This is a genomic window from Paenibacillus sp. J31R34 (assembly GCF_059383715.1).
This window is the reverse complement of the sequence record NZ_JBXENU010000006.1, coordinates 115,343-173,013: the sequence shown is the minus strand read 5'-3', so window position 1 is coordinate 173,013 and position 57,671 is coordinate 115,343. Positions and strand designations below refer to the sequence as shown.

The following is a 57,671-nucleotide window of genomic DNA, read 5'->3' as shown; positions in this document are numbered from 1 at the left end:
GCTGTTGCTGACCGCCGTTACCTGATTGACCTGCTTTAAGGCAGAGGTGGTGACGATGACGCCGTAATATTTATAGTACATCAGCACAGCAAAGAGGATGGCCGTTATTAGTAAATTGGCTGTTAAATAATAAGTAAGCTTGCGTTTCGTTGCGAACCATTCAATAAGACAAAAGACGACTAAGGCAAATGGAACCTCCTTGAACAGGGTGCTCCACGACGGGCTTCCAAATACAACCATCCACGTGAGATAGCTTTTGAAAAGAACAATAATGGAGAAAGCAATGATAGGTCTGGTGCTGAATAGACGTTTTGGTGCAGATAAAGTCAAAATATCTCCTACCTTTCCTCGACAAGTAAGGGCCGAGTTCCTCGTAAATTTACGATAAATTCATACTTAATTATGCCTCTTCCCATAGTAGAATGTCAAAATGCAAAAATAACCCTATGCCGCGTTTTCGCGAAACAGGCTCACAAAAATTACATTGGGAATTTCGGCAACCTTTTAAGACAGATCGAAGTCTATTAGGTATAGTATAAAAAGAACAGGTCAATGGTTTATTACACCTTTTTCCTGTTAATTAAACCATTTAAGGAGTGCATCATGAAGAGAAAACGCAGAAGAGCGGTCGTTATTTTATTTTCCTTATGCTTAATTGCGATGGCTATTATAGTAGTTGTGAAGTTTGATAAAACGGCAGCTGAGGCGCCTGGTTCTGGTAATACAGCAGCTGTTTCACCGACAGTAGAGGCAACTGACGAGGTGGACGCTTCGCCGTCCCTGTCGCCGATTGAGGACAGTCCCACACCGGAGGCCACGGCGGAGGAAACACCAACAGCCGAAGAAACGCAAGCGGCCACGCCTGCTCCTACAGCGTCGCCGACTGTGAAGCCGACCCCAGAGCCGACAGCAACGCCGAAGGCAACAGCAAAGCCGTCCAGCGGCAGCTCGTCCTCGGACTTGGATGAGGGCTTAGCTGTTGTCGCGGAGCCGGAGAGCGTTACGGCGCTAGTGAATAAGCAAAACAAGCTCCCGGATGACTATGAGCCTTCGGAGCTGGTATATCCGGATGTGGCATTTATTTTCAGCGAGAAAATCGATAAGCGCAAAATGCGGAAAGTAGCGGCGGATGCTTTGGAAGAGCTGTTCGCAGGAGCGAAGAAGGATAAAATTTATTTAGCGGGTGTGTCGGCCTACCGATCACAGGCGACCCAAAAGTCGCTGTTCGACCGTTATGTGAAAAGAGATGGACTGGAGAAAGCTAGAACGTACAGCGCGATCCCAGGAACGAGCGAGCATCAGACTGGGCTTGCGATTGACGTATCCGGAAGCGACGGCAAATGTGCAGCCGAAAGCTGCTTTGGCGGTACGGATGAAGCGGTATGGCTTGGCAAGCATGCCTATGAATATGGCTTTATTATCCGTTATCCCGAAGGCAAAGATAAAATTACCGGCTACAAATATGAGCCTTGGCATCTTCGTTATGTAGGCAAGGCGCTGGCGAAGGAACTGACGGATAACGACGAGACGTTGGAGGAGTATTACAACGCCATTCCAGTAAGCAACTAATAGCGGAAGCGCAGCGTTTACCCAGTCTGGGAATGAACTCAGATGGGCAAACGCTGCTTTTTTATGATCATACTGCCGCTTTGCTATCTGCTTCTGAACGATAACTAGATCTTTGATTCGAACGTGCGGCAGTCTGTTTCCGTAGAAACGGATGCCCGTTTGCCGTGATTGCTTGCTACAAAAATCGAAGCGGCTCCACAGTGGTTGCCTGCGATCCAGAACTTGCAGGAATTGACGAAAGCACAATATGTCCTTTGCCATTGACAGCTCACCTCCTCAGCTTTAGGATGGACAAATTAAGAATCATTTTATACAAGTGAAGGGAATGGATGCGGATGGGAACTAGACTTTATTACAATCATGATGCGGGAGTAGATGATCTCGTTTCTTTATTTCTTGTATTGCAAATGAAAGAGGTGGAGCTGGTCGGCGTATCGGTCATCCCGGCTGATGGCTATTTGGAGCCTGGCATGAAAGCAAGCCGTAAAATCATCGACCGTTTTGGACGTGGCGATGCCTCGGCAAGTGTCGAGGTTGCGAGATCCAATTCCCGCGGACGCAATCCGTTCCCTGCGGAATGGCGGATGCATACGTTTTTCGTCGACGCGCTGCCGATCTTAAACGAGCCGGAGCAGATCAAGACGCGCGAAGCGGAGCTTCCAGCGCATCATCACATGATTGAGGCCATTCGTGCCTCGGATGAGAAAACAACGCTGCTGTTCACGGGACCGCTCACCGATTTAGCCCGCGCATTAGATGAAGCGCCAGATATAGAAGCGAAGATCGAGAAGCTTGTCTGGATGGGCGGAACGTTCAATGAGAAAGGCAATGTTCAGGAGCCGGAGCATGATGGTACTGCCGAATGGAATGCGTTCTGGGACCCGGAAGCGGTCGAGCGGGTATGGGCAAGCGAAATTCCTATTTTCCTCGTTGCTTTGGAAAGCACCAATAAAGTGCCGCTGACGGTGCCAATCCGCAATCGCTGGGCATCGCTGCGCCGTCATGAGGGCATGGATTTTGTCGGACAATGTTATGCAGCCTGTCCGCCGCTTGTTTATATGGAGACGAATTCGACGTATTATCTATGGGATGTTCTAACGACAGCTACGGTGGGCGATACAAGCCTCGTCTCAATGAAGACGGTGCACAGCAAGGCGATTGCTCATGGCGCCAGCCAAGGGCGCACCATTGAAGCGATGGATGGCCGTCCGGTCAGCCTTGTGTACGATGTGGAGCCGGAGCGTTTCTTCGACTATATAACGGAGCTGGCCTGCAGCGCTGAGCTTAATCCGGCTTAAGTAATTTAGCATTAGTAACTGTGGCGTTTCAAAGCCTTCCTGTGAGGGTTATTATTACACAGAGGCTTCCGATTCATTATGGAAAAAAAGGAAGAGATGAAGCTGACGCGCTTCATCTCTTTTTGTGCTTAAGTACCATACTTAAGCAGTATATTTAAAATGTCTTTTCTAGAAGGACGGTGAAAAAGGCGGAGCGGAATGGAAAGGTTGGACTGTAGAAGCGTCAGCGTTCGCTTTTGCCCTTGAATGTCCACCTGTGGTGGCTTATTCAAAGACATTCAAGGGCAATGGCGATCGGAAGTCAACCTTTTCATGCAGCGCAGCCTCTTTTCACCAAAAGCACTAGAACGACGCTTTAAATCACCGCTAGTCCATTTCATAGATCGAGCCAGATTTGCTGGCATAAAGCTCGGCGTAAACCTTCTCCGCATAAGCGTCGGTCATACCGGAAATATAGTCAGCGACGAAGCGTGGCCAAGTCCAATTCTGCTTGTGCTGCTCATAGTTGGCAATCCAGTCTGGCGGAATGATCAGCCGCCCATTCTCAGGAATGCGGAAGCTCTCCCACAGTCTGCGAATCATAATTTCGCTGCGTTTCTGCAGACGCTGGACGCGGAAATCTTTAATCAGCGTCACCCACGCCAGCTTCTTGAGAATTTCCATCGTCCGGAGCAGCTCTAGATCCTGCTGTCCATCCTTGACGAAGGTAACCTTCTTCCAGCCTGGTGTAGAGGAGTCAATAATGCCGACCTTTCCGGCAAAAACGCTGACCCAGCGCGCCTTCATCTCCCTGCGTGTGCGCGACGTTTCCTGATCGTACAGCCCATACAGCTCTTCCCATTGCTCTAAATAAGCGGCGAGCACCTTCTTCACCATCGCGGGAATATCGACCTGATGCCAGCCGACCTCCATATTGCCCTGGTCCTCGACAATTTCCTGTACCAGATGGTCGATCAGGCGCTGGTCTTCAAAAAACGTGCGATTCATCTGGATTTTGCCTGCGCGGATGCCATCCTCGATATCATGCGTGGAATAGGCGATATCGTCGCATAAATCCATGAGCTGCGCTTCTAGCGTGGAGCGGCCCTTGGGCATTTTCCACGAATCGCGCAGCTGCTCAATATCTGCCCATTCGGAGCTGTACAGCCCTTTAAGCCGACCAGGCTCATCCAGCGAATAGGGATATTTATTTGTAGCCAGCAGCACGGCTGCAGTCAGATCAAGCCCGCTGCCGCTGCCGGCGCGCTTCTCCAGAAACATGAGGATGCGGAAGTTTTGCGCATTTCCCTCATAGGTCATGCCATGCTCTTCCTGAAGCAGGTGATCGAGCACCTCTTCGCCTTTATGGCCAAATGGCGGATGGCCAAGATCATGGGCGAGCGCCGCAATTTCAACGACGGCAGGATCGAGCATCAGGCCGGGATGTTCTTTTTTAGCTAAAAAGGCATATTGCTTGCCCAGTCTCCGTGCAACCTCGCGGGCAATTTGTGAAACTTCAAGTGAGTGCGTTAGCCGCGTGCGGTAATAGTCGCCGGAACCAGCGCCGAACACCTGTGATTTTCCCTGCAGCCTGCGAAAAGCGGGGGATTGAATCAAGCGCGCATAATCCCGTTCATACTCGTCACGTTCTTCACTGAAAGTTCCCAGCGCAGGTTCGTCCAATCGTAGCTTTCGTAAGTCCATAGTTGTTCCTCCCATGCCGCTCCAGCAGTTCTTTTGAAAAATTGTAGCATACTTTCAAGTTTGAACATATACCGCCCATAGAGTATGATTTGATTAATTATAAAAAAATGTGCATGTTATAAATGGCATAACGGGGGAGCTTTAGCGATGACTATGTTTCAAGACTTTTATTTCATCTTCACTTTGCTGAATATATTGCTCGCTTTCGCCCTTGTCTTCTTGGAGAGACGCAACGTCAGCTCTACCTGGGCTTGGATCATGGTATTATCTTTCATACCTGTATTCGGTTTTATTCTATATTTGATTCTCGGCCAGCAATTACGCAAACGCAAGCTGTTCAAGCTGCTTGGAGACAGCCAGCGCATCATTGAAGATACCGTGGAGCGCCAGAAGCTTCAGCTTCAGGATCGCCACACCGTCTTTCATGATGCCGAGACGAATGAGTACCGGGATATGATTTTTATGAATTTGGTCAGCAGCTATGCGTTGTTCTCGCAAAATAACGCCATTCGCATCTATACCGAAGGCAACGAGAAATTCGATGCGTTAATTGCTGATATTGCCTCCGCAGAGCATCATATTCATCTGGTGTATTACATTGTGCGTAATGATGTGCTGGGCAACAGGCTGCTCAGAGCATTGGTAGCTAAAGCGCAGCAAGGGGTAGAGGTCAAATTTCTCTATGACCACATCGGAAGCTCGGGGCTTCCACGGTCGTTTTTCAACAAGCTGCGGGAAGCGGGCGGCAAGGCGCAAGCCTTTTTCCCCTCGCGCATTCCTTATGTAAATTTAAAGCTGAACTATCGCAATCATCGCAAGCTGGCCATCATTGACGGCATGACCGGCTATATTGGCGGATTTAATGTGGGAGACGAATATTTGGGTTTGGACAAGCATTTCGGCGAGTGGCGGGATACGCATTTGCGGGTGAATGGACATGCCGTGCATCAAATGCAGGCGCAGTTTCTCATGGATTGGAATCTCGCGTCCTCCGGAACGGTGGAGCTGAATCGCAGCTATTTTCCAGTGGTCAAAGAAGGCGGCGGCATTGGGATGCAGGTTGTAGCCAGCGGCCCAGATTCCGAGGCTCAGCAAATTAAAGATGCTTATATTAAAATGATTTATTCGGCGAAACGATCGATTTGCCTGCAAACCCCTTATTTTGTGCCAGACGAAAGCTTAATGACCGCCCTGAAAATTGCCGTCCAATCCGGTGTAAAGGTACAGGTAATGCTTCCGAAAAAACGCGACCATTTCTTTGTTTATTGGGCGACCCGTGCCTATATTGCCGAGCTGCTGGCAGGCGGCATTGAATGCTATTTGTATGAAAAAGGCTTCCTGCATGCCAAAACGATTGTCATCGATGGGAAGATTGCTTCGGTGGGAACAGCGAATATTGATATTCGCAGCTTTAAGCTGAATTTTGAAATGAACGCTTTTATTTATGAGGAAAGTACCGCGGGACAATTAAAGCAGATTTTCGAGGCAGATATTGAAAATAGCATCAAGCTCCAGAAAGACGAGTTTGCAAAACGTCCGCTGTTTGAACGCTTCAAGGAGTCGATTAGCCGGCTGCTCTCACCAATTCTGTAGACAGCATAAAGGGATTCCGCTTATCGATGATAACCGGAATCCCTTTAACTTTCAGACTCACTTCTATTCAATTTATTAAACGCTCCATTCCAAAGTTCGCATTTCCATTTACAACTTCCATTCATTATTGCGCTTGCCACAACCGAATGAACTTTTATTGAAAACCAAACTATCAAAGTTAAGTATTGCTTGTATTACTTGTATTATTAGATTGAGTGACGGTGCAGCATTCTTGCTTGTTCCTTATGGTGAGTTCCCACATGTCCGGATGATCCTTGCAATCTCCTTTCCACTTAAATGGGAGACATGCTTCGCTTACGCTACTCCAACGGGCTATCCCCTCTCGTTTAGGATAGATACATCATATCTTATTATTTGAAATTTGTAAATATTCAGAATATTACAATTCCTCATTTTTCGCAAAATGATTACAAAGTCCTGGGTATTTGGATTTGGCTTGCTTTTGGCAATGGGCCATTAGGGCATAGGGTTGGGGTTGACCGATTTTGACAACGGAATTATACTTAGTCTAAATCAAAAATTGAAGGAATGAAGGCCTTATGGCAAAGCTAAATTTAACGGTCCAGCGCAAGGCGATTTTGGACGTTATCCAGCAATCTCACGACCATCCGGCAGCCGCTGATATCATTGAGCGTTTGCGGGGCAAAGGCTTCAACTTTGCTTACGGGACGGTTTACAATTCGCTTCGTTATTTAACCGATGCGGGGGTTATCCGCGAGCTCAAACTTGGTGAGGCGGTTAGCCGCTACGACGGGCGTACGGAAGAGCACCAGCATGTCATGTGCAGCAAATGTGGGCGTATTGAAGAAGTAATGATTGAGGTGCCGCAGGAGTGGACTCGCCGAGTTGCGGAGGAAACCAGATTCATTATTCACCATTCACATATTGTGTTAGAGGGGGTTTGCGAGTCATGCGCGAGCCAGTCGTAACGAATCAGGACAAACAGACAGCTTTAAATGGGAAAAAGCTCGCCCGGCCACGTCAGGACAGCTTTGAGCCGGATTTTACGGAGCAGCTTGGCGAGGGCATTCTGCCGGAAGGAGCGGTCTGCTCCATGACGAAGCGGGTTATGGTTGTCAGCCCGTTCCCGCAGCGGGTGCATAGTCTTCTGCAGCTGCTTGCGGCAGATTGCTTTGATTTATTTACGCTGCATGATTTGAATAAAGCGTTCGTGCACAGCTTGCAGCCCGAGCTGCTGATCTATGATGCGACGCCGTATGTACAAGGACATACGGATGCGGTAGAAGCGCTGCAGGCTGCTTTGCAGCATACGGCGCATCTTAAAGGAGTGCCGATTTTGTTCCTAGCGGGCGCACCGGCAGGCGTGATCCGCCATCTGCTGCCAGATGCCGCAGCTATGATTGAATGGCCGGCTGCACCGCAGGAGGCCGTTAACCAGATCAACCGCATGATGGACCAGCAACCGCAGTCGAGCCCCGTCGTCGTATCCGGCTACCACTACAAGGATTTGACGGTCGATCTGAAAAGAATGGCCGTATTCCGCGGTGAGCAGCGCATCGATCTGACGAAGACCGAATACGATCTGCTGCTTATGTTTATTACGTCCGACGGCTCCGTGCTCTCGCGGGAGACGATGTTCGATTCGGTCTGGGGCAGTCAGTTTCTCGGCGGCAGCAATGTCGTCGATGTGCACATTAAGTCGCTCCGCAAAAAGCTGAAGGACAGCGCAGTAGCGCCGAAATATATTGTGACGGTGCGTGGCGCAGGCTACCGGCTGGCGGATGAAGCTGTAACCTCCTAATGATACCTAATGATAAGACCACTAATGGCTCTAACGGCCTTCTGTGGTCTTTTTTATGGCTTTCTTGTCAGGTTTGGATGTATGGGTGTCTTATGGTGAGGCCTGCTTTGTTGCGGCGTGTTCATCCAACCTTCATCATACGTTCATCCAATATTCATGACAGGCATCGTTTGGCCTCGCTATAATAAGGGTAAATATTTAGACCAAGTCTAAATTCAACTCGGAGGTAAAAACGATGACTAATACGAATCCCCAATTGAATGCGAACTACATGACGACCAATCAAGGCGCACCTGTTGCCGATAACCAAAATTCGCGCACAGCCGGACAGCGCGGCCCGACGCTGCTGGAGGACTATCATCTGCTGGAGAAGCTGGCGCATTTTGACCGCGAGCGGATTCCAGAGCGGGTTGTTCATGCCAGAGGCGCAGGCGCACATGGCGTATTCCGTGTAGAGAACAGCATGGCTGCTCATACGAAAGCTCATTTCTTACAGCAGGCGGGAGTGGAGACGCCGGTATTTGTCCGTTTTTCCACCGTTATTCATGGAACAGGTTCTCCTGAGACGGCGCGTGATCCGCGCGGCTTTGCGGTGAAATTTTATACGCAAGAGGGCAATATGGACATTGTGGGCAACCATCTTCCGGTGTTCTTCATTCGTGATGCGATGAAGTTTCCCGATATGGTGCATTCCCTGAAGCCATCGCCCCAGACGAATGTGCAGGAGCCCGGCCGCTATTGGGATTTTATGACGCTGTCGCCAGAATCGACGCATATGCTGACGTGGCTGTTTTCCGATGATGGCACCCCTGCGACCTACCGTGAAATGGATGGCTTTGGCGTGCATGCGTTCAAGTGGCAAAATGCCGAGGGCAAGATGACGTATGTGAAATACCACTGGAAATCGAAGCAGGGTGTGCGCAATTTCACCGCTGAGGAAGCGTCGGAGATGCAGGGGCGTGATTTTAATCATGCGACAAGGGATTTATATGATGCCATCGAAAAAGGAGACTTCCCGGAATGGGATTTGCATGTGCAATTGCTGCCTCCTGAGCATATGGAGCGTTACTCCTTTGACCCGCTCGATCCAACCAAGACGTGGCCAGAGGATATGTACCCGCTGCATAAAGTCGGTACGATGACACTGGATCGCAACCCGGAAAATTATTTTGCCGAGGTAGAGCAGTCGGCGTTCTCGCCGAGCGCCTTGGTGCCAGGCATTGAGCCGTCGGAGGATAAATTGCTGCAAGGCCGCTTATTTTCCTATCCGGATACACAGCGCTACCGTTTGGGTGCGAACTATTTGCACATTCCGGTCAACTGTCCGTATGCGCCTGCCCGTAATCACCAGCGCGACGGAGCGATGACGATGAAAGCCGATTCCTCCAGCGTCAATTATGAGCCGAACAGCTCAAGCACAAGTCCGCAGGAAGCCGAGCGGGGTCACGCTGACCATACTGTGCCTGTTCACGGCTTTGCCGGTCGCCAAAAAATCGATAAAACCGATGATTTCACGCAGGCAGGCGAGCGCTATCTTTCCCTTACGGGGCCACAGCAGGACAATTTGGTGAAAAATTTGGTTAATGATTTGGGACAGACGAATGCGGATATTCAGCTGCGTGCCATTTGCAACTTTTTCCGCGCCAACGTGGAGCTTGGGATGAGACTGTCCGAAGGGCTTGGCGTAGATATTCGCAAGCATATGCCACAGCGTTAAGCGGAGCCAAAGTACGGCGGGAAGAGATGCTTTTATAGGTTAACGAAGAATGAAACGGTAGAAAATAGGCAGCACAAACAGGCGGTGTCCTCCGGAAAGTGGGGGGCCCGCCTGTTTGCATGATATTTGGCCCTTCCGACTAACAGGAGTGGAGCTTGGCACGCTTATTTTCATAATCCTTATAAAATGGTTGTAATAATTGCGCATTATGGGTAATATTGTTTCGGAATTGACGGATAAAATAAAAACTGGATGTGAACAGCGATGAGTACTGAAAACCAATATTCCGAGCATGCAGTTCCTGCAAAAAATGCTAGCGAGACTACAGGATCAAAGGTTTATACGTTAGTATCCTTGATTGTTTTGTGTATCGGTTTATTGATGGCATTGGTCGGCTTTGGGAAGGAAATTATATTTAGCTTGAAGGCTTATAAACCGTTTGCTGGCATGATGGACTCGGCTTGGGTGGGGTTCCAGCATTTCCAAGCTTTAATGGAATCATCTGAGTTTATGCATGTCATAAGCAACACAATTTCCTTTAACTTCAAGTTTGCGGGCTTCGTATTTGTGCTTGCGGTTCTAGCGGGATATGCGCTGCTTGCCCTACCTTCCAAGCTGCGTCAGGGAGCAGTTATGCTAGGCGCATTAATTGTTTTGTTGCCTGTCAGTGTTTATAGCCATTGGTGGATGTATGTGCTCGGCAGCGAGCCTTTTTTACAGGAATCCGTGATGAGCTTCTTGCATCCGCTGCTCAGCGCTTTGAAGTATATGGGTATACCTATCGCTATCATCTATGCTGCTAGTGAAAGTCGGAGTGGCAGGGATGCTTGGCTCCCTATTAAAGGGGCGGGCTTATTTGCACTCTCATCGCTTGCTTTAATAGGTAGCGGTCTATTTTCCATGACTTATCTATTGTCGAATCCGATAACTATGCCAACGATGGATGTGCTGGATACGTATATATTAAGATCAGGATTGATGCAGGCCAACTTCAGTTCCAGCGCTGCCGTCAATGTGCTGCAAATGCTGCTGTCGGCGGTGTCCTTGCTCGTTTTGTTCATCCCGCTGAGACTGCTGTATAAGGCGACTTTTCGCGGGGAACAAAGGCATGAGGCGGCGGGTAGTTATGTGAGTCGCGCTATTACAGCAGTAGCTGTTTTTGCTCTATTTTCAGTCATGTATTTTCTTCCATATTGGGTGGAAGGCGGTTCGTTTGAGCCATTGCCTGAGCGGGGATGGCCGTCTTTTGGCACTTCCATTTTATTATATTTTCTCATTTCGCTGGCAGGAGCGATTCCGGCGGTCGTTATTGCAATGGCGATGGCTGGGGCCTTTAGATCCAAGCAAAAAATAATCGTGTGGTCAGCTTCTATTGCCCTTTCAATCATTACTTTGTTAACCATTCAACCATTTAAAATATCCAGTTATATGACCATTCGAGAGATGGGGATGTTGAATACTTTGTTTGCCGTTATAACAGTTACCAGCTTCTCGGCAGCGGCAGTTTGGGCGGTTGCCGCTGTGCTGCGGCTGGAAGCCAAGCTGTCCCTTTTCACGCTGCTGTCTGCTGCAGGCGGCATGCTGCTGCTCCAAACGGCGCTGAATTACGGCAACTTCGTGCCTTCCTATCTGTACATTACAGATACGCATCGGTCGCCTGTAATGATGTTTATGCAAATGACAAGAAGTGCGGAGATACTCAGTCAATCAGGAGAGGCGGTCATGAGGACAATTGGGGGGCGGTATGGCTATTGGATTGCCCTGCCGCCATTGATCCTATATGTGGCTGCGCATATGTTCCTTCCCAAACGGCAGCTGCTGCTTATTTTGTCAGGCGGATTGAAAAAGTAGAAGAAGCTTTGAACGATTTTATCAAATAGACAGACCATGCTGAAAATAAAGCAAAGGCGAGCGGAGTGATCTCCGCTCGCCTTCTTTGCCCTCGCTTGCAGCTCTAGCCGCTGCGCTGGAACTGGCTCATATACAGGTCATAGTAGAAGCCCTGCTGTTCTAACAGCTCGTCATGCGTCCCTCGTTCTTTGATGCCGCCGTCCGCAATGACAAGAATTTGATCGGCCTGGCGAATGGTGCTGAGACGGTGGGCGATCACAAAGCTGGTGCGCCCTTCCATCAGCTTGCGCATGGCAGCTTGAATATGCATTTCTGTCCGCGTATCAATACTGCTTGTTGCCTCATCCAGTATGAGGATGGACGGATCGGCAAGCACGGCGCGGGCGATGGTAAGCAGCTGCCGCTGCCCTTGGCTGAGGTTGCCGCCACCAGCGGTGAGAGGCGTGTCATAGCCCTGCGGCAGCTTGCTGATAAAGCTGTGGGCGTTCGCCAGCCGCGCTGCCTGCTCGATTTCCGCGTCAGTGGCGTCAAGCCGCCCGTAGCGCAGGTTCTCGCGCACTGTATCGGAGAATACATAAGCGTCCTGAAGCACGATGCCAAGCTGGCGGCGCAGGCTGTTGCGGTCCAGCTCGCGAATATTGGCATCATCGATTGTGATTGTCCCATGGTCAATATCATAAAAGCGCGTTAGCAAATTAATGATCGTTGTTTTGCCGGCCCCGGTTGGACCAACGAGAGCAATCATTTGTCCAGGCATGGCTTCCAGCGATACATGGCTTAAGATCGGATGCCCTTCACGATAGCCGAATGATACGTCGTCAAAGCGGACATGGCCGGTGCATGCTTCAAGCTGCTTGGTGCCGTCACCTTCGTATTCCGTATCGGTATCAATCAGCTCAAACACGCGCTCGGCGCTCGCCACGGCAGATTGCAGCAAATTAAACTGATTTGCCAGCTCGTTGAGCGGACGTTGAAATTGCTTCGAGTAATTCAGGAAGCTGACGATGATGCCGACTGTCGTCCAGTCATTCAGCACCATAAAGCCGCCAACGGCGGCAATAAGCGCAAAGCTGAGATTGTTCATCACGTTCATGAACGGTCCGATGGTTCCCGAATAAATTTGCGCTTGAATGCTCGCATTCGTAAGCTCGCTGTTCATTTTATCGAATTGCTCCGCGGCCTGCTGCTCGCGGCGGTACACTTGAACGACCTTTTGCCCGGCTACCGTTTCCTCGATAAAGCCGTTCAACTCGCCTAAATGCTGCTGCTGCTTGGAGAAGAAGCGGCGGGTGAAGCCCGCCACCTTCTTGGTGAACAGCAGCACGAGCGGAATCGTAACCATGCTGAGCAGAGTCAGCCACACATTGAGCGACAGCATAATGGCCAGCGAGCCGGCAAGCATGATGACGCTGGATAACAGCTGCGTGACGCTTTGGCTGAGCGTGCTGGAGACATTTTCGATATCGTTCGTGGTTCGGCTCATTAGTTCCCCGTTCGTCTTGCCGTCGAAGAAGCGAAGCGGCAGCAGCTGCAATCGTCCGAACAGGTCGCGGCGCATGTCCAGCACCGTATTCTGGGATGCGCTCACCACCAGCTTCTGCTGGAGCCAGGTCAACACGGAGCTGCCCGCATATACGGCAAGCAGCAGGAAGCATAGCGACAGCAGTCCGTCATAGCTGCGCGGAATGATGTATTGGTCGATGGCGTGGCCGATGAGATACGGCGCGGCGAGCGACAGCAGCGTTGCGCCTATCGTTGCAAACAGCACGCTCATTAGCGTTGCCCGGTAGCGGCTCAAGTAGTTCCAAATTCGGCGCAGCGTCTGAAACGTATTTTTGGGTTTGGCTTTTGCAGTTGAAATGCCCGGAGGACCACCGCGCATTCCGAGGCTTGGCAGAGCAGGCGCTGCTGCTGGCGTTGGCGGACGCTCGCTAGTGGAGCTATGCTTTAGATCAGCCATGAACGGTAGCCTCCTTGCCAGCCTGCGACTGGTAAATTTCTTGGTAAAGCCCAGAGGAGCGAAGCAGCTCATCATGGGTGCCCTGTGCGGCAATTTGCCCCTCATCCAGTACGATAATGTGATCAGCATCGATGACGGAGGAGATGCGCTGCGCGATCATAATGCTGGTTCGTCCATGCATCAGCTGCCTCAGTGCAGCCTGGATCTGCGCCTCCGTCCCCATGTCGATGGCGCTTGTGCTGTCATCGAGAATAAGCACTGACGGCTGGAGGAGCAGCGCGCGAGCGATCGAAAGCCGCTGCTTCTGCCCGCCAGACAAATTGACCCCGCGCTGGCCAAGCTGCGTGTCATAGCCTTCGGGAAGGCGGGTAATAAAATCATGGGCTGCCGCAGCTCTGGCGGCGGCAAGCATTTCGTCTTCGGTGGCCTCTGGCTTGCCGAAGCAAATATTTTCACGAATCGTGCCCGTGAACAAAATCGACTCCTGCAGCACGATGCCAATATGGCTGCGCAGGCTGCTCAGCTCCATGTCGCGGACATCAATGCCGTCCAGAAACACGCGACCTTGCGTAGCTTCGTACAGCCGTGGAATCAGATTGACCAGCGTAGACTTGCCAGCTCCGGTTGCGCCAATCAGTGCGAGCTTCTGTCCCGGCTTCGCCGTAAAGCTAATGTCGCGCAGCTCATACGCCCTTTCAGACGCAGATGCACCCGCGTAAGCGAATGAAACATGCTCGAATGCGATTTCTCCCACCGCGCTGTTATGTTGGGCGGGCGATTCGGCTGAACGAATTTCCGATGACGTGTTCAGCACCTCCTGCACGCGCTGTGCAGATACCTTTGCTGTCGAGAAGCGGACGAGCATCATGCCGATCATCGACAGCGACATCATGACCTGTGTCACATAATTGATGAAAGCAATTAAATCGCCTACAGGCAGCGAGCCTTTTTGCACATCAAGACCGCCATACCAGAGCACGGCAGCAATCGCCGCATTCAAAATAAAAGTGAGAATCGGCATATTAATGGCAACCAATTGCATCGCCTTAATAGCCGAACCTGTATAATCGCGATTGGCACGGCCAAACCGTTCGTTTTCATAGTTGGAGCGCACAAATGCTTTGGCGACCCGAATGCCGGTGAAATTTTCTTGAAGCACCGTGTTTACCGCATCCAGCTTCGACTGCATGCTTGCAAACAGCGGAAGTGTAGAGCGAATAAGGGCAAACATGACGATGAACAGCAGCGGAACGACAATGGCGAGAATGAGCGCCAGCTTCGGGCTAATCGCAATCGTCATAATAATGCTGCCAATGGCCAGCATCGGCGACCTGACAAAAATACGCAGCAGCATTTGCACCATCGTCTGGAGCTGGACAATATCGCTCGTAAGCCGCGTAATCAATGATCCAGTCTTTAGCTCATCTAGGTTGCGGAAGGAAAAGGTCTGTACCTTGCGGAACAAATCACCGCGCAGATCGGCTCCGAATTTCTGCGATGCGATGCTGGAGTATACCGTGCAGCCAACCCCTCCAATTAGGCCGACCAATGCGGCTGCAAGCATATATAAGCCTGTTATTTTGATATGGCTTAAATCGCCTTTTATGATGCCTTCATCGACAATACTCGCCATCAGCTTAGGCTGGAGCAGGTCCATGCATACTTCCAAAACCATCAGCAGCGGGGCGAGCAATACAGCTATCCAGTGCGGTTTTAAATATCGCGCAAGCTTGATCATCGTCCACTTCCTCTAATTCTGATTACCCTCGGTAGGGTTCATCGCGTTTAAATTATCGCCAATTCGGTGCAGCATCCCTTTGAGGATTTGTTTTTCTTCCTCGTTGAAGCCTTGCAGAGACTGCTCCTCCAGCAGGTGAAGCGTCTCCCGCAGCTTGCCAAGCATCGCTTTTCCTTTGTCGGTCATAAAAATTCGCGACACGCGCTGATCGCGTTGATCGGCTTCCCGACGGACAATTCCATTCTTCTCCATCCGGTTCAGCATCACGGTCAGCGTTGCCGCTTTAATTTCAAGCTCCTGTGCCAGCTCGTTCTGGCTCCTTCCCGGTCCGCGCTCCAAGGCGAACATAAGCGGCGGCTGTCCCGGATAAAGATCATAATCCTGGAGCTGAGCATGCAGCTGCTTCTGATGCTGGCGAGTTAAATGGCGGAAAATCCGAGTAATATGATCAGGCCCTCTGCGAAATGGCATAGCGGCACCCCTCTCTATTTGAGCATGTAAGCCTAAAATTAGTTTGTCGACTAACTATATTCTAAAACGAGGCTGGAACCGCCGTCAAGCTTTATCCAGCGTGTAGTGCTGCTATTCTATGCATCTATCATACCGATAGAAAAGGTATTTTTGTATAAAATTGTATTGATTGTTAGTGAAAAGTGGATTAAAGTATAAGTTGAGATTAACATTATTTTCTTTTTTTATAACATAATTGATTTAACCTAATAAGCAGACAGGGGAGGAGTCCATTTTTTAGTGGGGAATAATCAGTTATGGTCGTATGATGCATGTTTTTTTTGGAGAAAAAAATAATAAAGATGCTGGAGGTATCATCCATGACATTGAAAAGAAAATACGTGACTACGCCTTTTTTAGTGCTTCTGCTGTTCTTCGTAATGGCTCTTCCTATTTCAGCTGAAGCCGTCCCTTCTAATCATTCAGGGCTGCTGCCTACTGTTCAAGTAGACCCTGAGGTGATTGGGGAAGTCGAAAGTATACAAACGGATTGGGAAAGCGGTCTAGCGCTTAGTCCGTCAGAGCTTTTGCAAAAGCCTAAGCCGGCCAATGCAGCAAGCCGATTGAATTATAATGTGGAAGGCGATCTTCTGTTCCATAGCAGCTCATTAACGGCAAGCAACCCGCAAAATTTTTATTTCTTCAGTGTGGCTACGGCACGCAGCATTATTTTTCGGACGGAATCTACCAATGCCAGCTATCGTGTAGATCTGTATCAAATTGATTGGAGCACGGGAACCGCTTATCCGACGGGCATTGGCAATACAAGCGGCAATCTGTCGGCTGCTAATAATGTGCCGGCAGGCGACTTTGGACTATTAGTTACTTCCACAGGTACAGTAGGGGCATCGTATAATGTCCAGTCCAATGTTTCCGCTCCAAGTGGTGCCCTATCTTATACTCAAATTTCAACTCTTCTGCAATCGGTAGTATGGAAGTATTCGAATAATGATTTATATCTCAACAATAAATTGATTGCAAATACATCAGATGCAGCGAATAGCAATCCGCAGCTGGATTGGGAGAGAGTGTATTACTTCTCTTATGGAGGCGGCTATAATTCACGCACGCATAGCATTTCGGATGCACGGGTGAATTATATTACGACGGCTGTAAACTATCAGTCTACTTATGCAAGCTCCAATAATGCTGTACTTATTGTATTGAAGGAGGATACCTTGTTCACGTATCACTATTCGACCTTCGCTTCAGGTCCTCCAACGCAATATTTCTCGTCCTTTACGGATACAAAAGGGCTAACGACACCAAGAAGATTTGGCTTTTTAGATTCAATCGGCAATCCAAATATATTGGTTTATGATTTGAATACGAACAAGGTCATCGATTTTGTTAGTAGTTTGAATTACTATTATGCAAATGGAATCGAGCCTGCGCCTACCGTAAATTACTATAACTAAATTCGTATAAATACTGCCTAGTGCTAGTATTGAATAGAAGGCAGGGTATTAAAAAAGCTATCCCCTCAGCCGTTTTCGAACGGCCTCAGGGATAGCTTTTTCTATTGTTTGTTAAAGCGTTATTTATCCCCATAATGTGTGCGAAAAGCATAAAATTCAATCATGCCATTTTGAATTCGGTAGACTAAGCGATTGGTATCATTGAATTGAATTAACGCGCACCAGTTGAACAAGTGCGCGTTGATTAGTCAAGCTCGTCAGTTTAGGCGTTGAGTTATAATCAACTGCATCAATTCATGGCGCCTGACTGTTGTTGACGCCCTATGCCCATAATTTTCATTGTTCATCAAGCGCCAGAGAGAAATCATGTCCTGCGGCAATGCTTGCAATGGCAGGCAGGCCAGCCACGATTTCAGGATCGAACAAGCCTTCAATTTTTCGGTTGCCTGAATGGCAACTGAATGTTGGGTGGGAGATTTGGCTCCTAATCACTTATCACTATTGAATCGATTTTTTGTTATAATTACATATAAAGAGTATTTGTCTCAGGAAAGGTGGACAAGCTAAGTGAATATATATGTAGTAAATCGCTACAAAAAGCGGGTGTTGGTTGTGAGAAGAAATACTCATGAAAAAAAGCTTAATGCACTGCTTAATGCTAAAGCGTCACTTGCAATTGAAGGCATGTTTCTGACTACTAGAGAAGAACAGCTACTCATGAGAAGGGTTAACGGTGAAGTGAAAAACAATGAATTTCTAGCTCTTGCCATGGAAATTGCGAAAAATGTATGAGCAAAGCAATTCGATTTATTGTTATCCTGATAGTGATGTTCGAATAAACTTACCTGGTTTTACAGAGCAGAGAAATTTAGATGCCTTTGAAAGAATGGTAACCTTGGATCGATTAAGGCTACTTCAATTAAGGCCTCTAAAGGGGAAGTTTAATCGAGTTCATTTGTGTGATATTCATAAATTTATATTTAAGGATATCTCTCCTTTTGCTGGTAAGCTTCGCGAGGAAGAGATTGCAAAAGATAATTTTCGTTTTGCAAATGTAAGGTTTATAGCCAGTCAAACGGATCAATTGACTGGGGAACATAGAAGTGAGAATCTACTGAATCAGAGCGTAGCCAGTGGATCAGAGGAATAGATTCGATAGGGCCTCCCCTTCCATGTCGAGCGCTTTAGCTATATACTGAATCACAACAGAAATTCCATCAGCCTATGCTTTTTTGATGCCCCTGCATTTTTCTGCAGTAAGCTGGCTTAATAGTTGAAGCACCAAATCCATAATGAGTTGTCTGTTCCCCTCCAGCTCCTGATACTTCCGCGTATACAGAATAGGAATGTAGATCACAATGACATGAATCTTCGCGTCGATTAGCCATTGCCATTCTTATTTAATTTCTCTCTTGTTCCGGCCAGAACGATTGTTTGACTTAACAAACAGAGTATCGCATTCCCGCAGCACGCGCTCTAGAAGTTGATATTCTAGGCGGACATTTCCGTTTTCTCTAATATTCCCTCGAAATGTTTGTATTTTTAAAATCAAAGGTATACAAACCGAATTTTTAAATATTCTATTTTTATGTAAAATTATGACTTTATGGACAAAGAAAAACCTTGTTAACTCATAAATACGAGTTAACAAGGTTAGCAAAGCGGCCATTGGAAGGGAGTGGAGCAGCACTCAATATTATATTATGAAGTCCTCGGTCTTAACTGAGTCCACTTGGTAGGATTACTCACATCGGCAGCCCCTCTTTGCACTCTGGGGCTAACCTCAAACCATGGATCATCAAATCCCAGATTTGCATGATCCGCTACATTTTGTTTTTGAGATATGTCAAAATTAGTGGGTGTACCGGCGCTTGTGTTCGGATTTGCTTTTCCCCAAACCCATAGATCATTCCATTCATACGCATATTCTACCAACCCATCACATCGGATATTACCAATATTGGAAACATCAACGTATCCACTTGATGAATTATCATAATAAGTCATTTGTGCACCTGCGGTGTATCCTATATCTGTATTATTCTTCATTGCTGCCGCAGTAGCTAGAATTTGAGTCCTTTTGGTTGCCGTAATTGAAGGGTTTGTAAAATATCCATAAAAGCTTTCTCCAGCTTCAAAGGTGCTCAATGTGCTGAGTTTAATTGAACCTGTACCATAGCCCTGAATTTCGTAAACATAGTGTGTACTGTTAATTGTTCCATAGTATAGACCCGCATGGTTATTTCCAAAAGTAAGCCATCCACCATTTCGATAAGCAGCATCTCCACCATTTTGAGCATGGACACTATTTCCACCCAACCCTGCACCCAACAGGAGAAATAACGAGAAGAAGGCGAAAATAAATTTTTTGTTGATTGTGGCTATCTTAGACATAGTTAGTTTCCTCCCCATTTACCGCTTTTGTAAGGATCAATTAGATCATTAGGATCAATATTCTCCAAGGCATGTTTGGCTGCATTAATCACTTCCGGGTTTGTAGAAGAAGCATGAATTCCCTTGATTTTTTCATAGGCTTCGCCAAAATAAATCATTTCTGCCGCTTTAATAGCTACGATAACATCTTGATTCTCTTTGCTATCTAATAAGGAAAGGATATCGTTGGAATTCGTCAATAGAGCGTAGCGGACAATATCCTCACCTGTTCCGCTGAATTTCCCTGCATTTTGCATGACTAGTCGTATAGCATCTTCTCCGCCCTCGACTCCAACGGAGTAAACTGCACTTTCATACAATTCTTGGTCTGTGCTCTGATTCAATACTTCTTGAACCAATTCAATATAATTATCTAATTTGCCTGCATGGGCCGCGCTAGTAAACAACGTACGGAGTAGAGGATCATTTTCACTTGTTTTCGTTTTTGCCAGTGTATCGAGCGCGGTTTGGAAATTAGGATCGTTCAGTCTTCGCATTGCCGTAACAGACGCAGCTCTCACTTCAATTGGTTCTTTTTCATCCTGAAGTATAATTAATAAATTCGTGGATTGTTCTGTTTTGAAGGCACTTGCTTGAATCATATTTTCAGGTTTGAGATTTTTCAAGGCGAAACTGCGTAAATTCGCGTCTTCGGATTTGTCTTGAATAACATTCTGGATATGCTCCAGATTTGTAGAGCTTAATTGTTGTTCAGAGTTTACCAGAACATCTAAAGTAAATGCTCTGAACTTTGGTGAATAGTTTTGATCGGCAAATATTTCTGTAATTTCATTCGGAACCGTCCCACCCCATTTTCTATTCAGCTCAGGCAAGATCACTTCCGCATACCTTTCAAAATTTTGCTCGTCATATAAGGACAGCTCACCCAAGGTCTCAATTAGTGAACCAGAGTCTAATGACTTCAAATAGGCTATTTGATTTTTCAATGCGGCATCAGTTTCTTCCTGAGTAGCGCTCCTTTGAATGCTGTTCTTGCTTTCAAAGGATACAAGCTTATCCACATGGTTAAAGCGCTTTATAGAAGCAAGGCTGGGTTTAATCGACGAATCCGACTCTTGCGAACTATTGTCAAACGCCATGACTGCAGGAACTATGGAAGATACTAGTAATATGGAGGCAACTACAGTCACCGTCGTTCTTTTTATTTTCATTCGAATAATCTCCTTTTTTTGATTCGTCATAAAGCGTATTGGAAGTGCGTATAATAATTTGTGATGTTATTGAATTGTGTGCTATCCTTATAAATATAATTGAATTTTTCGGGGGGTTACATGATGGGAAAGGTCGTTAAAACTTTTCGATTCTGGCTTACTCTAGTTGCAACAATAGGCATTGTTATAAATATTTCAGGTTTGGATGATAAAAACATTCTGTTATTTTTCATCAGCCCTATGCTTTGGATCTATGAATCTTATCCGTCTGTTCGACAAGCCAATATTCCAAATTTTATATATTACCTATCTACACCTTTTATTTGGTTTTTAGTCGGGCTATTACTGGATAAAATTATAAGAAAGATCAAAATTAAACAATAGTTTATTAAAACTCTAAGCGCGATAGCTGAAAATAAAGAGAGCACCTCCATTCAAAGTGAGCTGCTCTTATTTTGCTATTCATAAAGCACCATACTTCCGTAGACTCAAAGCTGTCTGCTTTGCTTTACCTAAACAAAGTAAGAAGCATAGGATTTAATTCCCGGTGGCATTAAACAACGCTAGAAATTAGATTTTTACTTTTCTCTTGATGTGCTTGTACAGACTAACTCTATAAAACCTACCCCTCCCAATTAGGCAGTTCATACTACTAGATGCACAAAAAGAGAATATGTTTCAATTTTTGGATAAATTTTGTTTTTAGTTGGGTAATAAAAGTTAAAAGCAGAAGTCTCAAATTACGGACTTCTGCTTTTTTTGACGGTTTGTCGCACTACTGCTGTTGCTTAGTTATCTCTTTCTTCATAAATGGATGACATCTGAGGTGCTGCCCGCTTCAATTAGAAAGCACTAGAACCAGCGGTTCTAAGCGCTTAGACAATATTTGCAGCGGCCTGTCTTTTGAAGTAGGATAAAGAAAGAAAAGGTATTCTTTAAAGAGCAAGGGGGAAAAGGGCGGTGCAGCTGTCTACTGAAACGATTCAGGTAGGCTTCATTATAATGTCGGCTATCGCAGGGCTTATGCTCATCTTTTTGCGTATCCGGGCAGGCAAGCAGCCGACTACCCTTCGTAAAATCATTATCCCGCCAGTCGGCATGTCGACCGGCTTTATGATGTTCCTGGCGCCTATGACTCATATTCCATGGGGCTGGGGTTTAGCTGCCTTCGGGACAGGCCTGTTGATTTTTTCTTTTCCGCTGGTCGTATCGACCAGGCTGGAGCGGATTAATGCCGATATTTATGTCAGGCGTTCCAAAGCTTTTATTTTCATCATGCTGACCCTATTCATTATTCGATTGGCGCTGCATAGCGTGGTGGAGCAATATATGTCGATTCCGCAGACGGGGGCATTGTTCTATCTCGTGGCCTTCGGCATGATCATTCCGTGGCGTCTGGCAATGGTCAATGATTATCTCAGATTGTACAAGCTTTCTTCATAGATGAAATCGTATAAATAATAGAGCTATCTAAGGGGGAACCGGCATGGATAGAGCATTGACAGAACGTGTAAAGCTTACGCAAAAGAGGCTGCGGAAACGGACGATTACGGCCGTTCTTAATGAATTTGATCATAAAATCATGAGACTCGGCACGGAGAAGCGCGAGGAGAAATACCGCAAAATGTCGCTAAGCCCGTTTTCCTTTTTTCGCGGCAGCGCCTATTTATTTTATATGGATGTGACGAGGGAGTGGTTTCCCTATCACACGCCGGCAGAGCGTCCGACCTGGATTCAGGGCGATTTGCATTTTGAAAATTTCGGTGCCTTCCGCAATGAGCAAGGGGCGCTTGTGTATGATGTGAATGATTTTGACGAGGGCTACTTGGGCTCCTATTTATATGATTTGCTGCGCATGTCGGTCAGCATAGCACTTGTATGCCGCATGAAAGGCGAGTCGGAGGATGCCCAGAAGCATCAAATCGAGGCTTATTTGCGAGCCTATGCGAAACAAATGTGGAAGTTCGTCAAGGGCAAGGATGATCCGGCATCGTTCATAATGGATGAGGAGCGAGCAAGCGGCAAGGTGAGAAAGCTGCTTCGCAAGCTGCGCAAACGCAAGGAACAGCATTTTTTGGAAAAGGTTACGGCGCTTGTACAGGAGCATCGCAAGTTCGCACATACGGATGAGATCGTCGCTCCGACGGAAAAAGAGCGCGCTGCGCTTATAGAGGCTTGGCCGCAATATATAGAAAGCCTGCATGCTGATGATGCGCAGGAGGCTGCTCACTATCAGATTAAAGATATAGCCGTAAAGCATGGCTCTGGAACAGCCTCAATCGGGCTGGACCGTTTTTATGTACTGATTGAAGCGGGCAGCGGCGAGCTAGGGCACGAGGATGATATTGTGCTGGAAGTGAAAGAGGTGCGCATTGCGGTTCCGGCTTATTTTCTGCCCTATGATGAGTCGTTCTGGACAGCGTTTGAGCATCAGGGCAAACGCGTGACGATGACCCAGCAGGCCATGCACCATGAGGCTGATCCATACCTCGGCCATCTGACGATAGGCGGCAGACAGTTTTATGTGCGGGAGCGTTCTCCCTACAAGAAGCGGCTCAAGCTTGAATCGCTGGAGACGGCGGAGGATATGCAAATCGTGACAGAGACGATGGGCAAACTGACCGCGAAGCTGCATGCGCGAGCGGATTCTGATGTGCAAAACGGCATTTTGGACTACCATAGCGAGCATGAAATCGTCAAAGCGATGGGAAGTGACGAAGAGTCCTTTAGCCGCTTCATCGCAGAGTGGGCGATGTCCTATGCAAATCAAGTTGAGCAGGATTATGCGCTGTTTGTAGATTGGCTGGGCAATAAGTCAAATACGGATTAACGAAAAAGTGTGTTCCGCAACAGCTGCCAAATAGGAATACAGGTTGGAAGACAGATAGACGAATCTACAAATAGGAGTGTGCATTCATGTCCATTTATACTTATCAAGCGGATACGATTACAGGAAAGACAGTTAGCCTGGAGCAATATAAAGGCAAGGTCGTTATTATTGCCAATACGGCGAGCAAATGCGGCTTTACACCCCAATATGCTGATTTGCAAAAGCTTTATGAGCAGTACAAGGATCAAGGCTTGGAAATACTCGGTTTCCCAAGCAATCAATTTGGCGAGCAGGAGCCGGGCGAAAACTCGGATGTACAAAGCTTTTGCCAGTTGAACTATGGCGTAACGTTCCCATTGTTTGCGAAGACGGATGTACGGGATGAAACAGCGCATCCACTATTCAACTATTTGACGGCTGAAGCGCCTTTTAATGGATTTGATACAACTGAAGCTAGCGGCAAAATGCTTAGTGCATTTTTGACCGAAAAGCTGCCGCATTTTATGGATGGAGACTCCATCAAATGGAATTTCACCAAGTTCCTCATTGACCGGGAAGGGCAGGTTGTCAAACGTTTTGAATCGACCGACGAGCCACTCAACATGAAGGAAGATATTGAGAAGCTGCTGTAGCTTTTTAAAATAGGCCATAAGGCTGTTTCAAGCATCATTCATTTGATGTTTGGGACGGCCTTTTTGTTTTGTCTCAGCTTGCAGCCCATGCTACTTCTCCCACCAAGTTACAGAGGCGCCATTGCCCAGTATTCCTAGCAAGGTTAGGGAGCCAAACACATTGATCGTAATGGTCTGACCTGGCGGCACGACGATTTTGCCGCCTAGCGGAATTTGGAACGGGCCGGGATACAGCGCATAAACCTGATAAATCGTTCCCCCGCTTACGGTATTGATGGATGAAGACGATGTCGTTACGCTTGCAACACTGCTGCCAAGCACGAGGTTTGCGGGTGTTTGCGATGTAGAAGTACCGATACTGCCTCCTTGAAAAATGGTTAATTGTCCGCTAAAGCCAGATAGCAGGTTTAGGGCAACGTTGATATAACAGTAAACCTGATCGAGGAAAAGCCGCTTACCGCTACCAACGGGATTAACGACCTGAAGCGACGTATTCACGGTTCCGCCCAGAAGCCCAAGAGAGGCACTGTTGGCAGCATAGACGGAGAAGGCGCCAGCAACTGCTGCTGAAGTGGCCGCATCTGAAGGGAGGTAACAGCCCAGTTTATTTATGGTGTTCGCAGCTTGCCCAATCAGCGGAGTATTGGATGTATTAAAAACAGACTGGTTCGGCATTTAGGCCTCCCACCACACAATGTTGGTGGCTGCGGTAATGGAACCTGTCCCGACGGAAATCGTTATAGCCCGGTTTGGCGGCACAATGATGGCTCCCGTAAACGTAAAGTTGAATACACCTGCTGCGAGCAGCATGGTCATAAATAGCGTGGGTGATCCGGTTATGGTCCCCGTAGCGACGCGGGCAGTGGCAATACTCGCTGTTGCATTGCCGAATTGGCTGTTAAATGGTGTGGGCGTTGTTCCCCCGGTGACTGTACCGGTGGAATAGAAATTAAGGGTGGCGGCAGCTGTAATACCGCCGGAGATACTGGAGATGTACAGTGATCTTCCACTTCCGGAAGGGTTCGTAATTTGAATGAGCTGGTTGTTTCCAGCGCTTATGCTGGCACTTCCGCTTGTAACGATAAACAGTCGGCCGTTTACAGCTGCATTTTCCTCTGGCGGCGCTATGATGGCTGGTGAGGTATAAGCGTTGTTGATGAGCATGCTTAAGGGGCTTTTTTCATTATTAAAAACAGCATTATTGGTCATTCTATCACCTCTTAAATCAAATCGATATATGACAGGATATGGGGATTAGCGCTTATAGGTATGGGGACATGCCGCACGTTGTGAAGAAAAGGCGGATTTTATACGGACAGCTGCCGTCTCCGAGACTTTCAAATGTACATACAGTGTGAGCACATGGACATAGAGAGGAAGCGAACGGGGAAGGACATACGGGCATTCTTCTATCTCTTTCCTGTAATACTAAATGGAAACTAGGTGATGGCATGCCAAACTTTTCGACGTTTAATCCGAATCCGGATAATTTACGTACATTAATATTTGGTAAAGACGGCACACAAACGGCTCAGCCCCTTGCAACAGACACATCAGGCAACTTGCTGAACATTATGCTGGACGGTACAATTGGCAATTTGATGGGGGCGACAATTACCACTGGTACCATCGCAGCTGTCTTGGGAACGACAATCACGGCGGGAACACTGAATGCAGTGAATGGAGCGACAATCACGGCAGGGACGTTGAGTGCGGTGAATGGGGCGACGATCACAGCAGGGACTTTAAGTGCAGTGAATGGGGCGACGATCACGGCTGGAACATTGAGTGCGGTGAACGGAGCAACGATCACAGCCGGAACATTGAGCGCAGTGAACGGAGCAACGATCACAGCCGGAACATTGAGCGCAGTGAACGGAGCGACGATCACAGCGGGAACGTTGAGCGCGGTGGACGGAGCAACAATTACAGCTGGAACGTTGACGGCAGTAGAAGGAGCAACGATCACAGCTGGAACATTGAGCGCAGTGAACGGAGCAACAATTACAGCGGGAACGCTGAGTGCGGTGAATGGGGCAACAATCACGGCTGGAACGCTGAGTGCGGTGAACGGGGCAACGATTACAGCTGGAACGTTGACAGCAGTATTAGGAGCGACGATCACAGCCGGAACATTGAGCGCAGTGAATGGAGCAACGATTACAGCTGGAACGCTGAGCGCGGTGAATGGGGCAACGATTACAGCTGGAACGTTAACAGCAGTATTAGGAGCGACGATCACAGCGGGAACGCTGAGTGCGGTGAACGGGGCAACGATTACAGCTGGAACGTTGACAGCAGTATTAGGAGCGACGATCACAGCCGGAACGCTGAGTGCGGTGAGCGGGGCAACGATTACAGCTGGAACATTGAGCGCAGTGAATGGAGCGACGATCACAGCCGGAACGTTGAGTGCGGTGAACGGAGCAACGATCACAGCGGGAACATTGAGCGCAGTGAGTGGAGCAACAATCACAGCTGGAACGTTGACGGCAGTAGAAGGAGCAACGATCACAGCGGGAACATTGAGCGCAGTGAACGGAGCAACAATTACAGCCGGAACGTTGAGTGCGGTGAACGGGGCAACGATTACAGCGGGAACATTGAGTGCGGTGAACGGGGCAACGATTACAGCGGGAACATTGAGCGCAGTGAACGGAGCGACAATCACAGCGGGAACATTGAGCGCAGTGAATGGAGCAACGATCACAGCGGGAACGTTGAGTGCAGTGAACGGAGCAACAATCACAGCTGGGACCTTGACGTCTGTATTGGGAGCGACGATTACGGCGGGAACTTTGACGGCGGTAAATGGAGCGACAATCACGACGGGTACACTGAGCAGCGTAACGTCAATTTCACAAAGGAGCTTCCAAGAAAGCTCTAGCTTGAATATTGTAACAGCAGACGCATATACGGCATTGACCGCTGTTACAACCAGCGTATTTGGCACTTATTCCTTCTTCGTATACAACCGGGGACCGGGGGCCGGTCGTGCAGATGCGCGTGTGGAAATTAGCGCTAACGGATCGAACTGGTATACGGATGTTGAAACGGTAACGGGCATTGCCACAGGATCGGTGGATGTGCTGGTGCCACAGCGTTTCTTAAAATACACGCGGCTTTCGTACCGCTCCAGTCTGGCGGGCTCGTCGACGACGCTGGATGTATTTTTCAACGGTCAGGGCAGCTAAATTAGGAGGGCTTTCGTCATGCTGCTGGGAGTTCACATTATCGCTCGCAACGAAGTGGATGTGCTGGGCCGCTGTCTCAAAAGCATTAAATATATCGCAGACGAAATTATCGTTGCAGATTCAGGCTCCACAGACGGCACGATAGAGCTGGCCGGCCAATATGGAGCCAGAGTGCTGACTGTGGAGTGGCAGGACGACTTTTCCAGCGTCCGCAATGCGGCACTTGAACAGGCGCGTACGCTCTGGGTTTTGGTGCTGGATGCCGACGAATGGCTGGAAGGCGAGACGGGTCAAGCGTTAAGGCAAGAGCTGCAGCATACGAAAAATCCAGCTCTCCGTCTGCCGATGCGTCATCTATATGATGACTATTCGGCAGACCACTGTCTTTACAGCCAAGCGCTTAGGTTGTTTCGGGCTGACCGCGGCTACCGTTATGAAGGTGAAATTCATGAACAGCTTATTTCCAGCTCCATTGAGAGTGGGCGTGCATCTGAGGCGAAAAGTATAGACGGGCCGCTGCTTCAAACACCGCTCACGCTTGTTCACGACGGGTATACGCCTTCAGTCATTGCCCGCAAAAATAAAGCGGAAAGAAATTTACGGATCATTGCCAGGCAGCTGTCCCAGCGGCCTCATGATCCTTTTTGTCTTTACAACTACGGGGTGACGATGTGTCAGCTGGGCAGAACAGCTGAGGCTGAACCTGCGCTAAGTGCTTCTTGGGCAGCAGTGCCAATAAACGCACCCTATCGCCCTTCGCTCATTCGGGACTATGCAAAAGTGCTGCTCGCACTCGCAATGCCAGAGGAAGCGATGGCTCTGCTCCGCGAAGAAGTGCTGCGTTACCCAAACTATGCAGACCTCCATTGGCTCATGGGAGAGGCACTCTCTTCTGCTGGCATGCTTACAGAAGCAGCACAGGCCTATGAGACGGCGGCTCTTATATCAACCAAGGTATTAGGTCAGCTAGATATAAACAAGAATAAAGTCTCCACTGGCGATTATATTACCGAGCTTGGCTCAGATGGAACGTTGATTCGAACGGCATGGGGGGAGGTGCTGAAGCGTATGGGCAACCATGAGGCGGCAATAGGGCAATATGAGCTGGCGCTCACTGCAGCATGGCATCAGCCAGCGGCTGTAGGCATGGCGGATACGCTTCAGCTTATTGGCTGGAGCGATACGGCTATAGCGCAGCGGTTGAGGGCTTTATGCGCCATTGGAGTGAGGCGGGATGCGGCCAATAAACGCTTAGCCTCCGTCATGCAGCAGATTGGCGCTTGGCAATGCGCCAGAGAGCTGTGGATGGAAGGCGCGAATGAGGCGGGCCTGATTGCTGCTGTGGGAGGGCAGGAAGGAATGCCTGAACGGGATTCTTTTTCAACAGAGCAGTCGGACTGGTGTGTGGAAGAAATCCGCCAATTTGGCGAATGCCTCATGGCCTGCGGTCATTACGTGGAGGCAAATGCGCTCTGGGAGTCTTGGCTGGCCCGTATACCGATTACAGATCGAGAAGCTTTAAAGGGGCCGGATGAACAGGCTGTTCTGCATTCGCTGGCTCTCGATGGAACTTTATGCTGCTGGCAGCTTGGTGAAACGGTAAAAGAAGGAACAGGTCTTGGAGCACTGCAGCGCTTTTTGGGGCAGGAGCAGGCTAATGGACGTATTTTTTCAATGGAAAAAGAGTGGTGGAATCAGCTCGCCGAGCAGACTGCTGCCCCCTATGTAAAACAGGCCATTGAGCTGAATATGCTTCCGTTGGTCGCAAGGCTCACTGCTTGCCATCCGGGGCTGCAATTGGAAAGCGAGCAGCTGCTTTATGATAACGGATATGTCGATGTGGCAGCGGAGCTTATGCTTCGCCGGTATGCCAGAGAGGGCGGAATGAGCGCAGGGCAGCAATTTCGGCTAGGGGAGCTGCTTTATGATAAAGGGCTTTACGGCGAAGCCTTATCCCTGTTCGAAAATATGGCCGAGACAGGCGAGTATGGTGATCGTGTGCAGCTTGGCTCGGCGGCAGCTTGCCTCCAAATGGGAATTGCAGCGCTGGAGCCCGGCCAATATAGCGGCAGTCGAGGCTGGGATGGCAGCTGGGGCGAGCAGGATGAGGAGCGGCTTCGCGCAGCACTTGCACGGGTGAATGCGCTCGGCTGGCACACGAGCTGGAATGCCATGCAGAGGAGGCGGGCGAATGGCGGGGCAGCGGAAGCTGATCTCTTTATGCATGATCGTTAAAGATGAGGAGAAGCATTTGCCGAATTGTTTGACCAGCGTCAGAGGCGTAGTGGACGAAATCATTGTGGTGGATACCGGGTCAATGGACCGGACGATTGAAATTGCGCAGAGCTTTGGAGCGACGGTCATAAGGGCGGAGTGGGAGCAGCATTTTTCCAAGGCGCGGAATATTGGGCTCGATCAGGCGCTCGGGGAATGGATTTTATTTCTGGATGCCGATGAATCGCTGGATGCGGCCGGCGGAAGGCAGCTGCGGGTGTGGGCCCAAGATGAGGAGCTGATGGCGCTCTTGCTTCAGGTGCGGAACGTCATTGGCGATGAGGAATCGTCAGGCTCCACCGTTCATCCGGTGCTGCGCATGTTCCGCAATGCCGAGAAGCATCGGTTCGAAGGGCGGATACATGAGCAAATCGCGGCGGCGATTTTACGCGGAAACCCGGAAGCGAAATTTCAAATGACGGATGTCGTCATTCATCATTATGGCTACAGGGCGCAGGATGTTTTAGAGAAAAATAAGCTGGAACGCAATATGAAGCTGCTCCAGTTCGCGCTTGCGGAGGAGCCGTCAAATACGTTTCACCACTACAATATAGGCGTGGAGTTTTTGCGGCGGGGCGAGGCGGATAAGGCGCTGGATGCTTTTCGAAGGGCGCGCGGCTCACAGGTATTTGCGCATTTAAACTATGCTCATCTCGTAATCAAATATGAAGTGCGAAGCCTGCATGCCTTGGAAAAATGGGACGAAGCCGCCGAGGTCGCAGCGGACGGTATCTCTCGCTATCCAGATTATACGGATATGTGGCATTATTGGGCGCTTAGCCTCGCCCAGCTCGGACGCTTGCGGGAAGCGGCCCAGACAGCAGAGCATGCGCTTGAGCTTGCAGGCGCGCCTGCCCACTACCATACAGAAGAGGGCATTGGGACGTATCGCACCGCCTATTTGCTAGGGCGCATCAGCGAAGCCTTGCTAGATGAACAAGGGCTGGTGTCCGCCTATGTGGCGGCGCTGCGGCAGCAGCCGAGCCTGCTGCCGCCACTGTTCAGGCTGTGCAGGTATTTTCGCGCGGCGGGCGAGGAAGAACGGCTGTTAGCCGTGCTTGCCGCACGTATCGGCTGCCCTAACGAGGGAGCTGTACGCAAGCTTGCCGCCGTTATGCTGGCTTCCGGCTGCCCCGTTGCAGCTGCCGATTGGCTGCGTTGGCAGGCGGATTTGCAGGAGCAGCCCGAGCATCGCCGTTTGCTTCGTGAGCAGGCGGAGGCTATCGAGCGGCAGGATTACAGCGGGTTTCCGCTGCCGGATGAGCTGGCACAGCAGCTCGTAAGGGATGCGGAGTGGAGCATAGGCGATGGAGCAGGGGAAAGGGAAAGGGAAAGGAGGAATAGAGCTGTAACCGCCCGCCAGTGGTGGCTGCGAGCCGATCAATGGCTGGCAAAGCACCAGCAGCTGCGGCAGGCGGGTCAGGATGGTCGAGCGAGCTTGAGGAAAGAGGCGGTCCAGCTTGCCCGTTTGCTGTTGCCGGGTGAGGAAGGCTGGTAGACGGAAAGCGAAGCGGCGGGGAGGGGTTAGATGAAGGGGGAAGATGTGGAAGCAGCGTTTCGTGAAGGCGGTGCCGTTGACGAATGGTGGGAGGAAGCGAGGACAGCAGAGTCAGAAAAGCTGCCTATATCCTTGTGCATGATAGTTCGCGACGAGGAAAGGTTTTTGCAGGGCTGCTTGGAATCCGTCCTCCCCTATGTCAGTGAAATGATCGTCGTCGATACGGGTTCGGTTGACCGGACGGTGGAAATCGCGCAATCATATGGCGCACGGGTACTGCAAGCCACATGGCATAGCGATTTTTCACAGGCTCGCAACAAAGGGCTGGAGGCAGCTGTGCAGCCATGGATTTTAGTGCTGGACGCCGATGAACGGCTGGAGCCGCTGCAGCTGGAACAGTGGCGGATGCTGCTTGCTGATGAGGAGCGATTCGGCTATTATGTCCAGCTTATTAGCCGGGTAGGGTGCGAAGGGGCGGAAGATGAGCTGACGGACGCGGTATGCCGTCTGTTCCGCAACGATGAGCGGATTCGGTTTGCAGGCGCTATCCATGAGGAGACGGCGACAGCTGTTGCTGTGCTGGAACGGGGCGGCCTGCCGCTTGCTCCGGTTGTCGTGCGTCATGAGGGCTATCGGGATGAGGTTATAGCCGCACGGGGCAAAAAACAACGGAACGCCGCTATTTTGCAAAACGCCTTGCGGCGTAATCCCGCAGATCCCGTCCTGCGCTATGCAATGGGCACGGAATGCTGTACCTATGGCGATTGGGAAAAAGCGATTGGCTGGCTCGAACCGCTGGCCGCCGAGCTGCTGCCGGATTGCGGCTATGCGTCGGATGTGCTGCTTAAGCTGAGCCGCTCTTGCCTAGCAATGGGGATGGCGGAAGCAGCGGCGCATTGGGTGAAAAGGGGAGTCGAGGCATTCGGCTACGCCGACTTCCCTGATTTATATGAAGCTTGGGCGGCAGCACTGCTGGAATTGGATTTTGCTGAGGAAGCGTTAAAAAAGCTGGAGATAGCGCTTAAGCTTGGAACGGCATCCAGCTTTTATTCGTCAGCCGCGGGAGCAGGGAGCTACCGGACCATGTGCGGAGCAGGCTTTTGCCATGAGCGGATGTATGAGTGGCAAGCGGCTGCTGACCGCTACGTGTCCGCAATTCAGGCGAGGCCAGACTATGCTCCGGCTTGGGAACGGCTGCTGCTGTTAGGTGCGTGGGACGAAGGGTTACGCAGCAAATGGCTGCTCGCGAGCACAATTCTTCTTCAAGCAGATAAAGGTGAAACGTCGAAGCAGGGAGGCCAGGCGGGAGAAGGGCTGAAACAGCAGACGCTGTTGAACCACCTGCTGAGCAAGCTTGCTTATATTGGCTTGGAGCTGCAGCCGGAGGTATCCGCCCAGCTTATTGGGGCGTTGGTGGAACGTGACGAGCATGTATTTTGGCGTGGCTTGCTGCTTGTTCAGCAGGGCGACAAGGCTGGCGGTTCCCAGCTATGGCAAAGCCTGCCCGTCGGGGAATGGCGGGAGGCTTATACGGCTGCGCTGGACTCGTCAGCGGGCGATGACTCAGTTAGTGCGGGAGGCGGAGCCGACTCCGCACTGGTGACACAGGCGCTGCATCATGTGCGCGCCTGGCCAGCGCTTTGCGCCAGCGGCGCGCCGGCGGATGCGCCGCCGCTGGCGTGGTGCAGCCTGCTGCGCATGCAGGCTGCAAGCCCGGGCCGCCGGCCAGCAGCTTCGCCGCTGGCCGAGGCCCTGCTCGCGCCCGCAGCAAAGCTGGCCGCGGGCGCTTTCGCAGCAGCGGCAGGCGCCTGGCCTGCTGCCGCTGTGCACTTCACGGCGGCGCGAGCCACTGCCGCGCCGCCCTGGCTCGCGCGCGCGGCGGCCTCCGGCGCAGCCGCCGCCTACGCGTCCCGCGCCCGGCTGCTATGCGGCGGCCGGGCGGACAGCCCCGCAGCGCGCGGCGTCATTCCCGCGCCCGCGCCGCTGCAAAGCGAAGCCGAGCTGATGCAGCGCATCAGCTCGGCCTTATTCCCCTTGCGGCTGCTATAATGGCAGTCGCTTCCTTTATGAATGGCATGATGATTGTAGTTGAAAAAGTTTCACAGCGTCAATGCTCTGGTGTTAGGTCGCTGCATTCTGCCCAAGCTTCTCAAGCTGGGCCGCAATTAGGCGCTCCCACCTGCTGCTCCATCTCGCTTCATCGAAGGCGAGCGCGGTTTGACGTGCGGCAGCAGCCATTTCGCCCCGAAGAGAGGCGTCTCCAAGCAAGTCGCATATCGCTTCGTAAAGCGGCACCCAGCGAGGCGGCACGAGGCGCCCGTTCAAACCATCGATGACGATGTCATTGAGCCCGCCGATATCCGTGGAGACGACGGGTACGCCGCAGCTCATCGCTTCAAGGCACGAGAGGGAGGTTCCCTCGGAATAAAGCGTAGGAATGACGGCAATATCTGCCGCATGATAGGCATCTTGCACGGTATCAAAGCTGTAGGTCCGCACGAGGATCCGCTCCTTATGCGGCTGGGCCTCTATCCAGAGCTGAAAAGCGGCAGCGACAGGAGTATGGTCCAGCAGCTCCCCCGCGAACTCCACGGTCACATTTGTAAAACGGTCCAGCAGCTTGTCTGTTACGAGCATCATCGCTACAACACCGCGCTCATAGCTCAGCCTCCTTGGATAGAGCACACGCAGCGGCTTAGGGGCCGTTACTTCTTTTCCATAGGTCTGACCCGCAGCTTCTTTAGATGACAGGCGATTTGCCGATTTCTCGTTTTTTGGCCGAAACTGGCTAGTGTCCACCGGATTTGGCAGCAAGGCTATTTTGGAGGAATCGTCAAACTCGCAGGTGGCGCGGCAATAGGTTTGAAAATGCGAGTCGACCGACACGATCAGGTCGAGCTGGCGGATGGCGCTGCCGATTATGGCGGCGATGTTCGCTTTCGTTTTCAGCTCCATGCGGCTGTAATCCCAGTTGATGCCATGGCAGATGCCGATGCTGCCAGAACGGTAGGCAATGGGCTGCCAAATGCAGCTGGCATATATAATGAGACCCTCGGCGGCATCCGCCATACGCTCGAAGGCGGCAGCCAATGCGTCCACCTCATACGTCCAGCCGCGGACCGGACTCCCTTCGTAGCTGGTGGAGAATTCTCCATAATAAGAGAGCTGGTAGACGAGCGGGCGCAGCCCCATCCTTGCAATGGTGCGGCACAGCAGCCCTACATAACGCTCGAGCCCGCCACCGAAGGGCCGGGTATACTGCTGCTGATAGGCATTCAAATAGCTATGGGTCAAAATCGTAACGTCGGCCCGTGCTTCCCCATTGCCCATCCTTCTACTCCCCCTTCGGTATCATTCGCTCCGCCCAGCGAACAAGCCGGGGGTTCGGATCAAGAATCGAGGCATAGTGGGCGAGGCTGCCCCATTGGCCCTCCGGGTCAAGCTGCATGTACCGCTCATATTTTTGAAGGCGCTGCGCCGCACTTCCCGCCCATCCGAAATGCTTAATGCGCAGCTCCGTCAGCGCACCGGGAAGCGCGCTGCATGTGAGTGGGAGTCGCGGCACATGATGGGCCCATTGCGGATAGGCATAATGATAGCCGGGCAAGTAGCGAGTGAGCGTCACCGTCGGACGCTGATGCAGATTCCACCAGGCATCCTCTCGGTAATGCGTCACAGACCCCCAGAAATCATACATGCGAAAAGCTACCCAGTCATACGCTCCCTGATTGATCAAGCTTCGCATTTCAGTCTTGGCGGTATCCTCATAAAATTCGTCCGCATCAACCGCCAGCAGCCAGTCGGGTTCGGTTTCCTCGGCTGCCCGCCACAGCATTTGGCGCAGCCGCCATTCACAGCCGAACAGCCGCTCCTCATTTTCCACCAGCCTCACAACTTTGCGGCAGGCTTTGCAAATATCGACGGTTGCATCGGTGCTTGCATCGTCCACAATGACGATTTCATCGACGAAGCTGGACAGGTCGGCAAGCAGCGATTCCAAATAGCGGCCCTCCTCATTGCGTACTTGCATAATAGCGGTGAGCTTATTGCCTGTCGTTTTGCGAGGGATGCGAAATGGCTTTAAGCCACTCATGGTTGAACCTCCCTATCGCGATGGTGCGCCTGCTCCATTACGATATGATCGAGCTTGGCAAGCTCGATGATGTTGCCAAGCGCTTCGATGTTAGTCTCCGCCGCGATAAGACAGCAATGGATGGCTTCATGGCGCTTGCCCTGGAGCAGCAGCACCGTGCCGGTCATCAGCTGAAACTGCTCGCGTTCCGCTATGCTCCCCAGCGGCTCTTTAGACAGCAGCAGGTAGGCGCTTTCCAGCCTGCCGCTTTGCAGGTAAAGCTCAGCAAGCAGCTTGCGGGCTTCCGGATCGGCTTGCAGTGGCTCAAGCCTTGTAATCGCCGATCGATAATCATCGTTGAGCTGGTACAGCAGTGCCTCTGCTAGGTGGTGCTTGCCGCCGTCCATCCACCGGAGCAGCCGCTCGCCCTGCAGCTGCTCTTCATCAGAAAGCGCTGTGTGCAGATAGGTGCGCACCGCTTCATCTATCAATCCCAGCTCCAGCTGCATGGCGGAACGAAACCGATAAATATGCTGCAGCGCCTGCTCGCGCCCATCCAGCACGGCTTGCTCAAAGGCGGCGAGCAGTTCGCCTTGCGCTCGCAGACTTTCGCCAGTCAAGTAGCGATACACCGCATGGAAAAAAAGCTGGTCCGTCAGTCTTCGCCTATAACCGGCTGGAATGCCAGCTTGATCATCTTCCTCCCTCGCCGCCGCTTGCCTACTTTGTCGCAGCGTCGCAGCCTCTTGCTCACCTTCAGCTCGATTGTTCTGCTCCAGCGCCGCCGTATCTGCCTGCTCCCTTGCTTCAGCAAGCCGGCCCGCGGCCCGCGTTTTGTCGGCTTGCTCCTCATGCCAAATGGCGCGGTAGCGCTGCTGCAGCCGTATGAGCATCTGTGATTCATAGCCGTCGATATGCCATTCAATCGCTTGTCTCGCCAGCAGATCGGACGTTTCATCGGTGCCATCAAGCAGGAAAATATCGCGGCGGCAAAAGGCCTGCTCCAAATAAAAGGCTTCGGTGGCAGCAACGACGAGCGTCGCCCGCGCGCACAGCCAGCTGCGATAGGAGCGCCATCGCTCTGCTTCCTGCGGCTCTGAATCGGGAAGATAGGCGATCAGGCTGCGCGATGCAAGCGGTGCTGCAATATGTGTCCAGCAAGGATGGAGCACAAGCGCGCAGGTGCGGTCCCAATCCAGCTCAGGCAGACGAGCGAGCGATAGGGGAACGATAGACGCGGCGCTTGCCCAGCCCGGGAGCGCGTCCTCGGCGATCATATAGATTTGACGCTGCTCTCCGAGCTTAGCCAGCCAGTCGCGCTCCGCCGCCGGGAACGCTCCAAAGCGGCTGTAGGGAAAAATAACGATCGGCTTCCCAGTCATGATGTCTTCACCATCCGTTCAGGTTGCAAGGGCTACTGGCAGCACGCGCCATGCCGCGAGCAAATACGTTATTGATAGAACCTATGAAAACAAAGGTTGATCACATGCCATCTATTTTATTAACCATGCGGATGATCTTATAATTTTGCGGGATTTTGTGTATTATAGAAAGATATCTATTTTCGTGGGAAAGGTTGGTCACAATGGAAAACAACGTGGACACAAAGCTGTCATCCTCTAACTTTATAAAAAATATTGTGAGCGAAGATTTGAAGACCGGCCATGTCCAGGAAATCGTGACGCGCTTTCCGCCGGAGCCGAATGGCTATTTGCATATTGGGCATGCGAAGTCCATTTGCTTGAATTTTGAGCTGGCTGATGATTTCAAAGGCAGAACGAATCTGCGTTTTGACGATACGAACCCGGTTAAGGAAGATACTGAATACGTCGATTCCATTCAGGAGGACGTAAAGTGGCTGGGCTTTGATTGGGACGAGCTGCGTTTTGCCTCGGACTATTTCGAAGAGCTTTATAATCGCGCAGTGCTGCTCATTAATAAAGGCAAAGCATACGTATGCGACCTGTCCGCCGAGCAAATCCGCGAGACGCGTGGCACGCTGACACAGCCTGGGCAAAACAGTCCTTACCGTGAGCGCAGTGCAGAAGAGAATATCGATCTGTTTGCCCGTATGCGCGCAGGAGAATTTCCTGACGGCTCGAAGGTGCTGAGAGCGAAGATCGATATGGCTTCGCCGAATATCAACCTGCGTGATCCCGTGCTGTACCGTATCGCTCATGCCCACCATCACCGGACTGGCGATGCTTGGTGCATTTATCCGATGTATGACTATGCTCATCCGATCAGCGACGCAATTGAAGGCATTACGCATTCCATCTGTACGCTGGAGTTCGCCGATCACCGTCCGCTCTATGACTGGGCTATTGCCGAATGCGAGATGCCGGCAGTGCCTCGTCAATACGAGTTCGCCCGCCTGAACGTCACGAATACCGTGATGAGCAAAAGAAAGCTAAAGCAGCTTGTCGACGAGAAAGTGGTAGACGGCTGGGATGATCCGCGTATGCCGACGATCAGTGGTCTGCGCCGCAAAGGCTTTACGGCGGAAGCTATTCGCGCCTTCTGTCGCGAGATCGGGGTTGCGAAGGCGAACAGCACGGTCGATGAGCGGATGCTGGAGCATTTTATCCGTGAGGACTTGAAGCTTAAGGCGCTTCGGACGATGGCGGTATTGCGACCGCTCAAAGTCGTTATTACGAACTATCCTGAAGGCCAAACCGAACTGCTCGATGCAGAGAATAACGCCGAGAACGAAGACATGGGCATTCGTCAAATTCCGTTCGGTCGCGAGATTTATATTGAGCAGGACGATTTTATGGAAAATCCGCCGAATAAATATTTCCGCCTGTTCCCTGGCAATGAGGTGCGTCTGAAGCATGCTTATTTCATTACTTGCCAAGAGGTTGTGAAAAATGAAGCGGGCGACGTTATTGAGCTTCGCTGCACATACGATCCGGCAACGAAAAGCGGCTCGGGCTTCAACGCCCGCAAGGTAAAGGGCACGATTCACTGGGTGGAGGCGTCACAGGCAGTTCCGGCAGACTTCCGTTTGTTCGAGCCTCTTATTACGAATGAAGCAGAAGAGGAAGGCAAGCCGTTCCTTGAATGCATCAACCCGAATAACCTTGAGGTGCTTCAAGGCTTCGTGGAGCCGAATATGAAGGATGCCGAAGGACAAGCGAAGTTCCAATTTTTCCGTCACGGCTATTTCAATGTAGATCCGAAGGATACGACGCCGGAGAAGCTGGCTTTCAACCGTATCGTTTCGCTGAAAAGCTCTTTCGATCCAGCCAAAGCATAAGTACCGCATCAGCTTAAAAGCAAAAGCCGTGAACGTCTGCCTGTCAGGCAGTCTTCACGGCTTTTTTTACTGGCAAGAAAAAGAAGCATAAGGCAGGGCCAGCCCTGAGCTATGCTTCTTTGCCCGCCATTCAGGCGGCTAATCCCTAAAGCAGGTTAGCAGCTTGGCTGCGGGGGTTCTGCGCTTTGCTTTCGGTGTTTTGTCAAAATAGCCGAGATGCAGCGTGCCGGCAATTCTCTCATCCGCCTTAACGCCAATAGCACGATGAAATCGGGGATCCCAGTTGTAGTCATGCGTCTTCCATACGACACCAATCTGCCGTTCCCATGCCAGCAATTGTACATTTTGAATGAGAGCGGAAGCAGCCATCAGCGCTTCCTCCCACTCTCTTTGCCGGGGATGGGCTTTGACGACGACAATTAGATGGGCTTGTATAAGAGAGCAGTATTGCGTCTCGATCCAAGTGCCCCATTTTTCAAGCATCTCCTTGGGTTGGGTTAACCTTACAGCATCCGCAAACTTGCTTCGGCCGTCTCCCGTAAATAGAATAAAACGCCAAGGCTCTTTGGAGGAATGAAACGGTGCCCACACCGCGTCCTCCAGCAATTGCTGAATCGCTGCTTCTGTCAGCGGCTCGCCGTTAAAATCGCGGATCGTTCTTCTGCCTGTAATCGTAGAGCGAACGCCGAGAGCCTCATGCTCCATCTTCATTTTCTCCATTGGTGAGGCTGTTTACAATAAACGGAAGCATCGCTTCTAGTGTCGTTGGATCATTAAATGCAGCAGACCCTTTTTCCATGTAGAAAACACGGTTCGCTTGAACGGCCGGCAGCCCTTTCCATATTTCCGTTTCATACGTCGGGCTTGTGTCACTGCTCTCGCTTGTATCTGGCGTAGTGAAGATGTAGTCTCCCGCGAAGTCGGCGACCCTCTCAAGCGAAATTTCCTTGGAGCCAAGCTTGACATCGAAGTCAGCAGGTACCTTGAGCCCAAACTCGTCGTACAAAATTTCGGTTCCGCGTCCAAAGCCTTCGCCGTAAATATATACGCCTTTATTGTGAGGGCTTAGCACCGATACGGTTTTATCGCCAACTGCCTGCAGCACTCTCGGCTTAGCCTCGGCGATTTTGGCTTCCCAGCCAGCAACCCACTGCTTGGCCGCATCCTCGCGGTTCGTCAGCTTGCCGAATTCGATTAATTGCTCTTTATAATTTTTCTCTCCATAGTTTACGGTAACAACCGGAGCAATCTTCTTAATCTCATCCAGGTTTTCCGTATTAGCCAGCGCTACGATAAGATCCGGATTCAAGGAGATAATTTTTTCGATCGAGAAAGCGCCCCATGCTCCGATATCTTCCATTCCGTCAATTTTTCCTTCGTATAGCGGGTTCTCCATCGTCATGCTCGGCGCCCCGACCGGATTAATGCCAAGCACCATAAAGTAGCCGACATAAGCGTGGGTGAGGACTACAATTCGTTGGGGATTGCGGGGAACCTCGACTTCGCCGTCTGCTCCCGTGTAATTCATAGTAGTCGCTTCCGATTGCACAACATTGCCTGCAGTATTGCCAGACGTCGCTACAGCATTGTTTGCTGCACCAGTGTTGCCTGTTGCCCGATTTCCTGCTGCCGTTCCTGAGCACGCGCTCAATAGCAGCGTGAGACATACCAGTAGTGTCAACGCCGCTGAGTTTCTTTTGTTCCTAACCAATTGAAAATCCCCTCTGCTCTCGTATTGATAACCATTATCACTTCGAGCTTTAATATAACGTTTGAGCTTGGCTGGAACAATGGACGATCTTAGCATCAGGAATGGATTATGTTGTTTGATGTTATTGCGCTCCGCCGACTCACGCTCACGATACTTAAGCGGCGATAAACCGGACTGTTTCTTGAATATTCTACTGAAATAATAGACATCGGAATAACCGATAGCCGCAGCGATGTCCTGCAAGCTCGCATCCGTGTGGTTGAGCAGGTGGCGAGCTTTGCCCACTCTTAAACGAATCATATATTCAATAGGACTGCAGGAAGCGTGCTGCTTGAATATACGTGAGAGATGGCTGGGACTGCAATCCAGCATAGACGCCAGCTTGTCAAGTGTAAGGGGTTCCGCGTAATGCTCATGGATATACCGCAAAGCCTGTTCGGCTGGATCAGCCGGAATGATTTTTACCGCCTGCTCGCGAAGCTGCCGTGTAAGCTCATATATGAGCTGATAGAATAAGGTTTTGGCATGAAGCTTCTCCACATTCCCCAGCGTGTTCCAAGCATGCAAGAGAAGCTCAAGCTTGTCGAACAGCGACAATGGATAGGAGGGAATACAGCCGTATTGTACCTGAAAAGGGTAGGCTGGCGAATGGATAGGGTGTTTGTGCGGGTCGCCGGGCAAAGGAACATTGGCTTTATACAGAACAAGATAGTAGTCAAACTGCTCTGCTGCGAGGCGAATATCCAGCAGCATCCCTTTGCCGCCATGCAGCGCGAACATGCCGTTCACCTCATATTCCGTAAAATCAAGTGCGATGTGCGCCGCACCGCGCACGGCAAAGAGGAAGCCGTTTGCTGGAAGCTGATAGACTGGCGGCGTATCGCTTCCCCGCAACGACACGAACCTGACATCCATCAGCTTCACCGACGCCTGTGTCCATAAATGAGCATGCTCATTCCATTCCATCTTGCACCCCCATTCATCGTCTGTTCCACATGTTTCTTTCATTTTACTGATAATCATTATCATAATCAATAAGCGTCGTTTTTTAAAATCAGATTTTAGACGGCAGAAGTTTATTTAATACGAGCAGGCAGGGGGCTTTTGGGGAGCTTCTTCCGGCTGTTGGGTTGACAAATTTAGGGGATACTCTATATGATATTGTAAATTCACGACAACATCCATGCATCGGCCTGGGCTGAGCTTAGCTGTTGTTGGAATTTTTATTGTGGTTTAAATTATTTTCAGCCAAAACAAAGACAGGAGCGAAATGAATGAAGAAACTGGAGATAAAAGGAATAGGGACGATAAGTGCTTTGAAAGCGGTCACTTATATTACCATTATCCCTGCCGCACTTTTATTTTTAATAGGATTAGCGATGCTGCTGATCGGAATAGCGGTAGGCGAGCCTGGCTTATGGGGCATTGGGTTAGCCTATACTATTATGCCGGTCTTTATCATTGGAATGTACGGCGTTATCAGCATGGTTATTGCACTTCTGTATGGTGTGCTTGCTAAGAAGTTTGGTGGACTGGAGCTTATTGTGGAAGAAAAGAATGAGCTTGTATTCAATGGACCTTCAGGGAACGGTTACCAGCAAGGGGCTCCTGCTCCTATCAATCCTCCAGGCAGCCCTCATGATGCAGAGAACCAAATTCAGCTGACCAAAACGTCACCACCGCCATTGCCCAACCAATTCCGAAATACAAATCAGGATTAGAATAATAATAAATAATAACAGCGGCAGCCTATAGTTTTAAGGTGATGCGTGGTTGTCACAGTGGATAAAATCCTTCTTCATTTCGAGAAGGATTTTATTTTGCCTATCGTGTTGTTGAGCTATGCATCCTAATTCAGCGAGTGGATGAAAGAGGGGTTTTTATATTGGATCGAGCAGTAGTGAGAGAGTCGCAGCGAGTCGCTGTTGAGGCAGCAAAGGAAGCGGGGGAATTGCTGAAGAAGCTTTTTGACAAGCTGGATACCCGTACCTATAAGCAAAAGGACAAGCATGGGGACTTGGTGACGGAAGCCGACCACAGGGCGGAAGAGATTATTTTGGGCAAAATTAAGCAGAGCTTCCCTGAGCATCACATCATATCGGAGGAAGCAGGAGACAACCACCTTTCAAGCGACTGGCTATGGCTCGTTGATCCGCTGGATGGGACGAACAATTTTGCCGTCGGAATGCCCTTATTTGCCGTTTCCATTACGCTCATGTATCAGCGGGAGGCTGTGATGGCGGTTATTTATGAGCCGATGACGGATCGCTTGTATGAGGCGGTGGCAAACGGCGGTTTTCGCTGCAATGGCAGAATCATTAGATTAGGTGAGCCGCGTGCTTTCAATAGAGCGACAGTTGGCTGGATTCAAGGGCATAAAGTGCAGCAAGAGCCGCGGGCGGTGAGGCTGCGCCAGCATCTTGATGGGAGCACCAAGCGAATGATGCGGCTGTGGGCGCCTACCTTGCAATGGACGATGCTGGCAAAGGGCGATTTGGATGCGATTATTTTGTACAACTCGGAGGGCGAGGACCTTTATTCGGGAATGCTCATGGTGCGCGAGGCGGGCGGCAGCATTACCGACTTTGAGGGCAGGCCTTTCACGGGCATGAGCAGCGAGCCCTATTTGATTGCGTGCCATCCGCAGCAGCTGCCTTTTTTTCGCGGTCTTGTGCATAATGGCCTTGTTGGGAAGTAAGCGACAAAGTTTAATATTCTGCTAGAACAAGCTGGCAGCAGCAGGAGGTTTATGAAATGAATCCATCTATTCAAGCAGGGTTAATAGGGCTTTGCATCGGGGATGCGTTAGGGGTTCCCGTGGAGTTTCGCAATCGGAAGGCGTTATTGAAGGAGCCGCTAATGGATATGATCGGTTACGGCTCGCATCAGCAGCCGCCGGGTACTTGGTCGGATGATGCGTCCTTGACCTTATGTCTGGTGGAGAGCCTGGCTCATTGCAAAGGCGTTGATGTGCATGATGTGGCGCGGCGTTTCGTGGAATGGAAGCGGGGCGAGCGCTGGACGCCGCATGGCGAGGTATTCGATATAGGCATAGCGACGAGCGAGGCGATTGCCCGGCTTGCGAGTGGGGTAGAGCCTGAGCTGGCAGGCGGCAGTGGCGAATACAGCAATGGCAATGGCTCATTGATGCGTATTTTGCCAATGGCCTACTGGCTGCTAGATGCTAGCATAGAGGAGCGATCGGCTGCGGTTGGCAGGGTGTCGTCGTTAACCCACAGGCATCCTTTATCGATTATGGCCTGTGTTTATTACACGGAGTATGCCGTACAACTATTGAAGGACCATAGCCCACAGGAGAGTTATGCTGCAACGAATCGGGCGTTTCAGCTATTTTATGCAGGGGATAGTCATCTGGAGCGTTTTGAACGCCTGCTTAATGGGCAGCTGGCAAATCTGAACGAGGACAGCATTGCTTCGTCGGGCTATGTCATGCATACACTCGAAGCAAGCATCTGGAGCCTGCTTACGACGGGCAGCTATGCGGAAGCCGTGCTTCGCGCTATTAATCTAGGGGAAGACACGGACACGACAGGCGCGGTAACAGGCGGTCTTGCAGGCATCTATTACGGCCTATCATCTGTTCCCTCGCATTGGCTGGAAAAGCTTGTACGGGCGGACGAACTATTCCAGCTATGCGACAGCTTTAACGAAGGGCTTGCAGAGCAGAAGCGATAGAGCCCTCTAGCGTTAGGGGCGGCGGCATTGCCTATTAATGGCTGGTTGCTCTAGCAAAACGATTGCGCGGCAGCGGCAAGCCAAAATGCTCCCGCAGCGTAACGCCTTCATAGTCGGTGCGGAAAAGGCCGCGCTGCTGCAAAATTGGCACGACCCGGTCGACAAACAGCTCCAGCCCATCCGGCAGCAGCGGAGCCATCAGCATAAAGCCATCAGCCGCCTGCTCGGCAAACCATTCCTCCAAGGTGTCGGCGATTTTCTCGGCGGTGCCGACGAGATGGTCGCCGCTGAACGAGCCTGTGAGAAAGGAATACACCTCACGCAGTGTCGGATTTTCCCGGGCGATGACCGGCTGATGCTTGAGGTAGTCCGTTTTGTTCAGCTTAATGCGGTCGAGCCCGACTTCAACAGCACGTGATTCCAGCGTGCAGCCGGAGAAGTCGATTCCCTGAAAATAATCCGCCAGAAAGCCGATGCCCTGTTCCTCTGTAATCAACGCCTCCAACTGCTTTAGCTTCGCCCGCGCTTCCTCTTCGGTATCACCAATAATCGGCGAAATGCCTTGCAAAATATAAATATCCGCAGGTTTGCGTCCCCATTTAGCTGCTTTCCCTTTAAACGACTGGTAGAATGCCTGCGCTTCTTCCTTGCTGTGCTTGATCGAGAAAATGATTTCCGCCGTTCGCGAGGCGAAGTCCTGTCCGGCTTCAGAATTTCCGGCCTGTACAAGCACAGGATGCCCCTGCTGCGAGCGGCCAATATTTAGTGGTCCTTCCACCGAGAAAAACTCGCCCTGATGCTGGAGCCGATGCAGCTTCTCCTTGTGGAAAAACTGCCCCGATTCCTTGTCGCGGACGAAGGCATCGTCCTCCCAAGAATCCCATAAGCCTTGCACGACTTCAAGAAATTCCTCCGCCCGCCTGTAGCGCAGACTATGCTCGAAATGCTCATCTCTGCCAAAGTTACGCGCTGTATTCCCAGACAAATCCCGTGTAGTGACCATGTTCCAGCCAACCCTGCCTTTGCTTATCTGATCGGCAGACAGGAGCAGCCGGGCCAGATTGAAAGGCTCAATATATGAGGTTGATGCGGTGGCGACTACACCGATGTGCGTCGTGGCGCACGCTAAAGCGGTAATCAGGGTAATTGGCTCAAACCGGTTTACAATATTCGGGTGGGATTGCTCATTAATTGCCAAACTGTCCGCGATAAAAGCGATATCGAATTTTCCGCGTTCAGCGGTTTGGGCGAGCTTCCGGTAATAGTCGATATCGATGCTGGCATCCGGCTGGGCACCCGGATGGCGCCAGCCCGCCACATGCATGCCTGTGCCGACCAAATAGGCGGATAATTTTATTTGCCTGTGCTTCCGCGCGGCTTGTTGGGACATGTCAAGCTCCTCCTTGATAGATGGATTTAATTTTGTAGTGAACAGGGTGGAATAGTTTGCTTTAATTTATCACCTTCATTTTCTAGCGTCAATCCCGATTATTGCCAAAAAAAGAAGTTGACACCGTCGGGCAATTGCTTTAAATTTATAAAACAAATAGGAATAGTTGGTTTTTGGCGATAAGCCCGATAACTAGTTGACCAGAACACTGGAAACTAAACTCTCCACCGAGCGGATTAAACGGTGCTGAAGTTTGGTTTTTTTTATTTAAATATAGGAAAGTATATGATTTCGCCATACTTTCTCTATATTTCTCGGACTGAAACGCGCCGCGCCGCCAAAGGATGGCTTTCGGCCGTTTCACCTTGAATTCTAAGAATATATAAGTTTCATCCTTATATCCGCTTAGAATTTTCCGACAAAGCTCTTCGCTCGTCCCGGAAGGACGACGAATTCGTTTTTGCTTATCAGGGAGGAGAGGAGTTTTTCAGCATGATCGTCATAAAGGATTTGCACAAAACCTACACAAGCGGAAGCAGCACGATTACCGCCTTGGACAACATTAACCTGACGATTGATAAGGGGGATATTTTCGGCATTATCGGCTTTAGTGGGGCAGGCAAGTCTTCGTTGATCCGCTGTCTGAACCGGCTCGAAGAGCCTGATTCGGGTTCGATCGAAATCGGTGGAAAGGTGCTGACGGATCTGTCTGGCAAGGAGCTGCGGCTGGCTAGGCGCAAGATTGGGATGATTTTTCAACAGTTTAATTTGCTAGATTCACAAAATGTGTTTCAAAATGTCGCTTTTCCCCTTCAAATAGCCGGTTATCCGAAGCCGTTCATTCGGGAGCGCGTGCGGGAGATGCTGGAGCTGGTTGGACTGTCCGACAAGGAGCATATGTATCCGTCCCAGCTCAGTGGCGGGCAGAAGCAGCGGGTGGGCATCGCCCGGGCACTTGTGAATGAGCCGGATGTGCTGCTCAGCGATGAGGCGACCTCAGCGCTTGATCCGCAGACGACCTACTCCATTCTGGAGCTGCTCCAGGATATTAACCGCAAGCTGAAGCTGACGATCGTCTTAATTACGCATGAGCTGGATGTGCTCCAGCATATTTGCCGCCATATGGCGGTCATCGAGCAGGGCTCTATTGTGGAAACAGGGACGGTTGACAAGCTGTTTATGAATCCCGTCAGCTATACTGCCCGCCGATTCGTCAGTATTATCGACTATTACCGTGACAAACGGTCGATTATGGAGGGGCTGGGAGCAGGAATATGAGAGATGATCTGTTCGAGCTGTTAGGGGAGGGACTGCTGGAGACGCTGTATATGGTCGCTTGGTCTTCGGTATTTGCTTTGATCATTGGTATTTTGCTAGGCATTACACTCGTCGTCAGCGAGAAGGGGGGTATTCTGGAGGCGCCAATCATCAATAAAATCATGGGGACGGCGATTAATGGCGTGCGTTCGCTGCCTTTTATTATTTTAATCGTGCTGCTGCTGCCGTTGTCCCGGCTCATTGTCGGCACCTCGCTTGGCCCGACAGCAGCTATCGTCGCATTATCGATCGGAGCTTCGCCCTTCCTGGGCCGTATTATTGAAAACTCCTTGAAGGAGGTAAGCGCGGGTAAAATTGAGGCGGCCAAAGCGATGGGAGCTACGCCGCTAACGATTATATTCCGCGTACTGATTCCCGAAGCGCTTCCGGCGCTTGTTCGGGGCATGACCATCGCTGTCATCGCCATTACGGAATTTACAGCGGTGGCAGGAGCGATTGGCGCAGGGGGACTTGGCAGCCTGGCTATCCGCTTCGGCTACCAGCGGTTTCGCGAGGATATTTTAATTGCGACCGTTATTGTCATTATTTTGCTGGTGCAAATCATTCAACTGTCAGGCGATAGCTTGGCTAAAGCGATTTTGAAAAAACGTCATCTGGGGTAGCCTTAGCTCCCCTCAAACCTAAATAGAGAAAGCAGGAGAGTAACCATGAAAACGATGAAAACAACGAAATGGACCTTTATATCCGCCCTTATTCTTATGTTCAGCCTTATCGTCTCAGGCTGCGGCACCGCAGCAAATAATGCCCCGGCAAGCTCGCCGGAAGCAAGTGTCTCCGCAAGCCCTGCCGAGTCGACCCAGTCGCCGGAAGCTTCCGCTTCAGAAGCCCCGCAGGAGGCAGTCACGCTTAAAGTAGGGGCTGCGCCAGTGCCGCATGCCGAAATTTTGGAGTTTGTTAAGCCGCTGCTTAAGGAGCAGGGCGTGAATTTGGAAATCGTTGTGCTCGATGATGAAGGCCAGCTCAATCCGGCACTGTTTGAGAAGCAGATCGATGCGAACTACTTCCAGCACATTCCGTACCTGGACTCGATTAAAGGGGAGAAGGGTTATGATTTTGCAGTAACCGCGAAGGTTCATGTTGAGCCAATTGGCTTTTATTCCGAGAAGCTGAAATCGAAGGATGACATTGCGGATGGCGCCACCATTGCGATTCCCAATAACCCATCGAATGAATACAGAGCGCTGGTGCTGCTTGAGCAGCAAGGGCTGATTAAGCTGAAGGAAGGCTTGGAAAATACGTACGAGGCAACGCCGAAGGACATTGTAGAAAATCCTAAAAATCTCAAGTTTGAGGAAGTGGATTCGGCTACCTTGCCAAGGGTATTGCCCGATGTAGATGGTGCTATTATTAATACGAACCTGGTTTTGGAGGCGGGCATTGATCCGAATACTGCGCTGTTCCGGGAGGATGCAGAATCGCCCTACGCCAACATTATCGTTGTTCGCAGCGGCGATGAGAACCGCGACGAAATTAAGAAGCTGGATGCGGTGCTCGTATCGCCCGAGGTGAAAAAATTCATTCAGGACAAATACGGCGTGGCGGTTGTGCCAGCTTTTTAAAGCGGCCAATCGACAAGCCAAGCTTGGCCAAACCAAGAAAAGTATGTTCCGTACCGCTACCTGCGGGAAAGAGCATGCTTTTTTTATATTATGAAAAAGTTCACAAAGCTTTCACTTATGTGGAGCTATCCGCTCTCTATATAATTACAACGGTAAACAGAAAGGATGATGGAAATTGCCAGCTACTAAAAAAGAAGGTTTTTATTTTGGTTTGATGATGTGCTTGGGGATGGTCATATTCATGACCTTTTATAATCTCTATACAAATGGCTTGTTTGGAACAGTGACTGTAGCAGAAATACTTTTTCAATTGGTTGTATGCTTTATCGTGGCTGCCTCGCTCGAAATCGTTATTGTCGGCCCAATAGCTAAGAAGATAGCTTTCGCTCTCCCGTATGACAAATCTAAAAAGATATTTGCCGTTGTGTCACTATCTTTTTTCATGGTGATTGGAATGGTTCTCTGCATGTCGCTATATGGCTTGGGGACGGCTTACTATTTCAACAGCCTCAATGGGAGCTCCTTACTTGAGAGTTACTATTCCTTAGTGATTAAAAATTTTGTGTTTGCTCTGCCCTTACAGCTCCTGATTGTAGGACCGCTTGTGCGGTATTTATTTACTAAATTCGTAAAAGGTAAAATTTCTTCGGTAGCTTTAAGCTGAATTAAAGGCTACAGCTTGGCTTTATTTCATTTAAACCAGCCCTTCTCCTTAAAACGGGTAATCGCCTCAATCCGATTGCTCACGCCCAGCTTATCCAAAATGACGGAAATATAGTTGCGCACGGTGCCATTGGTCAAATAAAGCTGGTCGGCGATCTCCTTCGTATTTTTGCCGTCGGCGATGAGGCCGAGCACTTCCTTCTCCCGTTCGGTGAGCGGGTTTTCCTGCCCGTAGGCGTCGTCCACCAGCTCGGGCGCATAAATGCGGCGGCCGGTCATGACGCTGCGTATGGAGCTGGCCAGCTCCTCGCTTGGGCTGTCTTTGAGCAAATAGCCGCACACGCCGGCCTTGAGCGCACGGTCGAAATAGCCGCTTCTGGCGAAGGTGGTCAAAATGATAACCTTGCAGCCCAGCTGGCGAATTTCTTCTGCTGCCTCCAATCCGTTCTTGACCGGCATCTCAATGTCCATAATGCAAATGTCCGGCTTGTGTAACTGGACGAGCGTGATCGCTTCTTCGCCATTTCCAGCTTTACCGACCACGGTCATATCATCCTCCAGCTCAAGCAGGGAAGCGAGTGCCCCCAGCAGCATCCGCTGGTCTTCGGCGATTACAATTCTTATCATAGAGAGGACTCCTTTTCCGGCTTCTGGACGACATTTGGCGCTTTAATGACGAGCATCGTGCCGTCGCTGCAAATAATGTCCAGGCTGCCATTAATAAACTCCAGTCTTTCCTTCATTCCCCTAAGGCCATTTCCTCGGTAATAGCTGCGCGATTCCTTGCCGCCCGTAGCAATGCCCGTGCCATTGTCTTGAACGCGGACAATGAGCTCCGTGCGGGTTGGTTCAATCTCGACCAGACATTTGGTAGCGGAGCTGTGCTTGACAATATTCGTCACCGCTTCCTTGAGACACATGCTGACGACATTTTCGGCAAGCAGTGAAGTGTCGGTATGCGACGGGTCGCCTTCAACTATAAGCTGGATATCAGCAGCCTTCAAAATTTGTTTTACCCGAAAAAGCTCATCCTCAAGCCGTGTTCCACGCATTTCCGTAACAAGCTCCCGTACTTCCTTGAGCGCCGTGCGCGCCGTTTGGCGCACATCATCGATTTCCTCCTGCGCCTTGGCGGGATTTTTCTGCATCAGCTTGCCCGCCAGATCGCTTTTCAGACCTATGAGCGACAGCTTCTGCCCGATCGTATCATGCAGGTCGCGGGCGATCCGCTGCCGCTCCTCCAGCTTGACGAGCTCGGAAATCCGCTTGTTGGCATGCTCAAGCTCGCCTTCCAGCTTGTCCCGCTTATTGCGGTTGTACGTATTGACCGGAAGTAAAATGACCCCGATCAAGCTAATGAGCACGAAGGGGAATTGCGCGAGAAAGACCGGATTTTGCACAGCCAGCCCATAGTTGATGCTCAGGAAGGTCGTGACGATATGAATGGAATACAGCGTAAAGAAGCCGATGCGGTTCTGGATATTGCCGATAAAATAAGCGAGAAAGATGGAGAAATACACATAGCCAAACATGAGCGTCATCGCGATGGAAATAATAATTTGGATGCTGGTCCAGAAATAAACCTGCCAGCCCTTGGACATGAAGGAAAGCATATAGCAGATGAAAAATAAAACGATCATCACAATACCGGAAGTCGCTTGGTAGGGCGATGAGTTGCGGAAAATAAAGTAGAAGGGCAGGATGTAAAAAACGACCCATACATAGGGGCTGATTCCCGTATTTTTATGAAAAATATGATGCCATTTTTGCATATGCGTCCCGCCTTTTCAAATCGCTGTTACAGCATAAGGAGCTGCTTTGAAGCTATTTTAACATAAAAGAGGCTCGCGCATTTGGTTCCGCGCAGCCTCTTTCGTGTGTATATCTTTGTACCTGCTAGCCAACGCGTCTTGTATCCAGCTTGGTGCTTGCCGCACGCGGCTTGCGCAGACGATGCTTCATGCCTTTAAAGCTGACGAACATGTTGTTCTCTTCATCCCATAAGCGGAAACGCAGTGCCGTCAAGCTAGTTTTAAGAGTAATCGTCGTTGCCTGCTGAAGCGGAACGGATGAGTTGTGCGCATCCTCTAAATAGTAGTTAGGCACTTTCGGGCTCAGGTGATGCACATGATGGAAGCCGATGTTGCCGGTAATCCATTGTAATGGACGGGGAAGCTTGTAATAAGAGCTGCCTTCAACGGCTGCTTTTACGTAGCTCCACTCATCTTCATTTTCAAAATACGTATCTTCGAACTGATGTTGAACGTAGAACAGCCAAATGCCGAACAGTCCGGATAAAAACATAACGGGCAGCTGTACCATGACGAATGCCTGCCAGCCCAGAAGCCAGCTAAGACCTGCATATAAAGCAACAATCGAAACATTGATCAAATACGTGTTGAGGCGTTCCTGGCGTCTAGCGCCTTTACGGTTGAAACGGTATTGAATAAGAAACACAGCAATCGGGCCAAGGCCAAACATAACGACCGGATGGCGGTAAATACGATAGAAAAGGCGGCGCAAAGGCGTTGCTGCAATATATTCATCTACGGTCATAATCCAAATGTCGCCAATACCACGCTTGTCGAGATTGCTGCTCGTTGCATGATGGATGGAGTGGCTGTATTTCCACTGTTGGAAAGGGACGAGGGTAATAATCCCTGTTATCGTGCCGACGATAGCATTTGCCCGTTTGCTCTTGAAGAATGAACCGTGACAGCAATCATGGCAAATAATAAAGGTCCGAATGACAAAGCCTGCAGTAATTAAGGAAAAAACAATCGTGAGCAAATAAGAGATTGGCATGACGGCATACGCCGCGTACCAGAAAAACCCGAGTGGGAGTAAAGTATTGATTAATTGTCGTATGCTGGTTTTCATATTCACTTTTTCGTAAGGGGCAAGACTCTTTTTCAAGCTCGCTTGCTTGGCTTTCTGATCCATAATGAAGCTCCTCCTTCAATAACAAGACGTACATCCTCTGTTAAAGATGCCCGTAACCTGCTAGCTATATTTATATTGTAAAGAAAAATGTCATGCGCCATAAGTCATAAACGTCAGTAAAGCCATATGACATATGTCATATGGGAACGCTTCTAGATGCCCATAAATGCATGTTTTTAACAATATTTTTGCAGGTGCTGGAATATCTAGAGGTCGGTTGGATGGGGGCGAGGCGAATAGGCTATGCCGAATAGCGTTTGTATAAGAAAATTATAGCGTATGTGCATTGAAGGCAGGGTGGGGGATAGGCTAAACTTGATCTCGTCATTTGATAATGATAATCACTGATTTAAAGGGGAGTCGAACAGGGATGATGCAATGGGGGAAAAAGAGGTTCAAGGGTAAAATGACGGTGCTCACGCTGCTGGCGTTAGCCGTTATCATAGCGCTCGCGGGTTGCGGTTCGCAAGGCGAGACAGCTGTTAATACGGAGGCTAGCGATGCAGCGGCTACTGTAAGCCCGTCTCCTGCTAGAGCGGATGAGTCGGCAGCTGCGGAGCAGGAAGCGGAAACGCGAGTGCTTCAGGACGAATTTGGCGAGGTAACGGTTCCGGCACATCCGAAGCGCGTAGCGGCACTTTATTTGGAGGACTATTTGTCGGCGCTTGGTGTAACGCCAGTTGTCCAGTGGTATCACCCGAATTGGGGGACGCAGGAATATTTGAAGCTGGATTTGCCAACGTTTGATATTTCGGGCAATATTGAAGCGCTGCTTGAAATGGAACCGGACTTAATTATATTGGACGGCGGGGCAGACAAAGCCAAATACGATTTATATTCTAAAATAGCCCCTACCTACCGTTTGCCGGAAAGTATTTTGCTTGATTCTCAAGCGATTTTGACGACCATTGCGGACGTCCTGAATATGAAGGAACAGGGAGATCGTGTGATTAGTGCTTACGAGCAGAAAATAGCCGATGCCAAGGAGAAGCTCCATACAGCGCTTGGCGATGAATCCGTAGCGGTCATTCGTTTGAATGTGGAAGATAGCACCTTCGCATTGTTCGGCGTGAACAACCGTTTTATTGGCTCCATATATCCCAATCTGGGTCTTACGCCTAATACATGGTCGAAGGATATGGAGGAATTTCAAAAGATTTTAACAGAAGAAAGCTTACCGGATCTCGATGCCGACCACATTATTCTTTTATTGTCCAATGGAACTTGGGATTCACCTGAAAATCAGGAAGCGCTGAAGCTTCTAGACAGCAAGATTTGGCAGGCTATCCCCGCAGTGAAGGCAGGGCATGTACACCGGGTGGAGAGATCCTATTGGCAGTCCGGTGGCATAACAGCAAATGCCATGAAAATCGATGATATTTTGAAAATGTTCGTCAAATAAATAACGCTTGAGTAGCTGCCCTATTCAAGAAATGAAGAGGAAGGTCCATCTGTGCATTGATGGGCTTTCTTTTTTCATTTATACTAGTTGTGAAAATCATTCTCATTTACTTTGGCATGTACAGGCATAACACGTGCTGTTTGCCAAGACATCCTAAGGGGGATATGAATTGAGCGACGAGGAAAATAAGCCGCAGTTGCGCCATGCGATATTCTATAGGCTGACTGCTATACAATATAGGAACGTAGAAAATGGACAGGAGCAGGTGCTGCCCACCGCTGATGACCATATCATCTTGATAGTGACGGGCGGAGCTGGAACGCTTTACGTAAATGGCGAGCGGCATGCTCTGGGCCGTGGCGCCTGTTTTATTTTTGGCCCGGGTACGAGGATGGAGTTTGCAGCTGGTGGATTTGAGGGCGGAGCAGAGGGGCTGTCGTTCTACTACCTTGCCTTTGATGGAATTGGAGCGGAGCCCACGGCTGTCCCTTTTCCTTGTCTGGGCGAGGTTTCTTGCAAGCCTTTCTCCTATTGTATGAGCGAGCTGCAGGCGCTCCATGATAAGCGGGAAGTGGAGGATGAGCTGGAAGCTTTCCGTCATGACATCAGATTTCAGCAGCTTCTATTATTCATCATGCAGCAAAATCTGCCTCTGCGCACAGAAAGCGGCGAAAGGCGAGCGATGGAACAGTCCATTGCCCATATTCGGCAAAACTTCCGGGAAGAGCTGACGGTAGACAAGCTTGCCGATCATGCAGGCATGGTGCGCTGGCGCTATTCCCGTCTATTCAAGGAGCTGACGGGCGAAATTCCGCTGCATTATTTGAACGAGGTACGTGTAGAGCAGGCGAAAAAGCTGCTGGCAAGCTCGGATGATCGGCTGTTCCGCATCGCGCAAAGCGTCGGCTATAGCAATGAATATTATTTTAGCCGCCGCTTCAAGCAGTCAGTTGGCCTTACACCGGGCCAATATCGCCGCCATCAGCGGGAAAATATTCGGGTCTTTGCACCTTTTATCGAGGATTATTTGCTGGCGCTTGGCATCAGGCCCATTATGCAATTCAGCCACGATCATTGGGGGCGGCAGGAATATCTTGGCCTTGATGATGTGCCAGAATTTAATGTGGACACCGATAACGAGGCGACCTTGTCTAGCTTTGCGCCGGAATTTATTTTGATGGATACGGGCATTGAACGGTGGGGCATGGACAAGCTTGCCAGCCTTGCACCGAGCATCCAGCTTTCCTATAAAGGCGAGGAATGGCGTTCAACGCTGCATAGCATTGCGGATTTGCTCGGGAAGGCTGAGGAAGTAAGCCCTGTTATTGCTGATTATGAAAATAAAGCGGCTGCCGCCAAGGCAAAGCTGCTGCGGGCGGTGAAGCGGCAGACGGTCGCTTGTTTGCGTTTGTCGGCCGATAGAGTGCAGTTGTATGGCGGTCCTGACCATGGCTACACCGGCCCGGTGCTTTATCGCGATTTAGGGCTGAGCCCGCATTCACTCGTAGAAAAGCTGGCTAAAGGTCTGCGGTTCGTTGAGCTGTCAATGGAGGAGCTGGCGCTGCTTGACGCCGAACATCTGTTTATTACCATTGATACGATTGCGGGCAGGCAAATCGAGCTGCTGCAATCGCCGCTCTGGCGGTCGCTGCCCGCCGTGCGAAATGGCAGCGTATATGAAGTCGATTTTTTGTCGTGGATGAATTATGGCGTGCTTTCCCATCATAGAAAAATTGACGATGTGCTGCGCGCATTGTGTTAAGCCAACGATGGCTTGCGACTGAAGCGGCAAGGTAGGCAGACAATTTCCAGCTGCGGTGGTAAAATGTTGATAATATGACGCTAAGGAGAGCGGTTTATGGCAGGGGAAACGTATCGTATTCGCGATGCCGTGCAGGAGGATTTGTCCGGCATTGTAGCTATATATAATTCAACGGTTGCATCTCGCCAGGTTACAGCGGATTTGGAGCCGTCAACGGTGGAAGCAAAGCAGGCTTGGTTTGACGAGCATGCGCCGGATACTAGGCCGCTCTGGGTAGTGGAAGAGGATGGAGAGCTGCTGGCTTGGTTCAGCTTTCAGTCATTTTATGGACGACCCGCTTATCAGGCAACAGCCGAAATCAGTATCTACATTGACGAGCAGCACCGTGCACGCGGTTTGGGAAGCATGCTGCTGAAGCATGCGCTGGAGGCATGTCCGACCTTGCATATTCGGACGCTGCTCGGCTTTATTTTTGCCCACAATGCTCCTAGCCTGGGCCTGCTTGGCAAGTTCGGCTTTGAGCAATGGGCGTACATGCCGAAAGTGGCGGAACTGGATGGGGTGGAGCGCGATTTGGTTATTATGGGGCTGCGAGTTGGAGAAAGGACGAAAGGGGAAAAATGATGCAGCAAGGAAATTGGAAATATTGGTTTCGCGTATGGATTCATCCCCGTCAGACGGTTAGGCATTTTCTCAAGAATCCGGGACCATTCTGGTCGCTTGTTGTAATTGCTTTATTCAGTGGCATCTTTCAGTTTTTGGATACAGGGGCGGATAATGAGTGGGGTAATCATATTTATTTGGGCTTGCTATTGCTGCTGGCGGTTTTAGTTGGCGCACCGCTTGGAATCGGGGGATTATTTTTATCCGGCGTTTTGTATAAATGGGTGGGCTCGTGGTTCGGCGGCACTGCCACCAGACATCAGATGTACATTGCATTTGCCCGTGGCGTTTTGGCGCCTTCCGTATTAATCGGACTGCTTTGGATTCCGCAGTTTGTGCTATTAGGAAGAAGGAGCTTTACCGATACGCTTGTATATTCGGGTGGACTGGCCTCGGGGCTTGACCTTCCAGGCGGCGTGCTGATGGCTCTTAGCCTGCTGTTCGCGATTATTAAAATTGGCTTGACCATTTGGGTGTTCATTATTATGCTGCATGCGGTCGGTGAGGCCCATCAGTTTTCAGCTTGGCGTTCACTTGGCGTTTCATTAATCATTATGTTCGCCGTATTCGTGCTTGTAATGATTCTTGTATTGCCTTTTTTAGTTATTGGCATAATCGCAAATTAGTGGATGCATTCGGCATCAAAATGTTTTATGCTGAATGAGGATGAATAAAACGGACAAACGGCAGGGGCCGTTAATCGAATGAAGGGAGCTTGACTCATGAGTAAGTTCTGGAGCCCACTTGCGGCATCGTTAGTGCCTTATGTGCCGGGCGAGCAGCCAAAGGACAAGCAATATATTAAGCTCAACACAAATGAAAACCCGTATCCGCCTTCACCGAAGGTGATTGAGGCGATCCAAGCGGCGGCAAATGAGGATTTGCGCTTATACCCTGATCCTACGAGCGGAGCGCTTGTGCAGTCGCTGGCTTCTTATTTTAAGGTTTCCCCAAGCCAGGTTTTTGTGGGCAATGGCTCCGATGAGGTGCTGGCGTTCGCTTTCGCGGCGTTCTTCGATCCTGCAAAGCCGGTGCTGTTTGCCGATATTACATACAGCTTCTACAAAGTGTATGCCGAGTTTTACGGGCTGCAGGCGGATTTAATTCCTCTGGATGAGCAGTTCCGTATACCTCTGGAGCCATTTAATACGCGTGAGAATGGCGGCATTGTCATTCCAAATCCGAATGCTCCGACAGCGATGCTTGTTCCGGTTGACGAGTTCCGCTCGATCCTTGAGCATAACCGCGATCAAGTGGTCATCATTGACGAGGCCTATATTGATTTCGGCGGCGAATCGGCCGTTAAGCTAGTTGCCGATTATCCGAATGTGCTCGTTATTCAGACGCTCTCAAAGTCGCGTTCGCTGGCTGGCTTGCGGGTTGGCTGGGCGATTGGTAGCGAGGAGCTTATCGATGGTCTTAACCGTGTGAAAAATTCGTTCAACTCCTATACGATCGATCGTTTAGCACTTGCGGGTGCTGTTGCGGCTATAGAAGATGAGGAATATTTCCAGGAGATTACAGTTAAGGTGAACCAGACTAGAGAACAGACGGCTGTGCGTCTGCAGGAACTCGGCTTTGTCGTGACCGATTCCACAGCCAATTTCCTGTTCATTTCCCACCCTGATCAAGCGGCGGAAACGATTTTTGGCAAGCTGCGCGAGCAGGGCGTACTCGTTCGATATTTCAAGCAGCCTCGCATTGATCAGTATTTGCGGGTAAGTATTGGTACGGATGAGGAAATGGACGTCTTTCTTAACGTAATCGCTGACATTGTAAAGCCGTAATGAGCGAGGAAAATCGTTCGCCGTTCGGTTTCGCTATGCGGAGGGTTATACTGCTTAGCTTAATTTTCTCGTTAATCGGCAATACTTTGTATTATGCGACGGCTTACAGCGTGACGATTTTGAATGGTGTATTCACTTTGCTGGTCCTGCTTGGCGTGCTTTATACGATAGCCATTGTTCGAAGCTTTGGCGGACACTATTGGTATTTCCCGCTATTTATTCCGGTGCTTTGGGTACCCATTACGGTCATTTTATCGTATGGGCTTGGGCTGT

At 50.2% G+C, this 57,671-nt stretch carries 51 protein-coding genes (2 of these 51 running past the window's edge); 32 read left to right on the top strand and 19 right to left on the bottom strand.

The annotated features are described in order from the left end of the window. Positions 1-330, bottom strand: partial view of an LTA synthase family protein gene (locus AC50YG_RS17970; RefSeq protein WP_494828306.1) — the beginning only. It extends 1,539 nt beyond the left edge of the window; the window shows 330 of its 1,869 coding nt (coding positions 1-330); the start codon lies at positions 328-330; its stop codon lies off the left edge, out of view. Between the two features lie 273 nt (positions 331-603). Between AC50YG_RS17970 and AC50YG_RS17965 the strand changes: the two genes are divergently transcribed. Continuing rightward, positions 604-1,569 carry a M15 family metallopeptidase gene (locus AC50YG_RS17965; RefSeq protein WP_494828304.1) on the top strand — a complete coding sequence of 322 codons (966 nt, stop codon included), beginning with the start codon at positions 604-606 and terminating at the stop codon, positions 1,567-1,569. A gap of 104 nt (positions 1,570-1,673) precedes the next feature. Here the strand turns inward: AC50YG_RS17965 and AC50YG_RS17960 are convergent, their stop codons facing one another. Further along, positions 1,674-1,841, bottom strand: coding sequence for a DUF1540 domain-containing protein (locus AC50YG_RS17960; RefSeq protein WP_494828302.1), 168 nt, complete (start codon positions 1,839-1,841; stop codon positions 1,674-1,676). A 63-nt stretch (positions 1,842-1,904) separates the two neighbouring features. Here AC50YG_RS17960 and AC50YG_RS17955 point away from each other — a divergent pair, with 63 nt between their 5' ends. Next, complete coding sequence (locus AC50YG_RS17955) at positions 1,905-2,867, top strand: nucleoside hydrolase (RefSeq protein ID WP_494828300.1); 963 nt, start codon at positions 1,905-1,907, stop codon at positions 2,865-2,867. Between the two features lie 366 nt (positions 2,868-3,233). On the opposite strand, the gene AC50YG_RS17950 is transcribed toward AC50YG_RS17955, so the two are convergent. After that, positions 3,234-4,550 (bottom strand): deoxyguanosinetriphosphate triphosphohydrolase family protein, encoded by a 1,317-nt coding sequence (locus AC50YG_RS17950; RefSeq protein WP_473757185.1) that lies wholly within the window; start codon positions 4,548-4,550, stop codon positions 3,234-3,236. A 147-nt stretch (positions 4,551-4,697) separates the two neighbouring features. Here AC50YG_RS17950 and cls point away from each other — a divergent pair, with 147 nt between their 5' ends. The 5 genes from cls (at position 4,698) to AC50YG_RS17925 (ending at position 11,494) form a co-directional block, all read left to right on the top strand. After that, positions 4,698-6,143, top strand: a complete 1,446-nt coding sequence (gene cls / locus AC50YG_RS17945; protein WP_473757183.1) for a cardiolipin synthase — start codon at positions 4,698-4,700, stop codon at positions 6,141-6,143. A 560-nt stretch (positions 6,144-6,703) separates the two neighbouring features. Then, positions 6,704-7,093 (top strand): Fur family transcriptional regulator, encoded by a 390-nt coding sequence (locus AC50YG_RS17940; protein WP_341279996.1) that lies wholly within the window; start codon positions 6,704-6,706, stop codon positions 7,091-7,093. Continuing rightward, positions 7,075-7,926 carry a winged helix-turn-helix transcriptional regulator gene (locus tag AC50YG_RS17935; RefSeq protein ID WP_341279995.1) on the top strand — a complete coding sequence of 284 codons (852 nt, stop codon included), beginning with the start codon at positions 7,075-7,077 and terminating at the stop codon, positions 7,924-7,926. The genes AC50YG_RS17940 and AC50YG_RS17935 overlap by 19 nt, the downstream gene beginning before the upstream one ends. A 235-nt stretch (positions 7,927-8,161) precedes the next feature. Continuing rightward, positions 8,162-9,643 (top strand): catalase, encoded by a 1,482-nt coding sequence (locus AC50YG_RS17930; protein WP_494828295.1) that lies wholly within the window; start codon positions 8,162-8,164, stop codon positions 9,641-9,643. Between the two features lie 264 nt (positions 9,644-9,907). Further along, the gene (locus AC50YG_RS17925; protein ID WP_494828291.1) at positions 9,908-11,494 is read left to right on the top strand and encodes an ABC transporter permease family protein; all 1,587 of its coding nucleotides are present in this window, start codon (positions 9,908-9,910) and stop codon (positions 11,492-11,494) included. Positions 11,495-11,597: 103 nt separating this feature from the next. Here the strand turns inward: AC50YG_RS17925 and AC50YG_RS17920 are convergent, their stop codons facing one another. Genes AC50YG_RS17920 through AC50YG_RS17910 form a run of 3 tightly spaced genes read right to left on the bottom strand, consistent with a single transcriptional unit; the run spans position 11,598 to position 15,663 of the window. Further along, a complete protein-coding gene (locus tag AC50YG_RS17920; protein WP_494828289.1) occupies positions 11,598-13,454 on the bottom strand; it encodes an ABC transporter ATP-binding protein in 1,857 nt (618 codons plus the stop codon). Beyond that, on the bottom strand, positions 13,447-15,192 hold the full coding sequence (locus AC50YG_RS17915) for an ABC transporter ATP-binding protein (RefSeq protein WP_494828288.1): 1,746 nt from the start codon (positions 15,190-15,192) through the stop codon (positions 13,447-13,449). Before AC50YG_RS17915 ends, AC50YG_RS17920 begins: the two co-directional genes overlap by 8 nt. A gap of 12 nt (positions 15,193-15,204) precedes the next feature. After that, positions 15,205-15,663, bottom strand: coding sequence for a MarR family winged helix-turn-helix transcriptional regulator (locus AC50YG_RS17910; RefSeq protein WP_473757172.1), 459 nt, complete (start codon positions 15,661-15,663; stop codon positions 15,205-15,207). Between the two features lie 359 nt (positions 15,664-16,022). Between AC50YG_RS17910 and AC50YG_RS17905 the strand changes: the two genes are divergently transcribed. The 3 genes from AC50YG_RS17905 to AC50YG_RS17895 all read left to right on the top strand — a co-directional run bounded on the left by AC50YG_RS17905 (position 16,023) and on the right by AC50YG_RS17895 (position 18,270). Next, positions 16,023-17,120: a hypothetical protein gene (locus AC50YG_RS17905; RefSeq protein WP_494828287.1), complete on the top strand. Its 1,098-nt coding sequence runs from the start codon at positions 16,023-16,025 to the stop codon at positions 17,118-17,120. 567 nt (positions 17,121-17,687) lie between these two features. Continuing rightward, entirely contained in the window at positions 17,688-17,912 is a 225-nt protein-coding gene (locus tag AC50YG_RS17900) for a hypothetical protein (protein WP_341279988.1), read from the top strand. Further along, a complete protein-coding gene (locus tag AC50YG_RS17895) occupies positions 17,905-18,270 on the top strand; it encodes a hypothetical protein (protein ID WP_494828286.1) in 366 nt (121 codons plus the stop codon). The genes AC50YG_RS17900 and AC50YG_RS17895 overlap by 8 nt, the downstream gene beginning before the upstream one ends. Positions 18,271-18,821: 551 nt before the next feature. Here the strand turns inward: AC50YG_RS17895 and AC50YG_RS17890 are convergent. After that, entirely contained in the window at positions 18,822-19,514 is a 693-nt protein-coding gene (locus AC50YG_RS17890) for a hypothetical protein (protein ID WP_494828285.1), read from the bottom strand. Positions 19,515-19,516: 2 nt separating this feature from the next. After that, positions 19,517-20,725: a hypothetical protein gene (locus AC50YG_RS17885; RefSeq protein WP_494828284.1), complete on the bottom strand. Its 1,209-nt coding sequence runs from the start codon at positions 20,723-20,725 to the stop codon at positions 19,517-19,519. A gap of 123 nt (positions 20,726-20,848) precedes the next feature. On the opposite strand from AC50YG_RS17885, the gene AC50YG_RS17880 reads away from it, so the two are divergent. From AC50YG_RS17880 to AC50YG_RS17865, 4 genes are all read left to right on the top strand, one after another. Beyond that, positions 20,849-21,109, top strand: coding sequence for a hypothetical protein (locus AC50YG_RS17880; RefSeq protein WP_494828283.1), 261 nt, complete (start codon positions 20,849-20,851; stop codon positions 21,107-21,109). Between the two features lie 576 nt (positions 21,110-21,685). Then, complete coding sequence (locus tag AC50YG_RS17875; protein WP_341279986.1) at positions 21,686-22,168, top strand: CcdC family protein; 483 nt, start codon at positions 21,686-21,688, stop codon at positions 22,166-22,168. Positions 22,169-22,211: 43 nt separating this feature from the next. Further along, positions 22,212-23,555, top strand: a complete 1,344-nt coding sequence (locus AC50YG_RS17870) for a DUF2252 domain-containing protein (RefSeq protein ID WP_494828282.1) — start codon at positions 22,212-22,214, stop codon at positions 23,553-23,555. Between the two features lie 86 nt (positions 23,556-23,641). Continuing rightward, positions 23,642-24,187, top strand: coding sequence for a glutathione peroxidase (locus AC50YG_RS17865; RefSeq protein ID WP_494828281.1), 546 nt, complete (start codon positions 23,642-23,644; stop codon positions 24,185-24,187). Between the two features lie 90 nt (positions 24,188-24,277). Here the strand turns inward: AC50YG_RS17865 and AC50YG_RS17860 are convergent, their stop codons facing one another. Beyond that, on the bottom strand, positions 24,278-24,862 hold the full coding sequence (locus AC50YG_RS17860) for a hypothetical protein (RefSeq protein WP_494828280.1): 585 nt from the start codon (positions 24,860-24,862) through the stop codon (positions 24,278-24,280). Further along, on the bottom strand, positions 24,863-25,396 hold the full coding sequence (locus AC50YG_RS17855) for a hypothetical protein (RefSeq protein ID WP_494828279.1): 534 nt from the start codon (positions 25,394-25,396) through the stop codon (positions 24,863-24,865). A 242-nt stretch (positions 25,397-25,638) separates the two neighbouring features. Between AC50YG_RS17855 and AC50YG_RS17850 the strand changes: the two genes are divergently transcribed. From AC50YG_RS17850 to AC50YG_RS17835, 4 genes are read left to right on the top strand one after another with little or no spacing between them, the layout of a single operon-like run. Next, positions 25,639-27,381 (top strand): DUF6385 domain-containing protein, encoded by a 1,743-nt coding sequence (locus AC50YG_RS17850; RefSeq protein WP_494828278.1) that lies wholly within the window; start codon positions 25,639-25,641, stop codon positions 27,379-27,381. A gap of 18 nt (positions 27,382-27,399) precedes the next feature. Continuing rightward, the gene (locus AC50YG_RS17845) at positions 27,400-29,616 is read left to right on the top strand and encodes a glycosyltransferase (RefSeq protein WP_494828277.1); all 2,217 of its coding nucleotides are present in this window, start codon (positions 27,400-27,402) and stop codon (positions 29,614-29,616) included. Further along, positions 29,573-31,153 carry a tetratricopeptide repeat-containing glycosyltransferase family 2 protein gene (locus AC50YG_RS17840; RefSeq protein WP_494828276.1) on the top strand — a complete coding sequence of 527 codons (1,581 nt, stop codon included), beginning with the start codon at positions 29,573-29,575 and terminating at the stop codon, positions 31,151-31,153. Before AC50YG_RS17845 ends, AC50YG_RS17840 begins: the two co-directional genes overlap by 44 nt. Before the next feature lie 30 nt (positions 31,154-31,183). Further along, entirely contained in the window at positions 31,184-33,202 is a 2,019-nt protein-coding gene (locus AC50YG_RS17835; protein ID WP_494828275.1) for a tetratricopeptide repeat-containing glycosyltransferase family 2 protein, read from the top strand. A 72-nt stretch (positions 33,203-33,274) separates the two neighbouring features. On the opposite strand, the gene AC50YG_RS17830 is transcribed toward AC50YG_RS17835, so the two are convergent. The 3 genes from AC50YG_RS17830 to AC50YG_RS17820 are packed head-to-tail and all read right to left on the bottom strand — an operon-like array spanning position 33,275 to position 36,607. Continuing rightward, positions 33,275-34,483, bottom strand: coding sequence for a glycosyltransferase family 4 protein (locus AC50YG_RS17830; RefSeq protein ID WP_494828274.1), 1,209 nt, complete (start codon positions 34,481-34,483; stop codon positions 33,275-33,277). Positions 34,484-34,487: 4 nt separating this feature from the next. Further along, positions 34,488-35,246, bottom strand: coding sequence for a glycosyltransferase (locus AC50YG_RS17825; protein ID WP_494828273.1), 759 nt, complete (start codon positions 35,244-35,246; stop codon positions 34,488-34,490). After that, entirely contained in the window at positions 35,243-36,607 is a 1,365-nt protein-coding gene (locus tag AC50YG_RS17820; RefSeq protein ID WP_494828272.1) for a hypothetical protein, read from the bottom strand. The genes AC50YG_RS17825 and AC50YG_RS17820 overlap by 4 nt, the downstream gene beginning before the upstream one ends. Positions 36,608-36,810: 203 nt before the next feature. Here AC50YG_RS17820 and AC50YG_RS17815 point away from each other — a divergent pair, with 203 nt between their 5' ends. Continuing rightward, positions 36,811-38,484: a glutamine--tRNA ligase/YqeY domain fusion protein gene (locus AC50YG_RS17815; RefSeq protein WP_494828271.1), complete on the top strand. Its 1,674-nt coding sequence runs from the start codon at positions 36,811-36,813 to the stop codon at positions 38,482-38,484. Between the two features lie 138 nt (positions 38,485-38,622). Here AC50YG_RS17815 and AC50YG_RS17810 read toward each other — a convergent pair whose 3' ends face one another. Both AC50YG_RS17810 and AC50YG_RS17805 read right to left on the bottom strand, forming a co-directional pair. Next, the gene (locus AC50YG_RS17810) at positions 38,623-39,189 is read right to left on the bottom strand and encodes a nitroreductase family protein (RefSeq protein ID WP_494828270.1); all 567 of its coding nucleotides are present in this window, start codon (positions 39,187-39,189) and stop codon (positions 38,623-38,625) included. Further along, positions 39,179-41,161: an AraC family transcriptional regulator gene (locus AC50YG_RS17805; RefSeq protein ID WP_494828269.1), complete on the bottom strand. Its 1,983-nt coding sequence runs from the start codon at positions 41,159-41,161 to the stop codon at positions 39,179-39,181. The genes AC50YG_RS17810 and AC50YG_RS17805 overlap by 11 nt, the downstream gene beginning before the upstream one ends. A 308-nt stretch (positions 41,162-41,469) precedes the next feature. Here AC50YG_RS17805 and AC50YG_RS17800 point away from each other — a divergent pair, with 308 nt between their 5' ends. The 3 genes from AC50YG_RS17800 (at position 41,470) to AC50YG_RS17790 (ending at position 43,891) form a co-directional block, all read left to right on the top strand. Beyond that, the gene (locus AC50YG_RS17800; RefSeq protein WP_494828268.1) at positions 41,470-41,916 is read left to right on the top strand and encodes a hypothetical protein; all 447 of its coding nucleotides are present in this window, start codon (positions 41,470-41,472) and stop codon (positions 41,914-41,916) included. Between the two features lie 164 nt (positions 41,917-42,080). Then, complete coding sequence (locus tag AC50YG_RS17795) at positions 42,081-42,893, top strand: inositol monophosphatase family protein (RefSeq protein ID WP_494828267.1); 813 nt, start codon at positions 42,081-42,083, stop codon at positions 42,891-42,893. A 56-nt stretch (positions 42,894-42,949) separates the two neighbouring features. Beyond that, positions 42,950-43,891: an ADP-ribosylglycohydrolase family protein gene (locus AC50YG_RS17790; protein WP_494828266.1), complete on the top strand. Its 942-nt coding sequence runs from the start codon at positions 42,950-42,952 to the stop codon at positions 43,889-43,891. A gap of 34 nt (positions 43,892-43,925) precedes the next feature. On the opposite strand, the gene AC50YG_RS17785 is transcribed toward AC50YG_RS17790, so the two are convergent. Continuing rightward, a complete protein-coding gene (locus tag AC50YG_RS17785) occupies positions 43,926-45,281 on the bottom strand; it encodes an LLM class flavin-dependent oxidoreductase (RefSeq protein ID WP_494828265.1) in 1,356 nt (451 codons plus the stop codon). 492 nt (positions 45,282-45,773) lie between these two features. Between AC50YG_RS17785 and AC50YG_RS17780 the strand changes: the two genes are divergently transcribed. From AC50YG_RS17780 to AC50YG_RS17765, 4 genes are all read left to right on the top strand, one after another. Next, a complete protein-coding gene (locus AC50YG_RS17780) occupies positions 45,774-46,559 on the top strand; it encodes a methionine ABC transporter ATP-binding protein (RefSeq protein WP_473757130.1) in 786 nt (261 codons plus the stop codon). After that, positions 46,556-47,221, top strand: coding sequence for a methionine ABC transporter permease (locus tag AC50YG_RS17775; protein ID WP_494828264.1), 666 nt, complete (start codon positions 46,556-46,558; stop codon positions 47,219-47,221). The genes AC50YG_RS17780 and AC50YG_RS17775 overlap by 4 nt, the downstream gene beginning before the upstream one ends. 54 nt (positions 47,222-47,275) lie before the next feature. Next, positions 47,276-48,178, top strand: coding sequence for a MetQ/NlpA family ABC transporter substrate-binding protein (locus tag AC50YG_RS17770; RefSeq protein WP_494828787.1), 903 nt, complete (start codon positions 47,276-47,278; stop codon positions 48,176-48,178). Between the two features lie 175 nt (positions 48,179-48,353). After that, positions 48,354-48,842, top strand: coding sequence for a DUF2798 domain-containing protein (locus AC50YG_RS17765; protein WP_473757127.1), 489 nt, complete (start codon positions 48,354-48,356; stop codon positions 48,840-48,842). 26 nt (positions 48,843-48,868) lie between these two features. Here the strand turns inward: AC50YG_RS17765 and AC50YG_RS17760 are convergent, their stop codons facing one another. From AC50YG_RS17760 to desA, 3 genes are all read right to left on the bottom strand, one after another. Beyond that, positions 48,869-49,468 (bottom strand): response regulator, encoded by a 600-nt coding sequence (locus tag AC50YG_RS17760; RefSeq protein WP_473757125.1) that lies wholly within the window; start codon positions 49,466-49,468, stop codon positions 48,869-48,871. After that, the gene (locus AC50YG_RS17755) at positions 49,465-50,613 is read right to left on the bottom strand and encodes a histidine kinase (RefSeq protein WP_494828263.1); all 1,149 of its coding nucleotides are present in this window, start codon (positions 50,611-50,613) and stop codon (positions 49,465-49,467) included. Before AC50YG_RS17755 ends, AC50YG_RS17760 begins: the two co-directional genes overlap by 4 nt. Positions 50,614-50,737: 124 nt before the next feature. After that, entirely contained in the window at positions 50,738-51,784 is a 1,047-nt protein-coding gene (desA, locus tag AC50YG_RS17750) for a Delta(5) desaturase DesA (RefSeq protein ID WP_473757121.1), read from the bottom strand. Between the two features lie 370 nt (positions 51,785-52,154). Between desA and AC50YG_RS17745 the strand changes: the two genes are divergently transcribed. The 6 genes from AC50YG_RS17745 to AC50YG_RS17720 all read left to right on the top strand — a co-directional run. Next, positions 52,155-53,186: an ABC transporter substrate-binding protein gene (locus AC50YG_RS17745; RefSeq protein ID WP_494828262.1), complete on the top strand. Its 1,032-nt coding sequence runs from the start codon at positions 52,155-52,157 to the stop codon at positions 53,184-53,186. A 169-nt stretch (positions 53,187-53,355) separates the two neighbouring features. Beyond that, positions 53,356-54,948 (top strand): helix-turn-helix domain-containing protein, encoded by a 1,593-nt coding sequence (locus tag AC50YG_RS17740; RefSeq protein WP_494828261.1) that lies wholly within the window; start codon positions 53,356-53,358, stop codon positions 54,946-54,948. 96 nt (positions 54,949-55,044) lie between these two features. Then, positions 55,045-55,572, top strand: coding sequence for a GNAT family N-acetyltransferase (locus AC50YG_RS17735; RefSeq protein ID WP_494828260.1), 528 nt, complete (start codon positions 55,045-55,047; stop codon positions 55,570-55,572). Next, entirely contained in the window at positions 55,569-56,237 is a 669-nt protein-coding gene (locus AC50YG_RS17730; protein ID WP_494828259.1) for a YIP1 family protein, read from the top strand. The genes AC50YG_RS17735 and AC50YG_RS17730 overlap by 4 nt, the downstream gene beginning before the upstream one ends. A 96-nt stretch (positions 56,238-56,333) precedes the next feature. Beyond that, positions 56,334-57,398, top strand: a complete 1,065-nt coding sequence (hisC, locus tag AC50YG_RS17725; RefSeq protein ID WP_494828258.1) for a histidinol-phosphate transaminase — start codon at positions 56,334-56,336, stop codon at positions 57,396-57,398. Continuing rightward, on the top strand, positions 57,398-57,671 hold the 5' portion of the coding sequence (locus AC50YG_RS17720) for a hypothetical protein (RefSeq protein ID WP_494828257.1). The gene runs 149 nt beyond the window's last position; only the first 274 of its 423 coding nucleotides appear in the window; the start codon lies at positions 57,398-57,400; its stop codon lies off the right edge, out of view. Before hisC ends, AC50YG_RS17720 begins: the two co-directional genes overlap by 1 nt.

What these genes read in the sequence shown, in the direction of transcription:
- AC50YG_RS17965 (WP_494828304.1), top strand. Translation starts at nt 604, where the DNA reads ATGAAGAGAAAACGCAGAAGAGCGGTCGTTATTTTATTTTCCTTATGC.
- AC50YG_RS17955 (WP_494828300.1), top strand. Translation starts at nt 1,905, where the DNA reads ATGGGAACTAGACTTTATTACAATCATGATGCGGGAGTAGATGATCTC.
- AC50YG_RS17950 (WP_473757185.1), bottom strand. Translation starts at nt 4,550, where the DNA reads ATGGACTTACGAAAGCTACGATTGGACGAACCTGCGCTGGGAACTTTC.
- cls (WP_473757183.1), top strand. Translation starts at nt 4,698, where the DNA reads ATGACTATGTTTCAAGACTTTTATTTCATCTTCACTTTGCTGAATATA.
- AC50YG_RS17940 (WP_341279996.1), top strand. Translation starts at nt 6,704, where the DNA reads ATGGCAAAGCTAAATTTAACGGTCCAGCGCAAGGCGATTTTGGACGTT.
- AC50YG_RS17935 (WP_341279995.1), top strand. Translation starts at nt 7,075, where the DNA reads ATGCGCGAGCCAGTCGTAACGAATCAGGACAAACAGACAGCTTTAAAT.
- AC50YG_RS17930 (WP_494828295.1), top strand. Translation starts at nt 8,162, where the DNA reads ATGACTAATACGAATCCCCAATTGAATGCGAACTACATGACGACCAAT.
- AC50YG_RS17925 (WP_494828291.1), top strand. Translation starts at nt 9,908, where the DNA reads ATGAGTACTGAAAACCAATATTCCGAGCATGCAGTTCCTGCAAAAAAT.
- AC50YG_RS17920 (WP_494828289.1), bottom strand. Translation starts at nt 13,454, where the DNA reads ATGGCTGATCTAAAGCATAGCTCCACTAGCGAGCGTCCGCCAACGCCA.
- AC50YG_RS17915 (WP_494828288.1), bottom strand. Translation starts at nt 15,192, where the DNA reads ATGATCAAGCTTGCGCGATATTTAAAACCGCACTGGATAGCTGTATTG.
- AC50YG_RS17910 (WP_473757172.1), bottom strand. Translation starts at nt 15,663, where the DNA reads ATGCCATTTCGCAGAGGGCCTGATCATATTACTCGGATTTTCCGCCAT.
- AC50YG_RS17905 (WP_494828287.1), top strand. Translation starts at nt 16,023, where the DNA reads ATGACATTGAAAAGAAAATACGTGACTACGCCTTTTTTAGTGCTTCTG.
- AC50YG_RS17895 (WP_494828286.1), top strand. Translation starts at nt 17,905, where the DNA reads ATGTATGAGCAAAGCAATTCGATTTATTGTTATCCTGATAGTGATGTT.
- AC50YG_RS17890 (WP_494828285.1), bottom strand. Translation starts at nt 19,514, where the DNA reads ATGTCTAAGATAGCCACAATCAACAAAAAATTTATTTTCGCCTTCTTC.
- AC50YG_RS17885 (WP_494828284.1), bottom strand. Translation starts at nt 20,725, where the DNA reads ATGAAAATAAAAAGAACGACGGTGACTGTAGTTGCCTCCATATTACTA.
- AC50YG_RS17880 (WP_494828283.1), top strand. Translation starts at nt 20,849, where the DNA reads ATGGGAAAGGTCGTTAAAACTTTTCGATTCTGGCTTACTCTAGTTGCA.
- AC50YG_RS17870 (WP_494828282.1), top strand. Translation starts at nt 22,212, where the DNA reads ATGGATAGAGCATTGACAGAACGTGTAAAGCTTACGCAAAAGAGGCTG.
- AC50YG_RS17865 (WP_494828281.1), top strand. Translation starts at nt 23,642, where the DNA reads ATGTCCATTTATACTTATCAAGCGGATACGATTACAGGAAAGACAGTT.
- AC50YG_RS17860 (WP_494828280.1), bottom strand. Translation starts at nt 24,862, where the DNA reads ATGCCGAACCAGTCTGTTTTTAATACATCCAATACTCCGCTGATTGGG.
- AC50YG_RS17855 (WP_494828279.1), bottom strand. Translation starts at nt 25,396, where the DNA reads ATGACCAATAATGCTGTTTTTAATAATGAAAAAAGCCCCTTAAGCATG.
- AC50YG_RS17850 (WP_494828278.1), top strand. Translation starts at nt 25,639, where the DNA reads ATGCCAAACTTTTCGACGTTTAATCCGAATCCGGATAATTTACGTACA.
- AC50YG_RS17845 (WP_494828277.1), top strand. Translation starts at nt 27,400, where the DNA reads ATGCTGCTGGGAGTTCACATTATCGCTCGCAACGAAGTGGATGTGCTG.
- AC50YG_RS17840 (WP_494828276.1), top strand. Translation starts at nt 29,573, where the DNA reads ATGGCGGGGCAGCGGAAGCTGATCTCTTTATGCATGATCGTTAAAGAT.
- AC50YG_RS17835 (WP_494828275.1), top strand. Translation starts at nt 31,184, where the DNA reads ATGAAGGGGGAAGATGTGGAAGCAGCGTTTCGTGAAGGCGGTGCCGTT.
- AC50YG_RS17830 (WP_494828274.1), bottom strand. Translation starts at nt 34,483, where the DNA reads ATGGGCAATGGGGAAGCACGGGCCGACGTTACGATTTTGACCCATAGC.
- AC50YG_RS17825 (WP_494828273.1), bottom strand. Translation starts at nt 35,246, where the DNA reads ATGAGTGGCTTAAAGCCATTTCGCATCCCTCGCAAAACGACAGGCAAT.
- AC50YG_RS17820 (WP_494828272.1), bottom strand. Translation starts at nt 36,607, where the DNA reads ATGACTGGGAAGCCGATCGTTATTTTTCCCTACAGCCGCTTTGGAGCG.
- AC50YG_RS17815 (WP_494828271.1), top strand. Translation starts at nt 36,811, where the DNA reads ATGGAAAACAACGTGGACACAAAGCTGTCATCCTCTAACTTTATAAAA.
- AC50YG_RS17810 (WP_494828270.1), bottom strand. Translation starts at nt 39,189, where the DNA reads ATGGAGCATGAGGCTCTCGGCGTTCGCTCTACGATTACAGGCAGAAGA.
- AC50YG_RS17805 (WP_494828269.1), bottom strand. Translation starts at nt 41,161, where the DNA reads ATGGAATGGAATGAGCATGCTCATTTATGGACACAGGCGTCGGTGAAG.
- AC50YG_RS17800 (WP_494828268.1), top strand. Translation starts at nt 41,470, where the DNA reads ATGAAGAAACTGGAGATAAAAGGAATAGGGACGATAAGTGCTTTGAAA.
- AC50YG_RS17790 (WP_494828266.1), top strand. Translation starts at nt 42,950, where the DNA reads ATGAATCCATCTATTCAAGCAGGGTTAATAGGGCTTTGCATCGGGGAT.
- AC50YG_RS17785 (WP_494828265.1), bottom strand. Translation starts at nt 45,281, where the DNA reads ATGTCCCAACAAGCCGCGCGGAAGCACAGGCAAATAAAATTATCCGCC.
- AC50YG_RS17780 (WP_473757130.1), top strand. Translation starts at nt 45,774, where the DNA reads ATGATCGTCATAAAGGATTTGCACAAAACCTACACAAGCGGAAGCAGC.
- AC50YG_RS17775 (WP_494828264.1), top strand. Translation starts at nt 46,556, where the DNA reads ATGAGAGATGATCTGTTCGAGCTGTTAGGGGAGGGACTGCTGGAGACG.
- AC50YG_RS17770 (WP_494828787.1), top strand. Translation starts at nt 47,276, where the DNA reads ATGAAAACAACGAAATGGACCTTTATATCCGCCCTTATTCTTATGTTC.
- AC50YG_RS17760 (WP_473757125.1), bottom strand. Translation starts at nt 49,468, where the DNA reads ATGATAAGAATTGTAATCGCCGAAGACCAGCGGATGCTGCTGGGGGCA.
- AC50YG_RS17755 (WP_494828263.1), bottom strand. Translation starts at nt 50,613, where the DNA reads ATGCAAAAATGGCATCATATTTTTCATAAAAATACGGGAATCAGCCCC.
- desA (WP_473757121.1), bottom strand. Translation starts at nt 51,784, where the DNA reads ATGGATCAGAAAGCCAAGCAAGCGAGCTTGAAAAAGAGTCTTGCCCCT.
- AC50YG_RS17745 (WP_494828262.1), top strand. Translation starts at nt 52,155, where the DNA reads ATGATGCAATGGGGGAAAAAGAGGTTCAAGGGTAAAATGACGGTGCTC.
- AC50YG_RS17735 (WP_494828260.1), top strand. Translation starts at nt 55,045, where the DNA reads ATGGCAGGGGAAACGTATCGTATTCGCGATGCCGTGCAGGAGGATTTG.
- AC50YG_RS17730 (WP_494828259.1), top strand. Translation starts at nt 55,569, where the DNA reads ATGATGCAGCAAGGAAATTGGAAATATTGGTTTCGCGTATGGATTCAT.
- hisC (WP_494828258.1), top strand. Translation starts at nt 56,334, where the DNA reads ATGAGTAAGTTCTGGAGCCCACTTGCGGCATCGTTAGTGCCTTATGTG.